This is a genomic window from Pseudomonas sp. Irchel 3H7 (genome assembly GCF_900187605.1).
Lineage (GTDB): Bacteria > Pseudomonadota > Gammaproteobacteria > Pseudomonadales > Pseudomonadaceae > Aquipseudomonas.
Window position 1 is genome coordinate 1 of the sequence record NZ_FYEA01000022.1, and the last position, 45452, is coordinate 45452.

Genomic DNA, 45452 nt, shown 5'->3' on the forward strand with positions numbered 1-45452 from the left:
ATCGGCGCTTGGGTGAAAGGAGGAGGGGCGAAATCTCCCACGGTCTGTGCTGCGTCAACAGTCAGAATCGAGCCTTGTCCCTCCTCCTCCCTTCAAGTCCTACCATACAAGCGAGCCTGCTCGCGAAGGCGTCAACTGATCCAACATCTCTTTTGAATGTACCGGCCTCTTCCCGAGCAAGCTCGCTCCCACAGAGTTCGGCGGTGTTCATTCTGCCGTGTGTACCCACCGGTACAAACCCCACATACCCCCGACAACTTGTGCCCTGAGGCTGCATAAGCCGGTACACCCACCGGTTTGCCATTCCAGGGAGTGAGTCCAATGATCGGTAGCGTCAGCAACTACACAAGCTATACCAGCACCAGCAGCACCTCCACGCAAAACGCGCGCAGCCAGCAACTGCAAAAAGAACTGTTCGCCAAACTCGACAGCAACAGCGACGGCGCAGTGGATCAGAACGAACTGAAAAGCGCCCTGTCGCAGAAGTCCAACGACGGCCTGCTGGTCAACCTGAGCAAACAGTTCGGTGATCTGGACAGCGACGCCAGCGGCAGCCTCAGCGCCGAAGAAATGACCGCCATGGCGCCGCCTCCGCCACCGCCACACGATCAAGCTCCGGACACCGATCTCGCCGACGCCCTGATCAGCGCCCTCGACACCGATGGCGACGGCGCCATCAGCAGCGACGAACTGAGCAGCGGCCTGACCAGCGCCGGCAGCAGCGCCGACAGCAACGAAATCTTCTCCGCCCTGGACAAGAACAAGGACGGCACCGTCAGCCAGGACGAACTCACCGCCAGCCTGACCCCTCCGCCGCCTCCGCCACCACAAATCAACAGCGACGAACTGTTCAGCCAACTCGACGCCGATGGCGACGGCAGCGTGACCGCGACAGAACTGAACAGCGCATTGCAAACCAGCAACAACAGCACCGCAACGACCAGCACCGACACCAGCGCCGCGCTGCTCAAGGTGCTCGATAGCGACAGCAGCGGCGGCGTGAGCAGTGATGAACTGAAAGCGGCGTTACAGGCTGGGAGAGAACGACCGGAGGAAGAACAGACCGCTTCGACCCAGAGCACCACTGAAGCGCTGAACCGCATGATTGCCAATCTGAGCAAACAGTACTCGCTGGAAAAAACGGCCTCGGTGGGCAAGTATTTGAATGTGGCGACTTGAGTCGACGCCATTATTTGCCACGGACAATCAAAAGCCCCTCACCCTAGCCCTCTCCCGTGGGAGAGGGGACTGATCGAGGTGTTTGGGAGAGCTACGCCGACGTGAAACACCGAGTCGTACTCAGATTCTGAAACAGATCAAAATCCCCTCACCCTAGCCCTCTCCCAGAGGGAGAGGGGACTGATCTGAGGTGTTTGGACGAGTTACACCGACGTGAAATACCGAGTTGAACTCAGATTCTGAAACACATCAAAAGCCGAACACCCCACGCTCTTCACCACTCAATAGGCCGAGTGTCCGCTCGCCTGCTTTTGATCTTGATCTTGATCCACGGGCGACGTCGGAAGGCTGAGTGGAGGGATTGATCCGGGCGTGGGAGCGCAGCGACCGTTTGGCGCAGCCAAACACAGCGGGAGTAGGTGCAGCGAAGCAAACCGGAGACGCTGCGCCCGGATCGATCCCGCAGCGAAGGAACCCCGAGCCCCAGCGAGCGGGCCGCACGTAGGAGCAAGCCTTTTGGGTTACCTTTTCGGCGTTTGGAAAAGGTGACCCGCCGTAAGGGCGGAACCCTAAGCCGCCGTTACCGCAGCAACGGATATTCACCCAAAACCCAAAACCGCTAGCGCCGCTCCTCAACCCGCCCCTGACTCTTGCTCCAATCCGTCAACAAACTATAAGCCACCGCCAACAACGTAGGCCCGATAAACAACCCGATAAACCCAAACGCAATCAACCCGCCAAACACCCCAAGCAACACAATCACCAACGGCAAATTCCCCCCGCGACTGATCAGATACGGCTTGAGCACGTTGTCCACGCCACTGATGATGAACGTCCCCCAGATCCCGAGAAACACCGCCATCCCATACTCACCTTTCCACGCCAGCCAGGCCGTCGCCGGCACCCACACCAACGGCGGCCCCATCGGAATCAGACTCAGCAGGAAGGTGACAATCCCCAGCACCAGCGCCCCCGGCACCCCGGCAATCAAAAAGCCGATCAACGCCAGAACCGCCTGCGCCGCCGCCGTGCCGATCACCCCGTTGACCACCCGCTGCACCGTGCCGGCCACCAAGTCGATGTAATACCCCGCCCGATCACCGATCAGCCGCTGCAGCAGACTGTGTACAAACGCCGCCAGTCGCGGCCCGTCACGATAGAAAAAGAACACAAAGACAATGCTCAGGGTCAGCTCGAGAATCCCGCCGCCGATCTGCGCACTGCGCGCCAGCAGCCAGTTACCGACCTGCCCCAGATAAGGTTTGATCGACACCATCAGAGCGGCGCCCTGCTGATCGATGCTGTTCCACAGCCCGACCAGACGCTCGCCCACAAACGGCAGAGTCCCCAGCCACACCGGCGCTTCCGGCAGACCGTCGACCTGCACATCCTTGATAAACGCCGTGGCATCGCGCACATGATCCGCCAGGTTGAACCCCAGCCACACCAGCGGCGCGGCCACGAGCAACATCCAGCCCAACGTCAGAATCGCCGCAGCCAAGGATTCACGGCCATTGAGCCAACGGGTCAGCAGGCGCATCAACGGCCAACTGGCAAACGCCAGCACCGCGCCCCAGAACAGCGCCGACCAGAATGGCGCCATCACCCAGAGGCTGGCACCAAACAACACCAGCAGCAGGATCTGCACCAGCAGGCGATCATTATTGAGCATGTAAGGTCTCGAAAAAGTCAGTCAGGCAAAGAGTAGGCGAACACACAGCTCGTGCTCGCCAAAAACAGCTTAACGCAACAGATCGATGCGCAGGCCAGAGCCTTCGACACTGCCGGTTTCCATGCGTGCCGCCCGCACCCCCTGATTGATCAGCGCCTGGCGCCAGGCTTCGGCCTTTGGCCCTGACACCGTTACACGCAACGTCGTGTCGAGATTAAGGCCACGGGAAATCAGGCGTAGCCAGGTGTCATCCGGGTCATTCACGCGATCAGGAAAATCCAGCTCACCGGTGCTTTTCAACTGACGCAACAGCGTCGCCGAGGTCGGCAGCAACTCACCCAGCGGTGCAACCGCCTCGAACTGTTCGACATGCAGATAGGCTTTGCGATTGCCACGGGTGATGCTGTAAAGCGCCACCAGCGTGTTGTCGCGCGGTGCGGCCAGCCTCAACAACAGATACGCCTGTTGTTCGTCAGCGCCGTACAACTTGGAGTTACCGAACACCTCGTTGGCCCAGAGGCTGCTTTCGCCGCAATCACGCGCCTGACACCAGAACAGCAATTCTGCGTCCTGCTTTTGCAGGGCCTCGCGGGCGGCGGTGAAGGCTTCGGTGGCGGAGTGTTCGGGGGGCAACTCGTAAGTCACCGACGTGATCTGGCCACGAGCAGTGACCTGGCCGTCGAAGCGCAGTTGCCCGCTGATCTTGCGGATCGAGCCCAGCGGGTAGATGCGCTCCAGTTCAACCGGAGGGCGATAGTCGACGATCTGCGCATCGGCCAGACGCGGCACGATCTGCAGATCCTGGCTGCCCGGCACATCGGCGGCGAACGAAACGGTACTGAAACAGCACAGTGCCAACAGACTGAGTGACCGTATAGTCAGGCTCATCGGATCGGTAATGCTGGATGATTCGAGGTCGCAGCGGTGTAGAAATCCATCGTGGTTGTCTCCCATTTCAACCCGCCCAGCCTCGACAGTTGCCCGCAGCAAGTCAAGGAATGGCGAAGAACCGATTGAAACAGTCTGCGACAAGGTCGGCCCCGGCCTCATCGTTCAGGTGCAAATGGTGCCCGCCCGCCAACTGTTCCCGACTGAAGGGTAGACGCTCCAGCAACTCGGGATGTTTAGCCAGCATGCCGTCAGCCGCGACCACCAAATGCGCCGGGCAACTGACCCGCAGCGCGAAAGCCATTGCCTGTTCCTCGGTCAGGCGCAGCGGTGATGGCAGGGTCAGTCGATTGTCGGTGCGCCAGGTGTAGCCGCCCGGAACCGGCATCAATCCGCGCTGAGCCAACAACTCGGCGGCTTCTCGACTGACCGCGACCAGCCCCTTCATCCGCGCTTCGATGGCACGGTCGAGGGTGTTGTAGACCGGTTTGCGTTTGTCGCGCAGATCCAGTTGCGCTTGCAGGGCCATGCCCATGCGTTCGGCGGCGTTTTCGCCTTTGTCTGTAGGAGGAATCACGCCGTCAATCAGTGCCAGATGACTGATGCGTTCCGGTAACGAACCCGCCAACACCATCGAGACAATGGCGCCCATCGAATGCCCGAGCAGGCCGAATCGCTTCCAACCAAGTTGCTCGGCGACCTGCAGCACGTCATGGGCGTAATCCCACAGGGCATAGCCGGCGCCGTTGGGTCGATGCCCGGAATGCCCGTGCCCGGCCATGTCCAGCGCGATGATGCGCAAGCCTTTGAGCTTCGGCGCCAGACGGGCAAAGCTGTTGGCGTTGTCGAGCCAGCCATGCAGCGCGATCACCGGCACACCGTCCTCGGGCCCGAACAAATGCGCGGCCAGTTCGATATGCGGCAGGCTCAGGCGGACTTCTTCGAAGGGCGGGCTCATGCGCAATCCTTGTCCTGGCGTTTTTCCCAACGGGTAAACAGGTTCTTCAACAACCGTGCGGTGTCCTGCGGGCGCTCAAGCGGGAACATGTGCCCGCCGGGCATGCTCAACGCCTCGCCTTGGGCCAGACGCGAAACGAAACGGGTGTGATGACGCATGACCACACGACTCTTGTGCCCGCGCACCACCGCCAGCGGCACCTGCAATTGCCGGGTGCGGCCAGGACTGGTGTGCGGCACGCCGCGATAGATGCTGATCTCGGTGGCCGGGTCGAAACGCAGGCGCAGTTTGTCGCCGACCTGATGCAAACCGTGTTGCAGGTAGGCATCGAAGCATTCCGGATCGAAACCACGGAACAGTGTCTTGCCAGCAAAATAGCTGCGCGCACTGTCGAGGTCGGCGAACTCTTCCCGCCGGCCCAGGGTGCGGCCCGCCGGGGTCAGTCTGTCGATGAAGCCAAAACGCTTGGCGGCACGGATCACCCACTGATCAGTGCGAGTCAACACGGGTGAATCAAGCATCACCACACCGCGATACAGCTCAGGGCAACGTAGCGCCGCGTGCAGGTGCAACACCCCGCCAAAGGAGTGGCCAACGCCCCACACTGGTTGATCCTGTTGCTGCAAATGGTGGATCAACTCATCGACAAGGTTGTACCAGTTGTCGTCCGCCGGGAAACGCGGGTCATGGGCATGCTGCTCCAGATGCGCAACCCGGTACTCAGGCGCCAGCGCCGCGAACAACTTGCCATAGGTGCCCGAGGGAAATCCGTTGGCGTGGGCGAAAAAGATCGGTTGCGACATGCTGGGTAAATCCATGAGCGGGAAACGTGGCGTTGATTGTCCGTAAGACCGCGCCTTACAGCAATGACCGTAACTGCCAGGAATGATGACAGTCCGGTCAGGGCTATGGTGAGTCAGTCGGATCGCTACCCCCTCACCCCAGCCCTCTCCCCCAGGGGGGCGAGGGGGAAAGGGAGCCGATCTCCATGCTTTTCCGAATCTGTATTCGACTCGGTATCTCAGGTCGATGAAGCACGTGAAAACAACGAGGTCGACCCCCTCTCCCTCTGGGAGAGGGCTGGGGTGAGGGGCTGATCACTGAAGAAACTCACTCAACGTGCCGGCGGCTGCTCACCCAACGGCACCACCGCCATGGTCAGCCGCGACACACAACTGGCCTTGCCTTCATCGCTGGTCAAACGGATATCCCATACATGGGTGGTGCGACCAATGTGAATCGGTTTGGCCACCGCCGTCACCCGGCCACTGCGCAAGCCGCGCAAATGGTTGGCGTTGATCTCGAGGCCGACGCAATAAAACTTGCTGGCGTCGATGCACAGATAGCTGGCCATCGAACCGACGGTTTCCGCCAGCACCACCGATGCGCCACCGTGCAGTAAGCCGTAAGGCTGATGGGTGCGATGGTCGATGACCATGCTCGCGGTCAGCGATTCCTCGTCGAACGCTTCGAAGCGGATGTCCAGCACTTCGCCGATGGTGTTTTTCTGGATCGCGTTCAACTGCTCGATGTTGGGGGTGGTACGCCACAAGCTCATCGCAGACTTCCTTTGTTGTTTTAGTGGTCGCTCAATCCTGCCACAGCACCGCCTCGCTGCGCTCGCTCCATTCTTCGAAACGCGCGCCATAGGTGTCTTCGATGACGTTGCGCTTGATCTTCAGCGTCGGCGTGAGGAAGCCGTTTTCCACCGCCCAACTGTCCTTGACCACTACCAATCGGCGCAGGCGTTCATGCTTGTCGAGCACGGCGTTGACCTCTTCCAAGAGTTTTTCCAGACTCGAATGCAGGCTCGCCCGGCCCTCCTCCTGATTGACGCTCGACAGCACACACAAACCCAACGGCGCGCTCAAGCCGTCTCCCACCACGCACACCTGTTCAATCCGTGAATGCACGGCCAAGCGGTTTTCGATCGGCGCCGGGGCGACGTATTTGCCTTTGCTGGTCTTGAAAATTTCCTTGAGGCGGCCAGTCAGGCGCAGGCGCCCTTCGGCATCCTGCTCGCCCTTGTCGCCGGTGCGCAGAAAGCCATCCTCGGTCAGGGTCTCGGCGGTCTTCTGCGGTTCCTTGAAGTAGCCGAGCATGTTCGCCTGACTGCGCACCTGCACCTCGCCCGACTCATCAATGCGCACCTCGACTTCCGGGCACGGTTTGCCGATCCAGCCCTGTTTGTATTGCCCCGGCAGGCAGATGTGCGAGTAACCGCAGCCCTCGGTCATGCCATAGACCTCCAGCACATCAAGGCCAAGTTTGCGATACCAGGCGAGCAACGTCTGCGGCACTGGCGCGGCGCCGGACAGCGCCACACGCAAGGCATCCAGCCCCAGTCCCGCCAGCACTTTGTGCCCGACACGTTTGCCAATGAACGGCAGGCCGAGGAGAAAATCCAGACGCTTCGCCGGGATCTTGCTGTACACGCCCATCTGGAATTTGGTCCAGATGCGCGGCACGCCGAACATCGCGGTTGGCCGAGCTCGCTGCAGATCGGTAATAAAGGTCTCAAGGCTTTCGGCAAAGAACACCGTTTGCCCGGTATAGATCGAGGCCAGCTCAACGAACATCCGCTCGGCAACGTGGCACAGCGGCAGGTACGACAGCAGCCGGTCGTTCTCGTTGAGACCAAACAGTTGCGTGCCACGCGTCGTGGCGAAGCCGAGATTGGCGAAACTGTGCATCACCCCTTTGGGCAGGCCAGTGGTGCCGGAGGTATAGATGATCGTCGCCAGTTGCTCGGCAGCCGGGCGCGGATCGTCCTGAATCGGTGAGCTGCGCTGCAAGTCTGCCCAACTGAAATCGAACTCCCCGGGCGGATGCAGCGGCAGGCTGATGGTCGGCAGATCGGCCGGCACGCCTTTGGCCATGCCCGGCCAATCGTCGAGTTTGCCGATGAAGGCGAGGACACTTTCCGAGTGATTGAGTACTTGCGCGACGGAGTCGGCGGTCAGGTTGGGGTACAACGGGACGGAGACGTGCCCGGCCATCCAGATCGCCAGGTCGGCGATGATCCAGTGTGCACAGTTTTTCGAGATCAGGGCGATGTGGCTGCCTTGTGGCAACTCGCGGGCGCGCAACCAATGTGCGGCGCAGCGGGCCTGATGGCCGACGTCGGCCCAACTCAGCGTCTCGACCTGGCCGCCGCCGATGGGCTGCACGAGGAAGCGCTGGCGCGGATGGCGGGCTTCACGCTCGTAGAACACGTCCAGCGGCAAACGGAAGGCGGCAGACATGCGACTCGCTCCTGTTTTTTGGGTCTGGAGCAAGCGTAGTCAACCAAGCAAGTGCTTGGTTGGAAAATTCAAACAAATAATTTCATGGTGTACGCAGAAACCAATGTGGGAGCGGGCCTGCTCGCGAATGCAGTCTGTCAGACACATAAAGGGTGAATGACACGCCGCTTTCGCGAGCAGGCGCGCTCCCACAAGGGATCAGCGTTACGGGTGCTTGAGGCTGTTGAGGGTCATCGAGCCGATGAGCAACTCTGGGCTTTCCAGCTCGGCCAGGCCGGCGGTGCTGACCTTCTCCGGCGGATACCCGGCGCCATGCTGCAAATAGCTCAGCAAGTTGCCCACCAACGGGTTGTGGCTGACCAGCAGCACGTTGCTCACCGACACCAGTTGATCGGTGACCTTGTCCGGATCAACCTCCGGCGTCAGCCACTCGACCGTGCGAATTTCCGGCTCGAAACCCAGCGTTTCACGAACAATCTGCGCAGTCTGTTGCGCGCGTAAATAAGGGCTGGCGTAAATCGCGGTCAGCGGCTGGCCGATCAAACGGGCGGCGCTGCTCAAGGCCTCTTTGCGACCGTGCTCGGTCAGTTCACGCTCGGAGTCGGGGCACGAGCCGTAAGGCACGGCTTCGCCGTGACGCAATACCCAGAGTTTCATAGCTTGGGTTCCTCATCTCGGACCGGATGTGGCGCCGGGGCAACGGCGTGTGGCGCTTCACCTTCCGGGGTACGCGGCGTTGGCCAGTCGGCGAACGGCCAGGGTTTCTGGTCGCTGTGGAAACTGCCGAAACGCCCGATCTGCGCCAGAAACTGGCTCAGGCTGTCGCCGAAATTCATCAGGCTGGCGCTCGGCGCGCCATAGATCAAACGATAGATCAGTTGCACCAGCACCACCGCGCCGAGGATGAACTGCGCCACTTGCCAGACCAGCACGTAGACGATCATCCACAACACGCGCAGGAGGATGGATTCGTACTTGGCTTCGGTTTTCGGATCGTTCATGGCTTGCTACTCCCGGCTCAATCAGTTGAAACCGCTGGTGGAAATAAAATCGACGTCGGTTTTCGGTTCGGCTCGCATCAGTAGACCGATCACCTGCTCCAGCGTGCGTCCTTCGAACAGGATCGCGTGCAGCCCGGCGACCAGCGGCATGTACACGCCGACTTCCTGGGATTTGGCCTTGAGCACTTTCAGCGTGTTGACGCCTTCAGCAACTTCACCGAGGCGCGACACGGCTTCGTCGAGGCTCAAGCCCTGACCCAGCGCGAAACCGACTTGATAGTTGCGACTTTTTGGCGATGAGCAGGTCACGATCAGATCACCAACACCGGCCAGACCGAGAAAGGTCATCGGGTTGGCGCCCTGATTCACGGCAAAGCGGGTCATCTCGGCCAGCGCGCGGGTGATCAGCATGCTCTTGGTGTTCTCGCCCATCTCCAGCGCCACCGCCATGCCGGCGATGATCGCGTAAACGTTTTTCAACGCCCCGCCCAACTCGACGCCGAAACGGTCGGCGCTGGCATACACGCGGAAGGTGCGACCGTGCAGCGCGGCTTGCACGGCTTTACAGAGTTCTTCGTCTTCGCTGGCGACGACGGTGGCGGTCAGCGCGTGCTCGGCAATCTCGCGCGCCAGGTTCGGCCCGGACAACACGCCGATGCGCGCCTGCGGGGCGATCTCTTCGAGAATCTGGCTCATCAGTTTGAAAGTCTGCGCTTCGATGCCTTTGGTCAGGCTGACCAGCATCTTGCCGCTCAACCGCTCGGCGTGGGCGGCGAGCACCGTGCGCAGTGCGCTGGACGGCAGCGCGACAAAGCACAAATCGCAGGCGTCGAGGGTTGCCTGCAGGTCGGTGACGGCGGTCACGCCGGGCAGAATCTTGATGCCTTTGAGGTAACGCGGGTTTTCGCGATTGACCCGGATGGCCTCGGCCTGCTCGGGGTCACGCATCCACTGCCGGACTTGATGGCCGTTCTCGGCCAAAAGGTTGGCCACGGCGGTACCAAAACTTCCGCCTCCCAGGACCGCAATCGGGCGCTGTTCAGTCATATGCAATCCGTTAATCCATACCAGTGGCGATGCCGGCATTATACGGGGCAGCCCACGCGCGGCCAGCCCCTGCATCAATTACCGACACTTGTAGGAAGAAGACCAACAAAACCTAGGAAAATGCCTGCAACGTGACTGGAAAAGTCGCTGTCCTCGGTTAACATGCGCGCCAATTCTTCGCTATCAAGGTTGTGTCGTGTCTTTTGGCTCTGCGTCCCCGCGTTCGTCCGTTTTACTGGCGCTGTTGTTCAGCCCGGTAGTGCTGGCGGACGACCTGTTCCTGGACAACGAAGCACTGCCGCAGGTGCTGACGGCCACGCGCCTGAAACAGACGCCGGCAGAAGTGCCGGGGAGCATGACCGTCATCGACAGCGAATTGATCAACGCCAGCGGCGCGCGCGATATCAGTGAACTGCTGCGGCTGGTGCCGGGGATGATGGTCGGCAACATCAGCGGCAATCAAGCGGCGGTCAATTACCACGGCACCAACGCCAGCGAAGCACGGCGCATGCAAGTGCTGATCGACGGCCGCTCGGTCTATCGCGCAGGCTTGTCCACGGTGGACTGGAGCGATATTCCGGTGGCCATGGAAGACATCGAGCGCATCGAAGTCTTTCGCGGCCCCAACACCGTCAGTTATGGCGCCAACGCGTTGATGGCAGTGGTCAACATCATCACCCGCCACCCGGCGGACAGCCACGGCACGCGGATGAAGTACACCCGAGGCCAGCGCGGCATCAATGATTTCTATGCCAGCCAGGGCACTGGCTGGAATGGCGGTGATTTGCGCCTGTCGTTGTCTGGCCAGGAAGATGATGGCTTCGACAGCGATCGCAGCGGCGCCGATTACCGCGACAGTCGCCGCTTGAATCGCTTCAGTCTCGCGGTCAGCCACACGCTCAGCGACAACCAGAGCCTCGACTGGCAGGTCAACGCCAAGGACGGGACCAACCAGCGGCCGTACACCTACCGCCCGGTGTTCTCAGGGATTACCGACGCTGGGAACAATTCCGACGTGGTGGCCAAGGATTACGCCGGCTCGGTGCGCTGGAACCTCGACATCAATCCCGAACACAGCCTTTATATACAAGGCTCGGCGCAACACTGGGATCGTCAGCAAACCTGGCGCGCCTGCGATGCCGAGGTATCGTTCAGCCCCGAACTGACGCAGTTGTGGCAACTCAACCCGAATTACACCGAACGTCTGGCGCGCAACATCACCCGTTTCACCGGCCCCGGCGCAGCGCCCGGCACCCCGCAGGAAATGGCCCTGGCCAATCAGGTGCTTGATCAATGGCGCAACGGTGCCAGCCGGACCCTGTGCGGCGACATCGACCAGAGCGCCCGCGAATCGCGTTACGACCTCGAACTGCAGGACACCCTCAGCCTGTCCGACAGCCTGCGACTGGTCAGCGGCATGAACTACCGTTACGACCGCGCCGACTCCGAGACTTACTTCAATGGCACGCTGGACGACACCACCTGGCGCGCGTTCGGCCAACTGGAATGGCGCGCCACGGAACACTGGCTGTTGCAGGGCGGCGCGATGTTTGAAAACACGCAACTGACTGGCAGTTCGCTGACCCCGCGATTTGCCGTCAATTACCTGATCAACCCGCGCCACGGCCTGCGTGCGGTGTACTCGGAGGCTATCCGCTCGCCGGACATGTTCGAGAACAACGTCAACTGGAGCTATCAGGTCAGCAACCTGCGGCCCTCGGCCTACGGCCAGTCGTCGGCGCGCTACTTTGTCAAAACGCGTGGCCCGGGCGATCTCGATCAGGAACACATGCGCTCGCGCGAACTGGGTTACAACGGCTATTTCGCCGAGTTGGGCCTGGCCCTGGATGTGAAGCTGTTCTACGACGAGATCACCGGAATGATCAGTGAGCCGCTGCGCAACAACCAATACATCGCGAGCAACGCCAACAGCTCACGGTTTCGCGGTACGGAAACCCAGCTCGACTGGCGCGTGAGCCTCGCCGATCGCCTGCGCTTCACCTACGCCTTTGTCGATGCCGAGGCGAGTAACCCACTGGATCAGCAATTCACCTCGCGCAACAGCGGTTCGGCCGGCTGGCTGCGCGATTGGGGCCACGGCTGGAACAGCGCCCTCTTCTATTACGGCGACAACGCGCTCAACGGCTACCGTTTCGAACGCGTCGACACGCGCATCGCCAAACGCATTGCGCTGGGCAAAGCCCAACTGCAACTGGCCGGCGTGCTGCAACAGCGCCTCGATCATGAGCCGACCACTTTCGTCGACAACAATTACGACGAACGCCGGGTGATGTATTTCAGCGCCGAGCTGGAGTTCTAGGATGCACTACGGGCCGTCACGGAAGCTGCCAACCTTTGGCCACTGGCTGGCCGGGGTGTGTCTGTTTCTGACCGCATGGCTGCATGGCGTGGCGGTGCAGGCGGCCGATATTCTGTTGACCGGCGCCGAGGAAAGTCCTGGCGTGCAAGCGTTCGTGCAGGCACTCAGCGAATTGCGCCCGACCGACAACGTGCGTTTCCAGCCACTGGCCAGTCTGCCGGCACCGGGCAAACTGCCCGCCAGCCTGCGCCTGATTCTGCTCGACCTGCCGAGTCTCGACTGGCGTCTGCAAGAACCACAAGGCCCGGCGACACTGGTGCTGCGCATCAGTCGCCTGCAAGCTCGCCAGCGCCTGGGCAACGCGCAACCGGCGCATCTGAGTTTGCTCTGGAGTGATCCGCCGCTGAGCCGACAGTTGCAGTTGATCCGGCGCATTTTGCCCCAGGCCCGGCGGATCGGCGTGCTGTTCGATCAGCACAGTGAATTCCTCCTCAAGGAACTGAATCTCGCCGCCGCGCCGCTGAACCTGCAAGTCGTCAGCCAGCGCTGGGACAACACCCACGACAGCCGCCCGCTGCAAACCGTGCTGAAAAACAGCGACGTGCTGCTCGGGCTCGACGACCCCGATCTGTACAACCCGAAAACCGCGAAAAACCTGCTGCTCAGCAGTTACTCACGGCAAGTCGCACTGGTCGGCCCCAACGTCGCGTTCGTTCGCGCCGGCAGCCTGGCCAGTACGTACAGCGATCAGAACGACTGGCTGGCGATGCTCGATCAATTGCTCGACCAACCGCCGGCCACTTGGCCGCGAACCCTCTACCCCGCACGTTTCAAAGTCTCAAGTAATGCGCAGGTCGCTCGTTCACTGGGTATCGAACCGTTGAATGAAGCGTCTGTCGCCAGCGCGCTGGCTGAAGGAGAACACCGCCCATGAGTTTCCGTCGCCGTTGGGACATCAATACCCGCACCCAGCTGATCAGCCTGGGCCCGGCGTTGTTGCTGACCCTGCTGTTGATCAGTTTTTTCACCTTCGTGCGCATTCAGGATTTGCGTCAGGAGTTGAACCACACCGGCCAACTGATCGCCAACCAACTGGCGCCCGCCACCGAATACGGGGTGATTTCCGGCAACAACGAAGTGCTGGAGAGCCTGCTCAAGGCCACACTGGCCACGCCCAATGTGCGTTTTCTTGAAGTGCAGGACAGCGCCAACCGGATTCTGGTCTACGTCGAACAACCCGCGGCGGCGCACGGTCGACCGCATCAGGTCGAAGTATTCCAGGCACCGGTGCGCCTGCAACGCATCGCCCTGCACAATGATTTCTTCCAGGACGGCAAGGTCAGCAATAGCGGGGCCAGCGAAGATTATCTGGGCCGGGTGATCGTCGGTCTGTCCAACGATGCCTTCAGTCAGCGCCAGCAGGAAATCCTGTTCAAGGCCGCAATCCTCGCGCTGTTCGCCCTGCTCTTCACGTTTGTGTTGGCGCGGCGCCTGGCCGGCAGCTTGTCGCAGCCGATCCGCGATATCGGTGACGCGGTGAAGGCCATTCAGGACGGCGACTACAAAACGCCGCTGCCGATCGTCGATGACACCGAACTCGGCGCGCTGTCGCAGCACATCAACAACCTCGCCCAGGCGCTGGAACAAGCCAGCCGTGAGCAACATCAAGCCATGGCGCAACTGATCCAGACCCGCGAGGAAGCGGAAAAGGCCAACAACGCCAAGTCCGATTTCCTGGCGATGATGAGCCATGAACTGCGCACCCCCATGAACGGTGTGCTGGGCATGCTGCAATTGCTGGAAACCACCGAGATGACCGAGGAGCAGGTCGAGTACGCCGCCCTCGCCTCGGAGTCCACCGAACACCTGCTGAAAGTCATCAACGATATTCTCGACTTCTCGCGCATCGAACGTTCCGAGCTGGAACTGGAGCACATCCCGTTCAACCTCGCTGAACTGATCGGCGCCTGCGCGCAGTCGTTCCAGCACAGCGCAGTGCAACGCGGCCTGGCTTTGAATCTGCGCATCCCGGACGACATGCGCGGTTTGCAGGTGCAGGGCGATCCGACGCGGATCCGGCAGATTCTGGTCAACCTCGTCGGCAATGCGCTGAAGTTTACCGAGCAGGGTCGCGTCAGCATCGAGGCGCAGTGGCAGTCGCTGGATCACGAATTGTTGTGGTTCACCTGCTCGGTGCGCGACAGCGGCATCGGTATTTCGTCAGAAAGCCTGGAGCTGATGTTCAACGCCTTCCAGCAGGCCGACAGCTCGATTTCGCGGCGTTACGGCGGCACCGGTCTCGGTTTGCCGATCGCCCGTACACTGGCCGAACGCATGGGTGGCACCTTGCGCGCGCAGAGCGAAGAAGGTCGTGGCTCGGTGTTCACCCTGGAAATTCCGCTGGCCCTGTATAAGCAGGCGCTGCCGGCACTGACCGCGCCGCGAGCACTGAACGGCAAGGGCCATGGCGAAGGGCGCAATGTCTTGCTGGTCGAAGACAACCCGGTGAATCAGACCGTGATTGAAGCGATGCTGCGCAGTCTGGGCTTTACTGTCAGTGTTGCCAGCGATGGCGCACAAGCCGTGCGCAGCGCCGAGGGCAGCGACTTCGAAGTGATTCTGATGGATTGCCGCTTGCCGATTATCGATGGCTACGAAGCGACACGGCAGATCCGTCTTCTGCCGGGTCGCAGCGATGTGCCGATCATCGCCCTGACGGCCAACGCCTTGCAGGGTGACCGCGAAACCTGTCTGTCGGCGGGCATGAACGATTATTTGGCGAAGCCGTTCAAACGTAATGATCTGCAGCAGATTCTGCAGCGCTGGGTGTCGTAGTGTGGGCCTTTCGACCATCTGCGACTGGCATGAAAAGCGAAAGTGCGGCAGTCTTAGGCACCCGAACGAGCCTCAAAAGGGGCTTGAATAAAAATTTCAGTGCACAAGTGTACATTCATGTCCTTGGTGCTGTGACTTTCACCACAACGCAATAGTCTATGAGTAGGCTGCCGGTTCGAGGCATGAACGCTTCGAACGGTCGGGAAGATTTGCCCCACCTGCCGCATGGGATTATTGAGGAGCTCGCATGACCAAACAAAACGCCTTTACTCGGGAAGATCTGCTGCGCTGCAGTCGCGGTGAGCTGTTCGGCCCAGGTAACGCGCAACTGCCCGCCCCGAACATGCTGATGGTCGATCGCATCACCCTGATCAGCGAAGAAGGTGGCAAGTACGGCAAAGGTGAATTGGTCGCCGAGCTGGATATCAACCCTGACCTGTGGTTCTTCGCGTGCCATTTCGAAGGTGATCCGGTGATGCCGGGCTGCCTGGGTCTGGACGCCATGTGGCAACTGGTCGGTTTCTTCCTGGGCTGGCAAGGTCTGCCGGGCCGTGGCCGTGCGCTGGGTTCGGGCGAAGTGAAATTCTTCGGTCAAGTGCTGCCGACCGCCAAGAAAGTCACCTACAACATTCATATCAAACGCGTCCTCAAGGGCAAGCTGAACCTGGCCATCGCCGATGGTTCGGTGACTGTCGACGGTCGCGAAATCTACACCGCCGAAGGCCTTCGCGTCGGCGTGTTCACCTCCACTGACAACTTCTAAGGGTTATTCGCATGCGCCGCGTCGTTATCACTGGTCTGGGCATTGTTTCGTGCCTGGGCAATGACAAAGAGACCGTCTCCGCTAACCTGCGTGCAAGCCGCCCTGGCATCCGGTTCAACCCGGAATATGCCGAAATGGGTCTGCGTAGCCAGGTTTCCGGCTCCATCGACCTCAACCTTGAAGAGCTGATCGATCGCAAGATCTATCGCTTCGTCGGCCACGCAGCGGCTTACGCCTACCTGGCCATGAAAGACGCTATCGCTGACTCCGGCCTGACCGAAGAGCAAGTGTCCAACCCGCGTACCGGCCTGATCGCTGGTTCCGGTGGTGCTTCCACGCTGAACCAGATGGAAGCGCTGGACATCCTGCGCGAGAAAGGCGTGAAACGCGTTGGCCCATACCGTGTAACGCGGACCATGAGCAGCACCGTTTCCGCTTGCCTGGCCACGCCATTCAAGATCAAGGGCCTGAACTACTCCATCGCTTCTGCCTGCGCCACCAGTGCTCACTGCATCGGTACGGCCATGGAACAGATCCAGATGGGCAAGCAGGACATCGTCTTCGCCGGTGGCGGTGAAGAAGAGCACTGGAGCCAATCGTTCCTGTTCGACGCCATGGGCGCGCTGTCCAGCAAGCGTAACGACACCCCGGAACAGGCTTCACGTGCCTACGACGCTGACCGTGACGGTTTCGTCATCGCTGGCGGTGGCGGCATGGTCGTGGTTGAAGAGCTGGAACACGCTCTGGCCCGTGGCGCCAAGATCTACGCGGAAATCGTTGGCTACGGCGCGACGTCCGACGGCTACGACATGGTTGCCCCAAGCGGCGAAGGCGCGATCCGCTGCATGCAGATGGCGATGTCCACCGTTGATACCCCGATCGACTACCTGAACACCCACGGCACTTCGACTCCGGTCGGCGACGTCGCGGAAATGAAAGGTGTGCGTGAAGTGTTCGGCGACAAGGCACCTGCGATCAGCTCGACCAAGAGCCTGTCCGGTCACTCCCTGGGCGCTGCCGGCGTTCACGAAGCGATCTACTGCATGCTGATGATGGAAGGCAACTTCATTGCCGGTTCCGCCAACATCGACGAGCTGGACCCTGAAGTGGCCGATCTGCCGGTGCTGACCAAGACCCGCGAGAACGCCACCATCAACACCGTGATGAGCAACAGCTTCGGCTTCGGCGGCACCAACGCCACGCTGGTACTGAAGCGCTGGGAAGGCAAGTAATTCCCCCCGCTTGAGCCACACACAAAAACGCCCCGACTGGTTCGGGGCGTTTTTTTTCGCCTGCAGAAAATAGCCGGAACACCGCTGATCCCTGTGGGAGCTGGCTTGCCAGCGATAGCGGAGTGTCAGGCAACGAAGATGCTTGCTGTGCCGACGTCATCGCTGGCAAGCCAGCTCCCACAGGGATCCAGAGCGTTCTGGAGATGAAACTTCTGTCATGAAACTTACCGCCCTGCGACCGAATGTCGCGGATTACGCGGGCTGCAGCACTGTTGCAAAAAACGCAACAACACCTTGCACAAATCAGCCGTTTACTTAGCAGGCTAACAAATTCTATAACAGAGTCCTGCACACGCCTTGCTGCAGATAACTTGAGATTTGGAGCTAGCAGATGACTGTAAAAGTAACTGAACGCGACGATTCACACATGTCCCACGAAGGCGTAGCCGCCGGTATCCGCATCTGGGATGTGCATCAACAAGACTTGCTGGTCGGCATGTTCCACAACGAGATCGATGCCCACAACTACAAGGCCGAACTGGAAGTGCAAGAACAGCAGCGGGATCTGAAATCCGCCTGATTCAACCACAGCATTGAAAACGACAAACCCCGCCATGAGCGGGGTTTGTCGTTGTTACAGCTTTATCGATTTACCACATCAGATCATCAGGGATCTGATACGCCGCGTAAGGATCGTCCTCGGTGCTGACCTCTTCAGTCTGCACGTTGAGCTGGACGATACGCTGCGGATCGCGCTCCTGGATCTTCAGGGCCGCTTCACGCGGGATGACTTCGTAGCCGCCGGCATGGTGCACGATCGCCAGCGAACCGCTGCTGAGCTTGTTGCGCATCAGCGTGTTGACCGAGATGCGCTTGACCTTCTTGTCGTCGACGAAGTTGTAGTAATCCTCGGTGGTCAGCTTCGGCAGACGCGAGACTTCGATCAGTTGCTTGACCTGCGCTGCACGCGCCTTGGCCTCGGCTTTCTCTTTCTGCTGGCGGTTCAACTCCTGGTCACGCTTGACCTTCTCGGCCATGGCTTCCTGAGCCGCGCGCTGCTGCGAGTCATCCAGTTCGATCTGGCCTTTGTGCGCCAGGCGCTGCTGCTTCTGCTTGTCTTTGCTGACCTGTTTGGCCTGCTTTTGATTGACCAATCCTGCTTTGAGCAACTGGTCGCGAAGGGAAATACTCATGGTGCTTACTCACTTGGGCAGTGGCTCAGCCGCAGCCGGGCAAATTCTTTTCCTGACGTTTGGCTTCACCCCACAGGGCGTCCAACTCTTCGAGGGTGCAATCTTCTATGGGACGGTGGGTGTCGCGCAATGCCTGTTCGATAAATCGGAAACGTCTTTCGAACTTGCCGTTGGCGCCACGCAGCGCGGTTTCCGGGTCAACCTTCAAGTGCCGGGCCAGGTTGACCACGGAAAACAGCAAGTCGCCGATCTCGTCAGCCACGGCGACGGGATCGTTTTCGGACATGGCTTCGAGGACTTCGTCGAGTTCTTCGCGCACCTTGTCGAGCACCGGCAAGGCGTCCGGCCAGTCGAAACCGACCTGGCCGGCGCGCTTCTGCAATTTGGCCGAACGCGACAGCGCCGGCAACGTGGCCGGCACATCATCAAGCAATGACAGTTGCTCGGGCGCGGCAGATTTCTCCGCACGCTCCTCTGCCTTGATCTCTTCCCAGCGCTGTTTGACCTGTTCTTCGCTCAAGCGCGGCACATCCAGCGGTGCGTAGAGATCACCGGTGGGGAACACGTGGGGATGACGACGGATCAGCTTGCGGGTAATGCTGTCGATCACCCCGGCAAATTCGAAGCGCCCTTCTTCCTTGGCCAACTGGCTGTAATACACCACTTGAAACAACAGATCGCCCAACTCGCCCTGCAAATGATCGAAGTCGCCACGTTCGATGGCATCGGCCACTTCGTAGGCTTCTTCGAGGGTGTGCGGAACGATGGTCGCGTAGGTTTGCTTGATGTCCCACGGGCAACCGTACTGAGGATCGCGCAGACGGTTCATCAGGTGGAGCAGGTCTTCAAGGCTGTAAATCATTTAGCTGTCTCACCACAAAATCCTGTAGGAGTGAGCCTGCTCGCGATCGCGGTGTATCAGCCACCATTAATGTTGACTGACACTCCCTCATCGCGAGCAGGCTCACTCCTACATTGGTCATCTTCAGGGCGTACGGTTACGCCGCGTTTCGATGATGTTCGGCAACTGCGATATGCGCCCGAGCAAGCGCCCCAGCGCATCCAGCCCCGGGATCTCGATCGTCAGGGACATCAGCGCGGTGTTGTCTTCCTTGTTCGAGCGGGTATTGACCGCCAGCACGTTGATGCGCTCGTTGAGCAGCACCTGCGAGACGTCACGCAGCAGACCGGAACGGTCGTAGGCACGAATGACGATGTCCACCGGGTAGGTGAGCACCGGCACCGGGCCCCAGCTGACCTGAATGATCCGCTCCGGCTCGCGCCCGCCCAGTTGCAGCACCGAGGCGCAGTCCTGACGGTGAATGCTCACGCCACGGCCCTGGGTGATGTAACCGACGATCGCGTCGCCCGGCAGTGGCTGGCAGCAGCCGGCCATCTGCGTCATCAGGTTGCCGACGCCCTGGATCTGAATGTCGCCGCGCTTGCCCGGTTTGTAGCCGGTGGCTTTGCGCGGAATCAGTTCCAGCTGTTCGTTACCGCGTTCCGGCTCGACCAGTTGCTGCGCCAGGTTGACCAGTTGCGCCAGACGCAGGTCGCCGGCACCGAGGGCGGCGAACATGTCTTCGGCGGTTTTCATGTTGGCCTTGTCGGCCAGCTTGTCGAAGTCCACCGCAGGCAGACCGAGGCGCGTCAGTTCGCGCTCGATCAGGGTTTTACCGGCGGCAACGTTCTGGTCGCGCGCCTGTAGCTTGAACCAGTGAACGATCTTCGCCCGCGCCCGCGAGGTGGTGACGTACCCGAGGTTGGAGTTCAGCCAGTCGCGGCTCGGCGTACCGTGCTTGCTGGTGATGATCTCGACCTGCTCACCGGTCTGCAGGCTGTAGTTGAGCGGCACGATGCGCCCGTTGATCTTCGCGCCACGGCAGTTGTGGCCGATTTCGGTGTGCACGCGGTAAGCGAAGTCCAGCGGCGTCGCGCCTTTTGGCAAGTCGATGGCGTGACCGTCGGGGGTGAAGATGTAGACCCGGTCCGGCTCGATGTCGACGCGCAGCTGTTCGGCCAGGCCACCGATGTCACCCAGTTCTTCATGCCACTCGAGGACCTGACGCAGCCAGGAGATTTTCTCTTCGTAATGGTTCGAGCCGGATTTGACGTCGGTGCCTTTGTAACGCCAGTGCGCGCAGACGCCGAGTTCGGCTTCTTCGTGCATCGAATGCGTACGGATCTGCACCTCAAGCACTTTACCCTCAGGGCCGATCACCGCCGTGTGCAACGAGCGGTAGCCGTTCTCTTTCGGGTTGGCGATGTAGTCGTCGAACTCTTTCGGGATGTGCCGCCACAAGGTGTGGACGATACCCAGCGCGGTGTAGCAGTCGCGCATTTCCGGGACCAGCACGCGCACCGCGCGCACGTCGTAGATCTGGCTGAATTCCAGACCCTTGCGCTGCATTTTGCGCCAGATCGAATAGATGTGTTTGGCCCGGCCGCTGATGTCGGCATCGACGCCGGTGGCCTGCAATTCATCCTTGAGCTGGGTCATCACGTCGGCGATGAAACGCTCGCGATCAAGCCGTCGCTCGTGGAGCAACTTGGCAATCTGTTTGTATTGATCAGGTTCGAGATAGCGGAAGGACAAGTCCTCCAGTTCCCATTTGATATGACCGATGCCGAGTCGGTGCGCGAGCGGCGCATAGATATCGAACACTTCGCGGGCGACACGGTTACGTTTTTCATCGTCGGCGGTTTTCACCGCGCGAATGGCGCAGGTTCGTTCGGCCAGTTTGATCAGCGCAACACGGACATCGTCGACCATCGCCACGAGCATCTTGCGCAGGTTTTCCACCTGCCCCTGCGTGCCCATGACCATCGACTGACGCGGACTGAGGCTGGCGCTGATAGCGGCCATGCGCTGCACGCCGTCGATCAGTTTGGCCACCACCGGGCCGAAGCGCTGACCGACGGCCGCCAGTTCGATCTGGCCTTCGCGTACACCGCGATACAGGACCGCCGCGACCAGAGAATCCTGATCGAGCTTGAGGTCGGCGAGAATCTCGGCGATTTCCAGGCCGGTACTGAAACTACCGGAGCCTTCGGCCCACAGATTCTTCTTGGCATTGGACTGTTGTTCGGCCTCGCGAGCGAACTCGCAGGCTTCTTTCAAGGCTTCGCGATCCAGTGCCAGATCGACACTGACCGCGTGATCGAGCCAAGCCTCGAGATTGATACTGCCGTCAGTGTTGATCGGCTGGTGTGCTCTCACCTGTACCATGTTGCTTTACCTTCCCTACGACGCAGATTCAATGCGTCAAATCGCTGACCTTCAGTGCCCATTCGCGCTCGCGGGGCTAAAGCGAGCGCTGCGCGGACAGGTCAGACGGATTCAGACGAGCCATCCTGGCTCGCTTCAAATAACGCCATGGCCTCGACATGTGCCGTCTGAGGAAACATATCGAGAATCCCGGCACGTTTTAACCGGTAGCCCTGCTTGATCAATTCGACCGTGTCGCGCGCCAGAGTTGCAGGGTTGCACGACACATACACCAACCGTTTGGCACCCAGGGTCGCCAGCTTGCGAACCACCTCGAAAGCACCGTCACGCGGTGGGTCCAAGAGTACCGCAGAAAAGCCGTTTCCGATCCACTGGGCATCGGTCAAAGGCTGGGATAAATCGGCTTGAAAAAACTTTGTGTTATGCAAATTGTTACTAGCGGCGTTGGCTTCGGCGCGATCAACCATGGTCTGCACACCTTCGACTGCCACCACTTCGCGCACGGCTTTGGCCAGCGGCAAAGCGAAGTTGCCCAAGCCGCAGAACAGATCCAGCACACGTTCATCGCAACCCGGTTTCAGCCAGTCCAGCGCTTGCGCCACCATCGCTTCGTTGACGCCAGCGTTGACCTGGACGAAGTCGCCCGGCCGGTAAGCCAGATCCAGATCCCACTGTTCCAGGCGATAGCCCAGCGACTGGGTCGCATCGACCGGTTGCGGCTCGCCTTCGCCATGCAGCCACAACTGCGCTTCATGGAATTGGCAGAAGTCCTTGAGGATGGTCAGATCCGCTTCGGACAACGGCGCCATGTGCCGCAGCAACACCGCCAGTGACGAGCCACTGAACAACTCGACATGCCCCAGCGCCTGCGGTTTGCTCAAACGACGAAGCATCTCCGGCAAACGGGTCATGATCGGTTGCAAGGGCTGTACCAGCACCGGACATTCGCTGATCGCGACGATGTCCTGACTGCCGGCGGCGCGGAAACCGACTTCGAGTTTCTTCGCCTTCATGTCCCAGCGCACGGCGATGCGCGCGCGACGGCGATAGCCGAATTCAGGTCCGGTCAGCGGTGCTGCCCATTCTTCAGGTTCGACACCGGCGACACGCGACAATTGCTCGGCGAGCATGCGCTGTTTCAGGGCAAGCTGTTCGTTGTGAGGCAAATGCTGGACGCTGCAACCGCCGCAACGGCCGGCGTGCTGGCAGGGTGCCGGGCGGCGCAGCTCGCTGGCCTTGAACACGCGTTCGGTGCGCGCTTCGACCACTTTGCCGTGGGCACCGAGCACCCGCGCTTCGACCTCCTCACCGGCAAGGGCGCCGAGGACGAACCAGGTCTTGCCTTCGAAAAACGCGATGCCGCGACCGTCATTGGCCAGGCGCTCGATGCTCAAGCGCTGCTTTTTGCCGGTCGGGATTTGCGCGGCCTTGCTGCCGCCCGTGGGCTGGAAGCGCAGGCCTCTCTCGTGCTTGGCCATCAGTTGGGCGCGTCGAAAATGCCGGTCGACAGGTAACGGTCGCCACGGTCGCAGATGATCGCGACGATCACCGCGTTTTCAACTTCTTTGGACAGGCGCAGCATCGCTGCCACCGCACCGCCCGAGGACACGCCGCAGAAGATGCCTTCTTCGCGGGCCAGACGCCGGGTGACGTCCTCGGCTTCGCTTTGCGCCATGTCGACGATACGGTCAACGCGATCGGCCTGATAGATCTTCGGCAGGTATTCCTGCGGCCAGCGACGGATGCCCGGAATGGCCGAGCCTTCCATCGGCTGCAGTCCGACGATCTGCACGCTGTCGCTCTGCTCTTTCAAGTAGCGCGACACGCCCATGATGGTGCCGGTGGTGCCCATCGAACTGACGAAATGAGTGATGGTGCCCTGGGTCTGACGCCAGATTTCCGGACCTGTGGTGGTGTAATGCGCTTCAGGATTGTCGCCATTGGCGAACTGATCGAGCACCTTGCCACGGCCTTCGGCTTCCATACGCTGGGCGAGGTCGCGGGCGCCTTCCATGCCTTCTTCCTGGCTGACCAGAATCAGCTCGGCACCGTACGCGGTCATTGCCGCTTTACGTTCGGCGCTGGAGTTGTCCGGCATGATCAGGATCATTTTGTAACCCTTGATCGCGGCCGCCATGGCCAGCGCGATCCCGGTGTTACCCGAGGTCGCTTCGATCAGCGTATCACCGGCATGAATCTGCCCGCGCAACTCGGCGCGAGTGATCATCGACAACGCCGGACGGTCCTTGACCGAACCCGCCGGGTTATTCCCTTCGAGCTTGAGCAATAGGGTGTTGCTGGTAGCACCGGGCAGGCGCTGCAAACGCACCAGCGGAGTGTTGCCGACGCAATCGGCGATGGTTGGGTACTGCAGGGTCATGGCGTATTCGCAATCCAGACGTGCGGGGGCGCCTATCATACCGGCAAACCCGCGCAGGCCATATCACGCAAAGTGCGGTGCTTATGGTTTATGGGAATAAGGGATTGAAAGTCGCACCAGTGGTGCGACTTTTGTGTTGAGCCATTTTCATTGGTGGTGATGCGCAGAGACTCTTCGCGAGCAGGCTCGCTCCCACAGGGAGTAGTGTCATTCGCAGAATAGTGTCAGCAGTGATGACACTATTAACTGTTGATCACACGATCTGCGGCGAACCGAGTTCCAATGTGGGAGCGAGCCTGCTCGCGAAGGCGTCAGGCGGCGCGAAATCACCCTCAGCGACCAACCGCAAATTCAACCGCAACCCCGCTCCGCTGTTCTCCGCCCAAATACTTCCACCCTGACGCTGCACGGCATTGCGCGCAATGCTCAGCCCCAAGCCAAATCCACCGTCCCCGGGCCGCGAGCCGTCGAGGCGGGTGAACGGTGAAAAGATCCGTTGCAGATCCCCTTCCGCTACGCCGCCGCCCTGATCTTCCAGCCACAGATGCCAGTAATCACCATCGCGCTGTCCATCAAGACGCACGATCCCGCTCGGCGGCGAATGCCGAATCGCGTTACGCAGAATGTTCTCCAGCGCCTGCGCCAGCGTATTCAGGTTGCCACGCACCCAGCATGAGGCCTCGACCGCGCACTGCAATTGCAGACTCGGCCAGCCGCTTTCATAACAGGCATTGTCGGTGAGCATTTCCCACAGCGCCTGGATCTGAATCGCCTCGTCGGGCAATGGCGAGCGCTCGGTATCGAGCCAGGCCAGTTGCAGGGTGTCTTCGACCAAGCGTTGCATACCGTCGACTTCACGACCTATGCGCTCACGCAGTTGCAGCAGACCTTGTTCGCTTTCACTGGCGACCCGCAAGCGGCTCAACGGTGTGCGCAATTCGTGGGACAGATCACGCAGCAGTTGCTGTTGCAAGGCGACGGTCGATTGCAGGCGTTCGGACATCGAGTCGAATGCCCGCGCAAGCTCACCGAGTTCATCCGGCCGTTGGGTGATGCCGCTCGACAGCCGTACATTCAACTGGTCGGCGCGCCAGGCGTTGGCCTGTTCGCGCAGGTTGTTCAGCGGCACGACCAGCAAGCGGTACAGACCGACACACAGCAATAACGTGAACAACCCGGGAATCACGCCGTTGGTGATGACGCGCCAGAACACCCGGTACTTGCCCGGAACAAATCGTTCGGGCAATTCGATCACCAGGCTGCCGGCAGACGGCTCTTTGGGGAAAGGAATGCGCAACCACGGCCGCCCCTGTTTGTGAATCGGCCAGTCGAGACCGCGCAGGAAGGTCAGGCGCTGCAATTCCTGATCATTGAGCGGATCATTGCTCAGCGACTGCAAATTGCCGCCGATCACGCCGACCCAACTGGCTTCGCGCAATTCCATGCTCTGCAACCAGTCATCAACACCGCTGCGTCCACCATGCTGCCACGCCTGTTCCGCTTGCGCGGCATAACGAGTGAGCGTGCCGCGCGCTTCGTCGGAGAGGAACTGGTTGCGCTCCTCCATGTAACGTCCCCACGACCAGCTCAGCCAGATCATCAGCAGACAGAAGGCCACCAGCAGAAACGCCAGTTTCCAGAACAGCGAATGCCGCCCCGGCAGTTCAGAGCGTTTCATCGGCGGCGCTCAATACGTAGCCCTTGCCCCAGACAGTCCGCACTTCACGCTCGGTGTAACCGATGGCTTTCAGTTTGCGGCGGATCTGGCTGATATGCATGTCGAGACTGCGGTCGTGGGCCGCGTAGCCGCGTTGCAAAACGTGCTGATAGAGGAAAGCTTTGCTCAGCACTTCCTCGTCATTGCGATTGAGGGTTTCCAGCAAACGGAATTCGCTGCGGGTCAGCCCGGCGGCTTGCTCGCGGAAAAACACATCGCACTGTTCATCGTCAAAACGCAGCGTACCGGCCGCCACCGGCGGCGCCAGCGATGCCGGTCGCCGATCCAGGGCAACTCGACGCAGGATCGCTTCGATGCGCACATGCAACTCGGCCATGCTGAACGGTTTGGGCAAATAGTCGTCGGCACCCAGACGGAAACCACTGATACGATCCGCCTCGGCGCCAAGAGCCGACATCAGCAGCACCGGTGTCGAATGGCTCTGGCGCAATTGCGTCAACACATTCAAACCGTCCAGGCCCGGCAACAGGATGTCCATCAGCACCACATCGAAGGGCTGGCGCCTGGCGATGCTCAGGCCTTCCTGGCCGTTCTGGCACCAGGTCACCTGAAAGCCGCTGCGGCCCAGATGTTCGTGAACATAGGCGCCGAGCACCGGATCGTCTTCGATGGAGAGAATGCGTGGCTGGCCAGCGGAAACAGGAGTCATGAGTATCTGCAAGTAATTCTCAGTTGAGACTGATTATTCAAGATTGCCGGGGATCGGGCAACTCAAGGTTGGTCCAGCCGACAAACGAACAGCGGCGCCCTGCCCCACCACGAGTGCATTTTTCCGGAGATTGCCTGCGAGCAAATCGCTACACTGCGCCCATGCCGCGTGCCGGATGCACGCATGAGTCAACAGATCAGCGGGATGCAGGAGATAGGCGTGCTCAAGAAACTGGGAATCAAAGGTCGCGTGTTGTTGCTGACCTTGTTGCCGACCAGCCTGATGGCGCTGGTGCTGGGTGGTTATTTCACCTGGACGCAGCAGTCCGACTTGCAGAGCCAATTGATGCAACGCGGCGAAATGATCGCCGAGCAACTGGCGCCGCTGGTGGCACCCGCCATGGGGCACGGCAATAGCGATCTGCTTGAACGCATCGCCACCCAGTCTCTTGAACAACCGGACGTGCGCGCGGTGACCTTCCTCGCCCCGGACCGCTCGCCGCTGGCCCATGCCGGGCCGACCATGCTCAATCAGGCGCCGAGCGGCGACAGCGCGCATTTGCAACGGCGCAGCGGCAATGACGCGACGCGTTACCTGATGCCGGTGTTCGGCAAACACCGCAACCTCGCCGGTGAACTGATCCCGGACGAATCCGACCGACTGCTCGGCTGGGTCGAATTGGAGCTGTCGCACAACGGCATGCTGCTGCGCGGTTATCGCAGCCTGTTCGCCAGCCTGTTGCTGATTGCCGCCGGTCTGGCGGGCGCGGCATTGCTGGCGTTACGCATGGGCCGCACCATCAACCGTCCGCTGAGCCAGATCAAGCAAGCCGTCGCGCAACTCAAGGACGGCCATCTGGAAACGCGTTTGCCGCCGCTCGGCAGTCAGGAGCTGGACGAACTGGCGTCGGGCATCAACCGCATGGCCGGCACCCTGCAAAACGCCCGCGAAGAACTGCAGCACAGTGTCGATCAGGCCACCGAAGACGTCCGGCAGAATCTGGAAACCATCGAGATCCAGAACATCGAACTGGACCTGGCGCGCAAAGAAGCGCTGGAAGCCAGCCGGATCAAATCCGAATTCCTCGCCAACATGAGCCACGAGATCCGCACGCCGCTCAATGGCATTCTCGGCTTCACCCACCTGTTGCAGAAAAGTGAACTGACCCCGCGCCAGCTCGATTATCTGGGCACCATCGAAAAGTCTGCCGACAGCCTGCTGGGGATCATCAACGAGATCCTCGACTTCTCGAAAATCGAGGCCGGCAAACTGGTACTCGACCACATTCCGTTCAACCTGCGCGACCTGCTACAGGACACCCTGACCATCCTCGCCCCGGCCGCACACGCCAAGCAGTTGGAGCTGGTCAGTCTGGTCTATCGCGACACCCCGCTGTCGCTGGTCGGTGACCCGCTGCGTCTGAAGCAGATCCTCACCAACCTGGTCAGCAACGCCATCAAGTTCACCCGCGAAGGCACCATCGTCGCCAGGGCGATGCTTGAAGAGGAACACGAAGACAGCGTGCAACTGCGCATCAGCATTCAGGACACTGGCATCGGCCTGTCGAATCAGGATGTGCGCGCGTTGTTCCAGGCGTTCAGTCAGGCCGACAACTCGCTGTCGCGGCAACCGGGTGGCACCGGTCTGGGGCTGGTGATTTCCAAACGCCTGATCGAACAGATGGGCGGCGAAATCGGCGTCGACAGCACGCCGGGCGAAGGCTCGGAATTCTGGATCAGCCTGAGCCTGCCGAAAACCCGTGACGACGCCGAAGATTTGCCGGCCGCGCCGTTGCTCGGGCGCCGCGTGGCGGTGCTGGAAAATCACGAACTGGCACGTCAGGCCTTGCAGCACCAACTGGAAGACTGTGGCCTCGATGTCACGCCGTTCAACACCCTCGAAAGTTTGACCAACGGCGTCACCGGCGCGCACCAGACCGATCAGGCGATCGATCTGGCGGTCATCGGCATCACCAGCAACGACATGCTGCCCGAGCGTTTGAATCAGCACATCTGGGACCTCGAACACCTCGGCTGCAAAGTGCTGGTGCTGTGCCCGACCACCGAACAGACGCTGTTCCATCTGTCGGTGCCGAACCCGCACAGCCAACTGCAAGCGAAACCGGCCTGCACGCGCAAATTGCGCCGCGCCCTGGCCGATCTGGTCAACCCGCGCCAGCCGCGCAATGAGCCAGGCGAACCGCTGTCGAGCCGCGCGCCGAAAGTGCTCTGTGTCGACGACAACCCGGCCAACCTGCTGCTGGTGCAAACCCTGCTCGAAGACATGGGTGCCAAGGTACTTGCGGTGGAAAGCGGCTACGCGGCGGTCAAAGCGGTGCAGAGCGAATCGTTCGATCTGGTGTTGATGGACGTGCAGATGCCAGGCATGGACGGCCGCCAGAGCACCGAAACCATTCGCCAGTGGGAAAGCGAGCGACACTGCACGCCGCTGCCGATCGTCGCCCTCACCGCCCACGCCATGGCCAACGAAAAACGCGCGCTGCTGCAAAGCGGCATGGATGACTACCTGACCAAGCCGATCAGCGAGCGGCAACTGGCGCAGGTGGTGCTGAAGTGGACCGGCCTGGCCTTGCGCAATCAAGGGCCGGAACGGATCAGCGACAGCGCGGCGGGCAATAACGAACTGCCGGTGCTTGATCACGAGGAAGGCTTGCGCCTGGCTGCCGGCAAGGCTGACTTGGCGGCGGACATGCTGGCCATGTTGCTCGCCTCACTGGAAGCCGACCGCGAAGCCATCCGCGCGGCGTGCGAAAACCGCGACCAGAACGCATTGATCGAGCGCGTCCATCGCCTGCACGGTGCCACCCGTTATTGCGGCGTACCGCAATTGCGCGCGGCCTGCCAGCGCAGCGAAACCCTGCTCAAGCAGGACGACCCCAAGGCTGTGGCAGCGCTGGAAGAACTGGAGCGCGCGATCAACCGGCTAGCGGCGCAAGCGAAGATCAGCGCCTGATCCACAGCAATGCCGGCCAACACCGGCAGCGCTAAAGTGGGATCGGGTGATTCAATCCGTGTCGATGTTCCAGGAGGATTTCATGCGCACGCTCGTTTTCAGTAGCCAGACCTACGACCGCGACAGCTTCCTCGCCGCCGATTGCCCGGCGGGTATCGAGCTGCACTTTCAACCGGCCCGGCTCAGCCTCGATACGGCAGCACTGGCCGACAAACACCAAGTGGTCTGTGCGTTTATCAATGATGATCTCAGCGCTGCGGTGCTGGAACGTCTGGCCGCGGGCGGCACGCGCCTGATTGCCCTACGCTCGGCGGGTTACAACCATGTTGATCTGGCTGCGGCGAAACGTCTCGGACTGGCCGTGGTGCGCGTGCCGGCCTACTCGCCGCATGCGGTGGCCGAACACGCCGTGGCGCTGATCCTGGCCCTCAACCGTCGTCTGCACCGTGCCTATAACCGCACCCGTGAAGGCGATTTCAGCCTGCATGGCCTGACCGGTTTCGACCTGGTCGGCAAAACCGTGGGAATTGTCGGCACCGGCCAGATCGGCGCCACGTTCGCCAAAATCATGCACGGCTTCGGCTGTGAGCTGCTGGCTTACGATCCTTTCCCCAACCCGGAGGTGCTGGCGTTGGGTGCGCGTTATCTGAGCCTGCCGGAACTGCTCGCGCAGTCGCGGATCATCAGCCTGCACTGCCCGCTCAACGAGCAGAGCAAACACCTGATCAACCGCGACTCGCTGGCGCACATGCAGGCCGGCGCCATGCTGATCAATACCGGCCGTGGTGGCCTGGTCGACACACCGGCACTGATCGATGCATTGAAGGACGGCCAGCTCGGCTATCTGGGGCTGGATGTTTATGAGGAAGAGGCACAACTGTTTTTCGAGGATCGCTCCGACCTGCCCCTGCAGGACGATGTGCTGGCGCGCCTGCTGACCTTCCCCAACGTGATCATCACCGCGCATCAGGCGTTTCTGACCCGCGAAGCACTGGGTGCGATTGCTGCAACCACCCTGCACAACATCGCGACCTGGGTGGCGGGAACGCCACAGAACCAGGTCGAGGGTTGAAATTTTTTCCGCTTACTTGGGTGAAAGCGAAGTCGCCAGAATCAGCATCGCCAGCCAGCCGAAGCCAAAAAAGCGCTGTTTCATCGAGTGGCCGTAGCGCAGCAGGAACCAGACGAAAAACATCGGCAGCAGGAAGATCATGATCTTCAGCCAGCCTTCCACCGGGCGACTGCCGTCGACATTGGTCTGCTCAGTGGCCGGTTGCTCGGTGGGCTGCTGGCGCCGACGCCGCGCAGCGGCCGGCATCACTTTCGGCAAAGGTTGCGGCTCAGGCGCTGGAGCACTGACTTCGGGCACAGCCTTGTTACGCGGCAGACTACCGAACGAGATTGTCGCAGCCTGAACAGGCGCGGCTACGGTTTGCGCGTGTACTGCTTGCTCCGCCATTGGAGCCCCGCAATGAATGCACGCGTTGGCTTCGGAGCTGATGCTCTTCTTGCATTCATAACATTCGATCAGCGCCATGTTCCGTTCCTTCAGATTCGAGGCCGGCAGTTTGCCATGAGTGTCGCGGCATTTGAACCGGATCGAAGGTCGCACGCGCGCATCATTCTGCAATCAAGCCCGTGCTAGCATGTCGCGCATATTTGGAGGACCCATGGTCGAACACGATTTCCGCTACACCCTGATGAACCCGCAACACACCCTCACCGAATGCCGCGCCCTCGTTCCGGGCCGCTATCAGGTCACCGGCAATGGTGGCTCGATTCGCATCGGTGACGCGCTGTTGGTCACCCTCAAAGGCAGCAAGGACTTGTCCATGCGCCTGACCGTTGAAACCGTCCGCCACCTGATCAATCCGCCGGGCCAATGGACCGCGATGACCACAGGCCCGGTGTTCGGTGAACTGGCGATCCACACCTGGCAGGTCAACTGCGACAGCTGTGCCAAAGAGCTGAGCTTCGAATTCGCCGTGGACGCCAAACTCGGTAAAACCGCCGAAAAACCGGCAGCCACCGCGCGCATCGCCGAACTGGGCTGGAAAGCCGTTGGTGACAAGCACTTGTGCCCGAAATGCCAGGTGTCGGCATGATCAAACGCCTTGCCCTGACCGCGCTGGTCGGTGCCGGCCTGGTGGGCTGTGCCGCAGAGCCTGTGCAACTGCAACAGAACCGCAGCTACATTCTGGAGTGGATCGGTGAGCGGCCGTTGATGGATTACAGCCATCTGACCGTGACCCTTGGCGATGATGGCCGCGCCTACGGCAACGGTGGCTGCAACCATTGGTTCGCGCCGTACACGCTGGACGGTGACAAGCTGACTTTCGGCAAGATCGGCAAGACCCGCAAGCTTTGTGCACCAGCGCTGATGGAGCAGGAACAACGCTTCCTGCAGGCGCTGGAGCATGTCGAGCGCTGGGACATCTCGCCGATCGAGCAGATGCGCTTCTGGCCGGCGGAAGGCAAGCCGTTGCGTTGGTGGCTGGAAGAGGGTTGATTGGCTAGACCGCCGATACCCTCATCGGAACGCCGCCCGCCTAGCCCTCTCCCAAAGGGAGAGGGGACTGATTGGGGGATATTGGGGAGCTACGCCGACTTGAACGAGTGCAACTGAATCCATAATCGACTGGGTCTTGCTTTGGCGAATCTACAATCGACTCGATCTCTCAGGTCGATGTACCTCGCCAGACACCTCGGTCGGCCCCCTCTCCCTCTGGGAGAGGGCTGGGGTGAGGGTTACTCTTTAGCGGCAACTCACTTGGTCGCCTGCAACGCCTCAAGCTTGGCCATCACCCCCGCCGCCGTCTGCTCGCCCATCAACTGTTCCCGCACCTTACCCTTGTTGTCGATGATGTACGTCACCGGCAGCGCTTCACTGCGCGGCAACTCGAACAGTTCCGCCGGATCCTGCGCCAGCACGGTGAACTTGATGCCCAGCTTTTCACTGGCGTCTTTCAGCTCCACGCCCTGCACATTGTCGAAGTTCACCCCGAACACGCCGACGTTCTTGCTCTTCAGCTCATCCGCCAAATGATTGAGTTCCGGGATTTCGGTCCGGCACGGGCCACACCATTCGGCCCAGTAGTTCAGCACTACCCATTGTTTGTCCAGACGCTCCGACGCAACCTTCTGGCCGTTCTGGTCGATACCGTAATCATTGCCGCAGCCCCCCAGCATCAACGCCCCGATTATCGTCAATGCCGCTGCCAATCGCCGTGTCATGTCGTGTTCCTTGTGAAAATTTGAAGGCGCCTGCGACCCATTGCCTCCGAAGGTTCTGGATTGCGCGCTGCACAGTTAGAATAGCCGCCACTTTACGCCAGAAGCGACCCGCCATGACCGATCTGACGCTTTATCACAATCCGCGCTGCTCGAAATCCCGCGGCGCGCTGGAGCTTCTTGAAGCCCGCGGCCTGACCCCGAACGTCGTGCGTTACCTCGAAACCCCGCTGAATGCCGCGCAAATCAAGGCCCTGCTCGGCAAGCTCGGGATCAGCGCGCGTCAGTTGCTGCGCACCGGGGAAGATGAATACAAAATGCTTCAGCTGGCTGACGAAAGCCTCAGCGAAGCGCAATTGATCGACGCCATCGCTCAGCACCCGAAACTGATGGAGCGGCCGATTCTCGAAGTCGGCGACAAAGCCGTGATCGGTCGTCCGCCGGAAAATGTGCTGGAGTTGTTGCCGTGAGCGCGCCGTACATTCTGGTGCTGTATTACAGCCGCAACGGTTCGACCAATGAAATGGCCCGGCAGATTGCCCGAGGTGTCGAGCAGGCGGGTCTCGAAGCACGCTTGCGTACGGTGCCAGCCATTTCCACCGAGTGCGAAGCGGTGTCGCCGGACATCCCGGACGAAGGCGCGTTGTATGCCACGCTCGATGACCTGAAAAACTGCGCGGGTTTGGCCCTCGGCAGCCCGACACGCTTTGGCAACATGGCCGCGCCGCTGAAATACTTCCTCGATGGCACCAGCAACCTCTGGCTGACCGGCGCCCTCGTCGGCAAACCGGCGGGTGTATTCACCTCCACCGCCAGCCTGCACGGCGGTCAGGAAACCACCTTGCTGTCGATGATGCTGCCACTGCTGCACCACGGCATGCTCATCACCGGCCTGCCGTACAGCGAATCGGCGTTGCTCGAAACCCAGGGCGGCGGTACGCCTTACGGTGCCAGTCATCACGCTGGGGCTGACGGCAAAAGTGCTCTCGATCAGCATGAAGTGGCGTTGTGTCGCGCGCTGGGTCTGCGGCTGGCGAAAACCGCTCAGAAACTGGTGGGCTGATATGGCGAAGAAGCCGAAGATTCTGCCGAGTGTCGAGTGGCTGGAGCCACGAGTGAAGGCGATGCGGGTGATTAGCCTGCTGAGCTTCTTCGCCCTCGCCGGCCTGCTGGCGGCCTACTATCTGCTGTTCGCCGATCTGCACGGCGCGCGGCCGTGGGTGATTCTGCTGGTCGAGTTGATCCCATGGATCGTGCTCGCCCCGGCAATGATCATGGGCAGCGCCCGCGGGCATTCGTGGATGTGTTTTGTGGTGAATCTGTATTTCATCAAGGGCGCACTGGCGGCGTATGACCCGAACCGGCAGTTGTTTGGTGTGCTGGAGATGGTCGCGAGTCTGGCGGTGTTCTGCTCGGCGCTGCTGTATGTGCGGTGGCGGTATCAGTTGAATCGCAAGCTGGCAGGTGAAGGCGAAATCTCCGTCGCCTGATTGAAAAGATCGCAGCCTTCGGCAGCTCCTACATTTGGCATGCGTTTCCCTGTAGGAGCTGCCGAAGGCTGCGATCTTTTAGCTGTTCAATGGTTGACGGTGTAAGCGAGCATCATCGAAATCTGGCTCATCGCCCGCCCGCCGCTCTGCTCGTGCCATTGATTGAACGCATCCTGCACAATCGCCAGATCGCGCAGACTGGTCGGCACCTTGTCGACGATCTTCTGTGCGTTCAGCGCGGCGACCACGTCGTAGCTCGGTACAAACGTGTCCTTGCCGACCATGCGCAAAAACCGTGGCGCCGACAGCCCACCCAGTTGATGACCGTGCTTTTTCAGGTAGGTCCACAGACCGACGATATCGGTCACCGGCCAGTCGGCGATCAACGCACCGAAACTGCCCTTGTCTTTCTCTACATCAAGAATGAACTGCGCATTGCGCGGCACGCTCTTGAGCTTGCCCAGGTGACGGATGATCCGCGCATCCTGCATTAAACGCTCAAGGTGTTCGGCGCTCATCAGCACGACTTTTTCCGGGTCGAACTTGAAGAACACTTCTTCGAAGGCTGGCCACTTGGCGTCGACCAGACTGTGCTTGAGGCCGGCGCGGAACACACGCAGGGCCATGGTCGAGAGGTAGCGGTCGTCGCTGATCTTGCGCAGTTGCGCCGGGGTCTTGGGAACGGGCAGATGGGCTTCCAGTTCAGCCGCCGAACCGAAGCGGTTCAGACAGTATTCGTGCAGCCACTTGTAATCGCGCATGCCCTCTCCTATTGAATGAAGCGAAGAAACCAATGTGGGAGCGAGCCTGCTCGCGAAGTGGGAGTCCCAGTCAACAAATCAGTTGAATGACACACCGCTTTCGCGAGCAGGCTCGCTCCCACATTTGAAATGTGTTTACAAGTTGACGACGTTGACGAAGCGCGAAGCGGCGGTCTCGTCGATCTTCAGGCTGGTGAAGTCGAACAGGTTGCGGTCGGCCAGTTGCGACGGGATCACGTTCTGCAGACTGCGGAAGATGCTTTCGGTTCGGCCCGGGGTCTTGCGTTCCCAGTCCTGCAGCATTTCCTTGACCACCTGACGCTGCAAGTTTTCCTGCGAACCGCAGAGGTTGCACGGGATGATCGGGAATTCCTTGAGGTCCGAATACGCCTGAATGTCTTTCTCGTTGCAGTACGCCAGTGGACGGATGACTACGTTGCGACCGTCATCGGCGCGCAGCTTCGGCGGCATTGCCTTGAGCGAGCCGTTGAAAAACATGTTGAGGAAGAACGTCTCGACGATGTCGTCACGGTGGTGACCGAGGGCCATTTTCGTCGCGCCGATTTCGTCGGCGAAGGTGTACAGCGTGCCGCGACGCAGGCGCGAGCACAGCGAGCAGGTGGTCTTGCCTTCCGGGATCAGTTCCTTGACCACCGAATAGGTGTCTTTCTCGACGATGTGGTACTCGACGCCCAGCTCTTTCAGGTAGGCCGGCAGCACATGCTCAGGGAAGCCCGGCTGTTTCTGGTCCATGTTCACCGCGACGATCTCGAACTTGATCGGGGCAACCTTCTGCAGGTGCAGCAGCACGTCGAGCATGGTGTAGCTGTCTTTGCCCCCGGACAGGCAGACCATGACCTTGTCGCCATCTTCAATCATGTTGAAATCGGCGACCGCTTCGCCGGCCAGGCGGCGCAGGCGCTTTTGCAGTTTGTTCTGGTTGACCGTAAGAGTGCCCATGACGCGAAATCCGTGAGGTGTGACGAAAGGCCGGCATTTTACGCAAAAACCCCGGGGTTGTGGGCACAGGTTGTCGTAGCCCGGAGATGGAACGTTTACAGACCCCGAGGCGATTACGCCCTGTTTTTACAGCGCGATTTGCTCTAAGCCCCTAATACCTGTGCGGTTAAGACCTTTCTATACTGCGACATAAGGTCGCACACAATCTGAAGACCTGTATTTGCTCGGCCACCTTGGCCCGTAGGCGCTCCGCTGGGGGGCGATGGCAATAACAAGAGGAGTGACTGGCATGATCCATCACGTAGTGGGACTTTTTACCCACCCCGATCAGGAATGGAAGGAAATCCGTGGCGACCAAGAGGAAAGCATCAGCCACATGTACCTGACACACACGCTGATTCTGGCGGCTATCCCCGCTGTCTCGGCCTTTATCGGCACCACACAGGTCGGCTGGGTAATCGGCAATCGCGCGCCGGTCATGCTCACCGTCGAAAGCGCGATCTGGATGACCGTCATGTCGTACCTGGCCATGCTCGGCGGGGTCGCGGTCATGGGCGCCTTTGTGCACTGGATGGCTCGCACCTACGACGCCAATCCAAGTCTGGCCCGTTGTGTGGCCTTCGCCACCTACACCGCGACACCGTTGTTTGTCGGCGGGCTGGCGGCGTTGTATCCGCACATGTGGCTGGGGATGATCGTCGGCACGGCGGCCATCTGCTACACGGTGTATCTGTTGTACGTGGGGCTGCCGACGTTCATGAATATTCCGTCGGATGAAGGCTTCCTGTTTTCCAGCTCGGTGCTGGCGGTGGGTCTGGTGGTGCTGGTAGCCATCATGGCGTTCACCGTGATCGTCTGGGGGCTGGGCGTTGGTCCCGTCTATACGAACTGACTCGCCAAACCAATCAGAGGCCGCCGCAAGGCGGCCTTGTCGTTTGCCGGATGACCATTCGGCAGCTCGGCGATTCGCAAGTCCGGGGCGTTACGGCATACTCGACGTCTATGGAGATCCATCAAGCATGCCCGAGCAACTCAATACCCGCGTCGAAGACTGTTACCAACTCGCAGAATCCTTTTTCAAACGTTCCTTCCCACGCCCTGTCGTCAGCCTCAAGCTGCGCGGGCAAAAGGCCGGTGTCGCGCATCTGCACGAGAACCTGCTGCGCTTCAACCCGCAGTTATACCGGGAAAACACCGAGCACTTCCTCAAGCAGACCGTGGCCCACGAGGTTGCGCACCTGATCGCCCATCAGTTGTTTGGCGAGCGCATTCAGCCCCACGGCGAGGAATGGCAACTGATCATGCGCGGCGTTTACGAACTGCCGCCGGATCGCTGCCACACCTATGCAATCAAGCGCCGCAGCGTGACCCGCTATATCTACAAATGCCCGTGCGCCGACAGTGATTTCCCGTTTTCGGCGCAGCGCCATAGCCTGGTGCGGCAGGGGCGGCGTTACCTGTGTCGCCGATGCCGCAACACGTTGGTGTTCAGTGGTGAGATGCGCGTCGAATAGTCAGTTTGTGTCGCCCTGACTGGCCCCATCGCTGGCAAGCCAGCTCCCACAGGTTTAGGTGTCTTACACAGAATCTGTGGACACCTCGAAAACTGTGGGAGCTGGCTTGCCAGCGATGAGGCCAGAACAGGCACTAAAGAATGACTTTGGCCCGGCGCAGCTCTTCAATTTTCGAAGGACTCAACCCCAACTCCGCCAACACCTGATCCGTATGCTGCCCCAACACCGCGCCAACATGCCGCGGCGCCGGCAACGCTTGGGAAAACTTCAACGGACAGGCCATCTGCGCCTGCGTCGAACCATCCCCGCGCGGCACCTGCGTCACCAGTTCCCGCGCCTGCAACTGCGGATGGCGCACCGCCTCACCCAGACTCAATACCGGCTCGACACACGCATCGATCCCGGCAAACATCTCGCACAACTCAGCAAAGTCGTGTTTTTCGAACTCGACCGTCAGCGCGTACTTCAATGCCCGCTGCTGCTCGGGCTTTGAGGACAAGCCCTGCGCCGCCAACTCCGGCCGCCCCAACGCCGTACACAGTTGCTGCATGAACCCCGGTTCCAGACTGCCCACCGACATCCAGCGGCCATCGCGGGAACGGTAATAATCGTAAAAGCTGCCGCCGTTGAGCATCTGGTCTTCCCACGCAGGTTCTTCGCCGCAAGCCAGATAGCCGGCACCGGCCATGGCATTCAGGCTGAACGCGCAATCGGTCATGCTCACATCCAGATGCGTGCCCTGCCCGCTCTGCTGACGCGCAATCACCGCGGCCAACAAGCCGATCACTCCGTGCAATGAGCCTCCGGCCACATCCGCCACCTGCATGCCCAACGGCAACGGCCCGCTGTCGGCGCGACCGGTGTAGCTGGCCAGCCCCGCCAGCGCGAGATAGTTGATGTCATGCCCGGCGCGGTCCTTGTATGGCCCGGTCTGGCCGTAACCGGTAATCGACACGTAAATAAGCTTCGGGTTGATCGCCTTCAGCGCTTCATAGCCCAGGCCCAGACGCTCCATTACACCGGGACGAAACTGCTCGAGGACGATGTCGTAATCGGCCAGCAACTGCTTGATCACTTCCACGGCTTCAGGCTGTTTCAGATCCAGCGCCAGGCTGCGCTTGTTGCGATTGAGGTAGGCGTGACTGGCCGAGACTCCGCCATCATGTGGCGGCAATACCCGCAGCAGGTCCATGCGCGTTGGTGATTCGATGCGCAGCACTTCAGCGCCCATGTCCGCCAGCAACAGCGAGGCGAACGGCCCCGGCAGCAGCGTCGAGAAATCGAGGATTTTCAGTGAGGCCAGCGGTGCGGACATGGGCGAACTCCTTGGGCGATGCACTCAGCCTAGGCAGCGATGCCGTGTACGGCAATCACCGGAAATGTCAGCGGGTATGACCGTTACGCTCAAATCGCAGGCAAGAAAAAACCCGCCGAAGCGGGTTTTTCCAGGCAAACAGGGCTTACTTCACATTGCTTGGGGTTGGGCCTTCAGCCACACCCAGGTCATCTTCTTCACGCTCGTCGGAGATACCGCGACCGCCCGAGGCCAGTTCGGTTTGCAGCTGATCGGTATCCAGCTCCTTGACCCACTTGGCAACCACGATGGTCGCTACAGCGTTACCAACCAGGTTGGTCAGTGCGCGCGCTTCGGACATGAAGCGGTCGATACCGAGGATCAGCGCCAGACCGGCCACCGGCAGGTGACCGACCGCCGACAGGGTCGCTGCCAGTACGATGAAGCCCGAGCCGGTCACACCGGCTGCGCCTTTGGAGGACAGCAGCAATACCAGCAGCAGAGTGATCTGGTGGGTGATGTCCATGTGGGTATCAGTCGCCTGAGCGATGAACACGGCCGCCATGGTCAGGTAGATCGAAGTACCGTCGAGGTTGAACGAGTAACCGGTCGGGATCACCAGACCTACTACGGATTTCTTCGCGCCCAGACGCTCCATCTTGATCAGCATGCGTGGCAGTGCCGATTCCGACGAAGACGTGCCCAGTACGATCAACAGCTCTTCACGGATGTAACGCACCAGTTTAAACACGCTGAAACCGTGAGCACGGCAGATCGCACCCAGCACCACCACCACGAACAGGATGCAGGTGATGTAGAAGCAGATCATCAACTGGCCCAGTTGCACCAGCGAGCCGACGCCGTAAGCACCGATGGTGAAGGCCATCGCGCCGAAAGCACCCAGCGGCGCCAGTTTCATGATCATGTTGATGATGTTGAACATGACGTGGGCGAAGCGATCGATCATGTCCAGCAGCGGACGACCGTACGAACCCAAGCGATGCAGGGCGTAGCCGAAGATCACCGAGAACATCAGCACTTGCAGGATGTCACCGGTGGCGAACGCGCCGACGATGGTGTTCGGGATTACATTGAGGAGGAAACCGACAATGCTCTGGTCTTTACTGGCCGTCACATAAGTGGCGATTTTCGAGGCGTCCAGGGTGGTGACGTCGATGTGCATGCCGGCGCCCGGTTGCACAACGTTGACCACGATCAGACCGATCAGCAGGGCAATGGTGGAAACGATTTCGAAGTACAGCAGCGCGTAGCCGCCGGTCTTGCCCACGGATTTCATGTTCTGCATGCCGGCGATGCCGCTGACAACGGTACAGAAGATGATCGGGGCGATGACCATTTTGATCAGTTTGATGAACCCGTCACCCAGCGGCTTGAGGGCCACACCGGTCTGAGGGTAGAAGTGACCAAGCAGGATGCCGATGGCGATGGCAACGATCACCTGGAAATACAGGGATTTGTACAGTGGCTGACGAGTCGTCATTGCAGGTTTCCTCAAGCGTCCCGCGTGGCAACATCCATCTGTTGGCCGCGAAACCTTAATTGCGAACCCTCCTGCACTGGAGGGATTTGTTGTTGGAGCAGCGTTTTCCATCAGGGCCAAACGCACGCTTCTGTGGCTTGTATCGCAAACGTCGTGCCACTTTGGTGCGATTGCCTGCAAGCCTTTTGATATCAGGGATTACAGGTTCATCGATGTCACCATCCGGTGACTGAAGTGTGGCGGATTTCCGCCAACTCGCCGCTTCTCGTCCTACAATTTGGCGGAAATCCGCCTTGTCGATGCATCCAGCCCGCCGCTACCATCCGGCGCCTGAAGAAGGATCTGCCGCTTATGCGCGAACGCACCATCGCCAGTCATTTTGCCCGTGCCGCCCTCGGTGGCGCACGCCGCGTGGGTTTCGATTACTCGGGCCTGCTGCTGCAACTGGGCATCAGCCCGGAATTGCTCGACGAACCTCGCGCGCGCATTGCTCCGGAACAATTCACCCGCTTGATTCAGGGCCTGTGGCTGGCGCTGGACGACGAATACCTGGGTTTCGGCAACGCACCAAGCAAACCCGGCAGTTTCGCCATGATGTGCCACGCCTCGATTCACTGCCGCAATCTGGAAAAAGCCCTGCAACGCGGCTTATTGTTTTATAGCCTATTCCCCGAAGCCCCGCGCCTGAGCCTGGCGCGCGAAGACGAATGGGTGCGCCTGAGCCTCGATGATTCGCAGATGTGGGACCCGGATCACTTTCTCACCGAGAGTCTGCTGGTGATCTGGCATCGCCTCGGCAGTTGGCTGATCGGCCAGCGGATTCGCCTCGAACAGGCGAGCTTCAGCTATCCACGCCCCGAGCATGGCGCCGAATATGACCTGTTGTTCCCCTGCCCGCTAACCTTCGGCACCGAGCAAAGCAGCCTTTTATTCCACAGCCGCTATCTGTCTATGCCGCTGTTGCAGGACGAACGCACGCTCAAACACTTCCTCGAACGCTCCCCCGCCGACCTGCTCTCGCGCCCGGACGACGGCGACAGTCTGAGTAGCCGTTTGCGCCGCTTGCTCAGCCGTGACACTGCAAATTGGCCGGATCTGGACGCGGTGGCGGCGCACTTGCACATCAGCCCGCAGACCTTGCGCCGGCACTTGCGTGAGGAAGGCACGAGTTTTCAGGAGTTGAAGGATCAGTTGCGGCGGGATATCGCCATTTATCATTTGGGGCGGGCGGATCTGTCGTTGCAACAGATTGCCGAGCAGTTGGGGTTTTCCGAACCGTCGGCGTTTCATCGGGCGTTCAAGAAGTGGACGGGGTTGACGCCGGGGGCGTATCGGGCGCAGGAGCAGTGAGACGCCAAATCAAAAGCCCCTCACCCTAACCCTCTCCCGGGGGGAGAGGGGACTGATTGGGGGATACTCGGTAAATACGCCGACCTGCAGGCTCTCTATTGAATCCATATTCGCTGCAAATCGCTCAGGTCGATAATTTTCCAAAGACACTTCGGTCAGTCCCCTCTCCTTCTGGGAGAGGGCAACTCCCAATCACACCGCCGGAAAATGAATCCTGAACGCCGCCCCACCCATCGGCGAATCCCCCAGCGCGAGTTTGGCGTTGTAGCTTTCGATAATATCCTTGACCACCGCCAACCCGATCCCTTGCCCCGGATGCTGGGCATCCAGGCGTTCACCACGCTCGAGGATCCGCGCACGCTGATCCGGCGGCACACCGGGGCCGTCATCTTCGACGCACAGTTCAATCCCGGCCAGAGTCTCACGCACGCTGATACGCACTTCGCCCAGACACAGGCGATAAGCGTTTTCCAGCAAGTTGCCCATCATCTCCAGCAAGGCACCCTGCTCGATCGGCACATAGCAGTGCTCAGGCAGATCAAAGGCCACGCGCACATGCTTGTCGCGGTACACCTTGTCGAGGGTGTCGCACAGGCTTTTCAGCACCGGTTGCAAGCGCACCTGATGTCGCACCAGTCCGCTTTTGCGCAAACTGGCCCGTTGCAGTTGATAGCTGATCTGCTGGCTCATGCGTTCGATCTGACTCTGCAGCACCCACGCTTGATCGCGTTCTTCGGGACGTTGGGCCATGTCCTCGCTAACCCCTTGCAACACCGCCAACGGCGTTTTCAGGCTGTGCGCCAGATCATCGAGGGAATCGCGATAACGACTGCGCTGCTGGCGCTCGCTGTGCAGCAAACGGTTGAGCGAGCCGGTCAGGCGCAGCAGTTCACGTGGGTGTTGTTCGGTGAGGCTTTCACGGGTGCCGCCTTCGATTTCGTCGAGCTCCTGACTGAGCCGGCGCAGCGCTTTGAGGCCCCAGGTCAGGCCGATCCACAACAGCGCCAGCAATACCAGTAATGCCGCGCCGAAGCCTAGATAGAGATTTTCGCGCAGGCCTTCGAGGGTGGTTTCGTACTCGCGCACCGGTTGCAGGGCGACGATGCTGAACGCCGCGCTTTTGCCGCCGAGCAGTTTGACTTCGACGTCATAGACGAAGAATTCCTGGCCATTGCTTTCGCGGATCCGCGCGAACTCATTACCGAGTCCGTCGTAGCGCGGTTTGTAGTTGATCTGCTCTTCCTGAGTCGCCTTCGAGCGCCAGACCAGATGCCCCTCGCGATCGTAGATATAGCCGAGCAAACGGAAATCGGTGAGGTTGAAACGCTCATCCGGCAGTTGCGTCGGCATCACCAACCGACCGTTTTCAATGCGCGCGGCAGAAATCAGCGTAGTGACGTCCGAGGCCAGCCGCTGCTCGATCGAGTCTTGCAGCGCCAGGCTGAACGCGCCTTGCATCGCCGGCAGCAAAGCGAGCATGAACAACACCGCCAACGTCGTGGCGGCGAGCATCAAGCGAACGCGCAGAGAACGAATCAAGTGCAGCGCTCATTGAACAGGTAGCCGAGGCCGCGCACGGTGTCGATCGGCTTGAACCCGGCCGGCCCTTCGAGTTTGCGCCGCAGACGGCCGACCAGCACTTCGATGACATTCGGATCGCGCTCGTCGTCATCCGGATAGAGCTGCTCCATCAAGCGATCCTTGGGCACCACTTGCTGGTGATGACGCATGAGGTATTCGAGGATGCGGTACTCGTAGGCGGTCAGCGCCAAAGGTTGTTCGTCGAGGCTCGCCTGTTTGCGATTGAGGTCGAGCAGCAGCGGGCCGGCAACGATGGTCGACTGAGTGAACCCGCTGGAACGGCGCAGCAAGGCATTCAAACGCGCGTCGAGTTCTTCGAACTGGAACGGCTTGACCACGTAATCGTCGGCACCGGCGGCGAGGCCTTCGACCTTGTCCTGCCAGTTGCCGCGCGCGGTGAGGATGAGGATCGGGAAGGTCTTGCCGCCCGCGCGCAACTGGCGAATCAGGTCGAGACCGCCCATGCCCGGCAGGCCGAGATCGATCACCGCCAGGTCAAAGTTGAACTGTCCGGTCTGGTACAGCGCCTCCTCGGCATTGGCCACGGACTCGACCACGTGGCCACTTTCCGTCAGGCGGGTTTGCAGGTGATGGCGCAAGAGCGCTTCATCTTCGACGACCAACAGTTTCATAACACTCTCCCGGGCAAATCAGAATCTCCAGTCACACACCTGTGGGAGCGAGCCTGCTCGCGAAGGCGATGGCTCAGTCGACCTCTCATCGACTGAACCGGCGCTTTCGCGAGCAGGCTCGCTCCCACATTGAACCTGCTGGCAACTCCTTAGAAATTGTAGTTGGCCGACAGGTAAGTCTGCGCGCTGCTGGTCAAATCCAGCGAGCCTTGCTTGCTGCCGCCGCTCTCTTTCATTTCAGTGCTGGCGTTGCTGCGCAGGTAACGGTAACCAAGTTCGACCGAGGTGTTCTGCGAGACTTGCTGCAACACACCGAACTGGCCGCCAACCGCATAACCGATGTCACTGTCGCGGCTGTAGCTCGGCGAATCCTGAGTCAGCTTGGTCAAACCCGCCGTCGCGCCACCGAACAGCTTGGTGCTGCCACCCACCGGGTAGAACAGATCGTAGCTGCCCAGCAGGTTTTCCTGACGCAGTTTAATGCCATTGTGCGAACCGGACACGTTGTCGTAGGTGGCGTAGTAGCGACCCTGGCTGTTTTGCTGACCGAGGCGGACGCCGTAGGTGTTGTTGCCGTCGATGGCGCCAGTGGCGTTCGGGTGGTCGAGGTTGTTGTTCAGCGAGTTGGATTTGTTGATCTTGTCACTGGTCTGGCCGAAGGACAGGCCGGCGAAGTTCGAAGTGGTGTCGGCCTGGGCCGCGATACTGGCGCTCATTACGGTCAATGCCAGCAACAGTTTGTTAAAAGTCATGGGTATTTCCTCTTTCACAGTGCTGTTTGGGTATGGCGCAAGGTTACTGACCTTCCCCTGTACCGCCCCTGAACCGTCTCTGAACCCGACCTGAACCAAATGAACTAGGCTGATTTGACCGTTTATTGTCAGGAGATCCGACCATGCGCCTGTTCCTTGCCCTCATTTTGCTGGCCGTCAGCAGCCTCACTCAGGCAGCGATCAAGACCGAGGAAATCCCCTATCAAAGCGCCGATGGCACAAAGCTGATCGGCTACTACGCCTATGACGACGCCATCAAAGGCAAACGTCCGGGTGTCGTCGTGGTGCACGAATGGTGGGGCCTGAACGATTACGCCAAACGCCGCGCACGCGATCTCGCCGCACTCGGCTACAGCGCGTTGGCGATCGATATGTACGGCGAAGGCAAGAACACCGAACATCCAAAAGACGCGATGGCGTTCATGCAGGCAGCGACTCAGGATGCGGCGGCTTCCAGCAAGCGCTTTGAGGCCGGGCTGAATTTGCTGAAGCAGCAGCCGCAGACCGACGCCAACAAAATCGCCGCTATCGGTTACTGCTTTGGCGGTGGCGTGGTGCTCAACGCCGCGCGGCAAGGTGAACCGTTGGCGGGCGTGGTGAGTTTCCACGGCGCGCTGGCGACCAAAACCCCGGCGACGCCCGGCAGTGTGAAAGCGAAGATTCTGGTCGAGCACGGTGCGCTGGACAGCATGGTCACTGCCGACAATGTCACGGCGTTCAAAGCGGAAATGGACAAGGCTGGCGCTGACTATAAGTTCGTCAGCCTTGACGGTGCCAAGCATGGCTTCACCAATCCGGATGCCGATCGCCTCAGCCATGGCGAGCACGGTGGCCCGGACATCGGGTACAACAAGGCCGCGGATGAAAAATCCTGGGCGGACATGAAAGCGTTCTTGCAGAAAATCTTTAGCTGAACAGGAACACCGCGGCGCGGCCTTCGCGAGCAGGCTCGCTTGTATGGTAGGACTTGAAGGGAGGAGGAGGGACAAGGCTCGATTCTGACTGTTGACGCAGCACAGACCGTGGGAGATTTCGCCCCTCCTCCTTTCACCCAAGCGCCGAT

General features: G+C 60.3%; 43 protein-coding genes. 18 read left to right on the top strand and 25 right to left on the bottom strand.

The window, feature by feature from the left end:
• Positions 1 to 321: 321 nt before the first annotated feature.
• Complete coding sequence (xopAW, locus tag CKW38_RS28260) at positions 322 to 1179, top strand: XopAW family type III secretion system calcium-binding effector (protein WP_095114420.1); 858 nt, start codon at positions 322 to 324, stop codon at positions 1177 to 1179.
• A 619-nt stretch (positions 1180 to 1798) separates the two neighbouring features.
• Here xopAW and CKW38_RS28265 read toward each other — a convergent pair.
• From CKW38_RS28265 to CKW38_RS28305, 9 genes are all read right to left on the bottom strand, one after another.
• Entirely contained in the window at positions 1799 to 2851 is a 1053-nt protein-coding gene (locus tag CKW38_RS28265) for an AI-2E family transporter (protein WP_095114421.1), read from the bottom strand.
• A gap of 69 nt (positions 2852 to 2920) precedes the next feature.
• Positions 2921 to 3727 (bottom strand): DUF4892 domain-containing protein, encoded by an 807-nt coding sequence (locus CKW38_RS28270; RefSeq protein WP_095114439.1) that lies wholly within the window; start codon positions 3725 to 3727, stop codon positions 2921 to 2923.
• 115 nt (positions 3728 to 3842) lie between these two features.
• Positions 3843 to 4697 (bottom strand): alpha/beta hydrolase, encoded by an 855-nt coding sequence (locus tag CKW38_RS28275; RefSeq protein WP_007917457.1) that lies wholly within the window; start codon positions 4695 to 4697, stop codon positions 3843 to 3845.
• Positions 4694 to 5500, bottom strand: a complete 807-nt coding sequence (locus CKW38_RS28280; protein WP_007917459.1) for an alpha/beta fold hydrolase — start codon at positions 5498 to 5500, stop codon at positions 4694 to 4696. Before CKW38_RS28280 ends, CKW38_RS28275 begins: the two co-directional genes overlap by 4 nt.
• A gap of 311 nt (positions 5501 to 5811) precedes the next feature.
• A complete protein-coding gene (locus CKW38_RS28285; protein ID WP_042560476.1) occupies positions 5812 to 6255 on the bottom strand; it encodes a hotdog fold thioesterase in 444 nt (147 codons plus the stop codon).
• 31 nt (positions 6256 to 6286) lie between these two features.
• Positions 6287 to 7942: an AMP-binding protein gene (locus tag CKW38_RS28290; RefSeq protein ID WP_095114422.1), complete on the bottom strand. Its 1656-nt coding sequence runs from the start codon at positions 7940 to 7942 to the stop codon at positions 6287 to 6289.
• A 204-nt stretch (positions 7943 to 8146) separates the two neighbouring features.
• Positions 8147 to 8599 carry a phosphohistidine phosphatase SixA gene (sixA, locus tag CKW38_RS28295; RefSeq protein ID WP_095114423.1) on the bottom strand — a complete coding sequence of 151 codons (453 nt, stop codon included), beginning with the start codon at positions 8597 to 8599 and terminating at the stop codon, positions 8147 to 8149.
• Positions 8596 to 8943 carry a DUF4389 domain-containing protein gene (locus tag CKW38_RS28300; RefSeq protein WP_008087808.1) on the bottom strand — a complete coding sequence of 116 codons (348 nt, stop codon included), beginning with the start codon at positions 8941 to 8943 and terminating at the stop codon, positions 8596 to 8598. Before CKW38_RS28300 ends, sixA begins: the two co-directional genes overlap by 4 nt.
• A gap of 21 nt (positions 8944 to 8964) precedes the next feature.
• Positions 8965 to 9990: an NAD(P)H-dependent glycerol-3-phosphate dehydrogenase gene (locus tag CKW38_RS28305; protein ID WP_095114424.1), complete on the bottom strand. Its 1026-nt coding sequence runs from the start codon at positions 9988 to 9990 to the stop codon at positions 8965 to 8967.
• Between the two features lie 196 nt (positions 9991 to 10186).
• On the opposite strand from CKW38_RS28305, the gene CKW38_RS28310 reads away from it, so the two are divergent.
• From CKW38_RS28310 to CKW38_RS28335, 6 genes are all read left to right on the top strand, one after another.
• A complete protein-coding gene (locus CKW38_RS28310) occupies positions 10187 to 12310 on the top strand; it encodes a TonB-dependent siderophore receptor (RefSeq protein WP_095114425.1) in 2124 nt (707 codons plus the stop codon).
• Position 12311: 1 nt separating this feature from the next.
• Positions 12312 to 13244 (top strand): ABC transporter substrate-binding protein, encoded by a 933-nt coding sequence (locus CKW38_RS28315; RefSeq protein ID WP_007917470.1) that lies wholly within the window; start codon positions 12312 to 12314, stop codon positions 13242 to 13244.
• On the top strand, positions 13241 to 15145 hold the full coding sequence (locus tag CKW38_RS28320; protein WP_007917472.1) for an ATP-binding protein: 1905 nt from the start codon (positions 13241 to 13243) through the stop codon (positions 15143 to 15145). The genes CKW38_RS28315 and CKW38_RS28320 overlap by 4 nt, the downstream gene beginning before the upstream one ends.
• Before the next feature lie 247 nt (positions 15146 to 15392).
• A complete protein-coding gene (gene fabA, locus CKW38_RS28325; protein WP_003227150.1) occupies positions 15393 to 15908 on the top strand; it encodes a 3-hydroxyacyl-[acyl-carrier-protein] dehydratase FabA in 516 nt (171 codons plus the stop codon).
• A gap of 11 nt (positions 15909 to 15919) precedes the next feature.
• Complete coding sequence (gene fabB / locus CKW38_RS28330; RefSeq protein ID WP_003227152.1) at positions 15920 to 17140, top strand: beta-ketoacyl-ACP synthase I; 1221 nt, start codon at positions 15920 to 15922, stop codon at positions 17138 to 17140.
• A 391-nt stretch (positions 17141 to 17531) separates the two neighbouring features.
• The gene (locus tag CKW38_RS28335; protein WP_007917473.1) at positions 17532 to 17720 is read left to right on the top strand and encodes a hypothetical protein; all 189 of its coding nucleotides are present in this window, start codon (positions 17532 to 17534) and stop codon (positions 17718 to 17720) included.
• A gap of 70 nt (positions 17721 to 17790) precedes the next feature.
• Here CKW38_RS28335 and CKW38_RS28340 read toward each other — a convergent pair whose 3' ends face one another.
• The 7 genes from CKW38_RS28340 to CKW38_RS28370 all read right to left on the bottom strand — a co-directional run bounded on the left by CKW38_RS28340 (position 17791) and on the right by CKW38_RS28370 (position 26329).
• The gene (locus tag CKW38_RS28340) at positions 17791 to 18333 is read right to left on the bottom strand and encodes a DUF2058 domain-containing protein (RefSeq protein ID WP_016987455.1); all 543 of its coding nucleotides are present in this window, start codon (positions 18331 to 18333) and stop codon (positions 17791 to 17793) included.
• Positions 18334 to 18358: 25 nt separating this feature from the next.
• Positions 18359 to 19192: a nucleoside triphosphate pyrophosphohydrolase gene (gene mazG / locus CKW38_RS28345; protein ID WP_007917475.1), complete on the bottom strand. Its 834-nt coding sequence runs from the start codon at positions 19190 to 19192 to the stop codon at positions 18359 to 18361.
• Between the two features lie 126 nt (positions 19193 to 19318).
• A complete protein-coding gene (gene relA / locus CKW38_RS28350) occupies positions 19319 to 21562 on the bottom strand; it encodes a GTP diphosphokinase (RefSeq protein WP_007917476.1) in 2244 nt (747 codons plus the stop codon).
• Positions 21563 to 21663: 101 nt separating this feature from the next.
• A complete protein-coding gene (rlmD, locus tag CKW38_RS28355) occupies positions 21664 to 23040 on the bottom strand; it encodes a 23S rRNA (uracil(1939)-C(5))-methyltransferase RlmD (protein ID WP_095114427.1) in 1377 nt (458 codons plus the stop codon).
• A complete protein-coding gene (gene cysM, locus CKW38_RS28360; protein ID WP_026000780.1) occupies positions 23040 to 23942 on the bottom strand; it encodes a cysteine synthase CysM in 903 nt (300 codons plus the stop codon). Before cysM ends, rlmD begins: the two co-directional genes overlap by 1 nt.
• 253 nt (positions 23943 to 24195) lie before the next feature.
• On the bottom strand, positions 24196 to 25620 hold the full coding sequence (locus CKW38_RS28365; protein WP_095114429.1) for a sensor histidine kinase: 1425 nt from the start codon (positions 25618 to 25620) through the stop codon (positions 24196 to 24198).
• Positions 25607 to 26329 carry a response regulator transcription factor gene (locus CKW38_RS28370; protein ID WP_095114431.1) on the bottom strand — a complete coding sequence of 241 codons (723 nt, stop codon included), beginning with the start codon at positions 26327 to 26329 and terminating at the stop codon, positions 25607 to 25609. Before CKW38_RS28370 ends, CKW38_RS28365 begins: the two co-directional genes overlap by 14 nt.
• A gap of 219 nt (positions 26330 to 26548) precedes the next feature.
• On the opposite strand from CKW38_RS28370, the gene CKW38_RS28375 reads away from it, so the two are divergent.
• The gene (locus CKW38_RS28375; protein WP_095114444.1) at positions 26549 to 29302 is read left to right on the top strand and encodes a response regulator; all 2754 of its coding nucleotides are present in this window, start codon (positions 26549 to 26551) and stop codon (positions 29300 to 29302) included.
• Between the two features lie 82 nt (positions 29303 to 29384).
• Complete coding sequence (locus CKW38_RS28380) at positions 29385 to 30374, top strand: 2-hydroxyacid dehydrogenase (RefSeq protein ID WP_007917488.1); 990 nt, start codon at positions 29385 to 29387, stop codon at positions 30372 to 30374.
• A gap of 12 nt (positions 30375 to 30386) precedes the next feature.
• Here the strand turns inward: CKW38_RS28380 and CKW38_RS28385 are convergent, their stop codons facing one another.
• Positions 30387 to 30839, bottom strand: a complete 453-nt coding sequence (locus tag CKW38_RS28385; RefSeq protein ID WP_095114433.1) for a hypothetical protein — start codon at positions 30837 to 30839, stop codon at positions 30387 to 30389.
• Positions 30840 to 30972: 133 nt separating this feature from the next.
• On the opposite strand from CKW38_RS28385, the gene CKW38_RS28390 reads away from it, so the two are divergent.
• Together CKW38_RS28390 and CKW38_RS28395 are read left to right on the top strand one after the other, a co-directional pair.
• A complete protein-coding gene (locus CKW38_RS28390) occupies positions 30973 to 31407 on the top strand; it encodes a hypothetical protein (RefSeq protein WP_007917492.1) in 435 nt (144 codons plus the stop codon).
• Positions 31407 to 31811 (top strand): META domain-containing protein, encoded by a 405-nt coding sequence (locus CKW38_RS28395; protein ID WP_042705045.1) that lies wholly within the window; start codon positions 31407 to 31409, stop codon positions 31809 to 31811. The genes CKW38_RS28390 and CKW38_RS28395 overlap by 1 nt, the downstream gene beginning before the upstream one ends.
• A gap of 257 nt (positions 31812 to 32068) precedes the next feature.
• Here the strand turns inward: CKW38_RS28395 and CKW38_RS28400 are convergent, their stop codons facing one another.
• Complete coding sequence (locus CKW38_RS28400; protein ID WP_007917494.1) at positions 32069 to 32536, bottom strand: TlpA disulfide reductase family protein; 468 nt, start codon at positions 32534 to 32536, stop codon at positions 32069 to 32071.
• Between the two features lie 113 nt (positions 32537 to 32649).
• Here CKW38_RS28400 and arsC point away from each other — a divergent pair, with 113 nt between their 5' ends.
• The 3 genes from arsC to CKW38_RS28415 are packed head-to-tail and all read left to right on the top strand — an operon-like array spanning position 32650 to position 34023.
• Complete coding sequence (gene arsC, locus CKW38_RS28405; RefSeq protein WP_007968707.1) at positions 32650 to 33003, top strand: arsenate reductase (glutaredoxin); 354 nt, start codon at positions 32650 to 32652, stop codon at positions 33001 to 33003.
• Entirely contained in the window at positions 33000 to 33596 is a 597-nt protein-coding gene (gene wrbA / locus CKW38_RS28410; protein ID WP_007917508.1) for an NAD(P)H:quinone oxidoreductase, read from the top strand. The genes arsC and wrbA overlap by 4 nt, the downstream gene beginning before the upstream one ends.
• Position 33597: 1 nt before the next feature.
• On the top strand, positions 33598 to 34023 hold the full coding sequence (locus CKW38_RS28415; protein ID WP_007917509.1) for a DUF2069 domain-containing protein: 426 nt from the start codon (positions 33598 to 33600) through the stop codon (positions 34021 to 34023).
• Positions 34024 to 34109: 86 nt separating this feature from the next.
• Here CKW38_RS28415 and CKW38_RS28420 read toward each other — a convergent pair whose 3' ends face one another.
• Complete coding sequence (locus CKW38_RS28420; protein ID WP_007917512.1) at positions 34110 to 34784, bottom strand: DNA-3-methyladenine glycosylase I; 675 nt, start codon at positions 34782 to 34784, stop codon at positions 34110 to 34112.
• Between the two features lie 135 nt (positions 34785 to 34919).
• The gene (ttcA, locus tag CKW38_RS28425; protein ID WP_007917513.1) at positions 34920 to 35744 is read right to left on the bottom strand and encodes a tRNA 2-thiocytidine(32) synthetase TtcA; all 825 of its coding nucleotides are present in this window, start codon (positions 35742 to 35744) and stop codon (positions 34920 to 34922) included.
• 289 nt (positions 35745 to 36033) lie between these two features.
• Here ttcA and CKW38_RS28430 point away from each other — a divergent pair, with 289 nt between their 5' ends.
• Complete coding sequence (locus CKW38_RS28430; protein WP_007917515.1) at positions 36034 to 36636, top strand: Yip1 family protein; 603 nt, start codon at positions 36034 to 36036, stop codon at positions 36634 to 36636.
• A 127-nt stretch (positions 36637 to 36763) separates the two neighbouring features.
• Complete coding sequence (locus CKW38_RS28435) at positions 36764 to 37258, top strand: SprT family zinc-dependent metalloprotease (RefSeq protein ID WP_007917517.1); 495 nt, start codon at positions 36764 to 36766, stop codon at positions 37256 to 37258.
• 133 nt (positions 37259 to 37391) lie between these two features.
• On the opposite strand, the gene CKW38_RS28440 is transcribed toward CKW38_RS28435, so the two are convergent.
• Positions 37392 to 38573, bottom strand: coding sequence for a CaiB/BaiF CoA-transferase family protein (locus tag CKW38_RS28440; protein WP_095114434.1), 1182 nt, complete (start codon positions 38571 to 38573; stop codon positions 37392 to 37394).
• Positions 38574 to 38718: 145 nt separating this feature from the next.
• Positions 38719 to 40053 (bottom strand): dicarboxylate/amino acid:cation symporter, encoded by a 1335-nt coding sequence (locus CKW38_RS28445; protein ID WP_007917521.1) that lies wholly within the window; start codon positions 40051 to 40053, stop codon positions 38719 to 38721.
• Positions 40054 to 40404: 351 nt separating this feature from the next.
• On the opposite strand from CKW38_RS28445, the gene CKW38_RS28450 reads away from it, so the two are divergent.
• Positions 40405 to 41403, top strand: coding sequence for an AraC family transcriptional regulator (locus tag CKW38_RS28450; protein ID WP_095114436.1), 999 nt, complete (start codon positions 40405 to 40407; stop codon positions 41401 to 41403).
• 192 nt (positions 41404 to 41595) lie between these two features.
• Here CKW38_RS28450 and CKW38_RS28455 read toward each other — a convergent pair whose 3' ends face one another.
• From CKW38_RS28455 to CKW38_RS28465, 3 genes are all read right to left on the bottom strand, one after another.
• Positions 41596 to 42942: an ATP-binding protein gene (locus CKW38_RS28455; protein ID WP_038367433.1), complete on the bottom strand. Its 1347-nt coding sequence runs from the start codon at positions 42940 to 42942 to the stop codon at positions 41596 to 41598.
• The gene (locus tag CKW38_RS28460) at positions 42939 to 43616 is read right to left on the bottom strand and encodes a response regulator transcription factor (RefSeq protein ID WP_007917525.1); all 678 of its coding nucleotides are present in this window, start codon (positions 43614 to 43616) and stop codon (positions 42939 to 42941) included. The genes CKW38_RS28455 and CKW38_RS28460 overlap by 4 nt, the downstream gene beginning before the upstream one ends.
• 149 nt (positions 43617 to 43765) lie before the next feature.
• Positions 43766 to 44368, bottom strand: coding sequence for a membrane protein (locus tag CKW38_RS28465; RefSeq protein WP_007917526.1), 603 nt, complete (start codon positions 44366 to 44368; stop codon positions 43766 to 43768).
• Between the two features lie 143 nt (positions 44369 to 44511).
• On the opposite strand from CKW38_RS28465, the gene CKW38_RS28470 reads away from it, so the two are divergent.
• Positions 44512 to 45303, top strand: coding sequence for a dienelactone hydrolase family protein (locus CKW38_RS28470; RefSeq protein WP_007917527.1), 792 nt, complete (start codon positions 44512 to 44514; stop codon positions 45301 to 45303).
• Positions 45304 to 45452 lie beyond the last annotated feature (149 nt).

Excerpts from the sequence above, each read along its gene's own strand:
- xopAW (WP_095114420.1), top strand. The coding sequence starts at position 322 with ATGATCGGTAGCGTCAGCAACTACACAAGCTATACCAGCACCAGCAGC.
- CKW38_RS28265 (WP_095114421.1), bottom strand. The coding sequence starts at position 2,851 with ATGCTCAATAATGATCGCCTGCTGGTGCAGATCCTGCTGCTGGTGTTG.
- CKW38_RS28275 (WP_007917457.1), bottom strand. The coding sequence starts at position 4,697 with ATGAGCCCGCCCTTCGAAGAAGTCCGCCTGAGCCTGCCGCATATCGAA.
- CKW38_RS28280 (WP_007917459.1), bottom strand. The coding sequence starts at position 5,500 with ATGTCGCAACCGATCTTTTTCGCCCACGCCAACGGATTTCCCTCGGGC.
- CKW38_RS28285 (WP_042560476.1), bottom strand. The coding sequence starts at position 6,255 with ATGAGCTTGTGGCGTACCACCCCCAACATCGAGCAGTTGAACGCGATC.
- CKW38_RS28290 (WP_095114422.1), bottom strand. The coding sequence starts at position 7,942 with ATGTCTGCCGCCTTCCGTTTGCCGCTGGACGTGTTCTACGAGCGTGAA.
- sixA (WP_095114423.1), bottom strand. The coding sequence starts at position 8,599 with ATGAAACTCTGGGTATTGCGTCACGGCGAAGCCGTGCCTTACGGCTCG.
- CKW38_RS28300 (WP_008087808.1), bottom strand. The coding sequence starts at position 8,943 with ATGAACGATCCGAAAACCGAAGCCAAGTACGAATCCATCCTCCTGCGC.
- CKW38_RS28305 (WP_095114424.1), bottom strand. The coding sequence starts at position 9,990 with ATGACTGAACAGCGCCCGATTGCGGTCCTGGGAGGCGGAAGTTTTGGT.
- CKW38_RS28315 (WP_007917470.1), top strand. The coding sequence starts at position 12,312 with ATGCACTACGGGCCGTCACGGAAGCTGCCAACCTTTGGCCACTGGCTG.
- CKW38_RS28320 (WP_007917472.1), top strand. The coding sequence starts at position 13,241 with ATGAGTTTCCGTCGCCGTTGGGACATCAATACCCGCACCCAGCTGATC.
- fabA (WP_003227150.1), top strand. The coding sequence starts at position 15,393 with ATGACCAAACAAAACGCCTTTACTCGGGAAGATCTGCTGCGCTGCAGT.
- fabB (WP_003227152.1), top strand. The coding sequence starts at position 15,920 with ATGCGCCGCGTCGTTATCACTGGTCTGGGCATTGTTTCGTGCCTGGGC.
- CKW38_RS28335 (WP_007917473.1), top strand. The coding sequence starts at position 17,532 with ATGACTGTAAAAGTAACTGAACGCGACGATTCACACATGTCCCACGAA.
- CKW38_RS28340 (WP_016987455.1), bottom strand. The coding sequence starts at position 18,333 with ATGAGTATTTCCCTTCGCGACCAGTTGCTCAAAGCAGGATTGGTCAAT.
- relA (WP_007917476.1), bottom strand. The coding sequence starts at position 21,562 with ATGGTACAGGTGAGAGCACACCAGCCGATCAACACTGACGGCAGTATC.
- rlmD (WP_095114427.1), bottom strand. The coding sequence starts at position 23,040 with ATGGCCAAGCACGAGAGAGGCCTGCGCTTCCAGCCCACGGGCGGCAGC.
- cysM (WP_026000780.1), bottom strand. The coding sequence starts at position 23,942 with ATGACCCTGCAGTACCCAACCATCGCCGATTGCGTCGGCAACACTCCG.
- CKW38_RS28365 (WP_095114429.1), bottom strand. The coding sequence starts at position 25,620 with ATGAAACGCTCTGAACTGCCGGGGCGGCATTCGCTGTTCTGGAAACTG.
- CKW38_RS28370 (WP_095114431.1), bottom strand. The coding sequence starts at position 26,329 with ATGACTCCTGTTTCCGCTGGCCAGCCACGCATTCTCTCCATCGAAGAC.
- CKW38_RS28380 (WP_007917488.1), top strand. The coding sequence starts at position 29,385 with ATGCGCACGCTCGTTTTCAGTAGCCAGACCTACGACCGCGACAGCTTC.
- CKW38_RS28385 (WP_095114433.1), bottom strand. The coding sequence starts at position 30,839 with ATGGCGCTGATCGAATGTTATGAATGCAAGAAGAGCATCAGCTCCGAA.
- CKW38_RS28390 (WP_007917492.1), top strand. The coding sequence starts at position 30,973 with ATGGTCGAACACGATTTCCGCTACACCCTGATGAACCCGCAACACACC.
- CKW38_RS28400 (WP_007917494.1), bottom strand. The coding sequence starts at position 32,536 with ATGACACGGCGATTGGCAGCGGCATTGACGATAATCGGGGCGTTGATG.
- arsC (WP_007968707.1), top strand. The coding sequence starts at position 32,650 with ATGACCGATCTGACGCTTTATCACAATCCGCGCTGCTCGAAATCCCGC.
- CKW38_RS28415 (WP_007917509.1), top strand. The coding sequence starts at position 33,598 with ATGGCGAAGAAGCCGAAGATTCTGCCGAGTGTCGAGTGGCTGGAGCCA.
- CKW38_RS28420 (WP_007917512.1), bottom strand. The coding sequence starts at position 34,784 with ATGCGCGATTACAAGTGGCTGCACGAATACTGTCTGAACCGCTTCGGT.
- ttcA (WP_007917513.1), bottom strand. The coding sequence starts at position 35,744 with ATGGGCACTCTTACGGTCAACCAGAACAAACTGCAAAAGCGCCTGCGC.
- CKW38_RS28430 (WP_007917515.1), top strand. The coding sequence starts at position 36,034 with ATGATCCATCACGTAGTGGGACTTTTTACCCACCCCGATCAGGAATGG.
- CKW38_RS28435 (WP_007917517.1), top strand. The coding sequence starts at position 36,764 with ATGCCCGAGCAACTCAATACCCGCGTCGAAGACTGTTACCAACTCGCA.
- CKW38_RS28440 (WP_095114434.1), bottom strand. The coding sequence starts at position 38,573 with ATGTCCGCACCGCTGGCCTCACTGAAAATCCTCGATTTCTCGACGCTG.
- CKW38_RS28445 (WP_007917521.1), bottom strand. The coding sequence starts at position 40,053 with ATGACGACTCGTCAGCCACTGTACAAATCCCTGTATTTCCAGGTGATC.
- CKW38_RS28450 (WP_095114436.1), top strand. The coding sequence starts at position 40,405 with ATGCGCGAACGCACCATCGCCAGTCATTTTGCCCGTGCCGCCCTCGGT.
- CKW38_RS28460 (WP_007917525.1), bottom strand. The coding sequence starts at position 43,616 with ATGAAACTGTTGGTCGTCGAAGATGAAGCGCTCTTGCGCCATCACCTG.
- CKW38_RS28465 (WP_007917526.1), bottom strand. The coding sequence starts at position 44,368 with ATGACTTTTAACAAACTGTTGCTGGCATTGACCGTAATGAGCGCCAGT.
- CKW38_RS28470 (WP_007917527.1), top strand. The coding sequence starts at position 44,512 with ATGCGCCTGTTCCTTGCCCTCATTTTGCTGGCCGTCAGCAGCCTCACT.